Annotated in this window: 44 protein-coding genes; 27 read left to right on the forward strand and 17 right to left on the reverse strand. The window is 72.5% G+C overall.

All coding sequences use genetic code 11. The features are described from left to right. The 11 genes from OGL89_RS10220 to OGL89_RS10270 form a co-directional block, all read left to right on the forward strand. A partial coding sequence (locus tag OGL89_RS10220) for an ABC transporter ATP-binding protein (RefSeq protein WP_276582288.1) occupies window positions 1-1542 on the forward strand: 1542 nt, incomplete at its 5' end. After that, a complete protein-coding gene (locus tag OGL89_RS10225) occupies window positions 1539-2336 on the forward strand; it encodes an energy-coupling factor transporter transmembrane component T (RefSeq protein WP_263119959.1) in 798 nt (265 codons plus the stop codon). The genes OGL89_RS10220 and OGL89_RS10225, both read left to right, overlap by 4 nt. A 54-nt stretch (window positions 2337-2390) precedes the next feature. Further along, a complete protein-coding gene (locus tag OGL89_RS10230; RefSeq protein ID WP_263119961.1) occupies window positions 2391-2834 on the forward strand; it encodes a PPOX class F420-dependent oxidoreductase in 444 nt (147 codons plus the stop codon). Further along, complete coding sequence (locus OGL89_RS10235) at window positions 2831-3298, forward strand: ATP-binding protein (protein ID WP_263119963.1); 468 nt, start codon at window positions 2831-2833, stop codon at window positions 3296-3298. The genes OGL89_RS10230 and OGL89_RS10235 overlap by 4 nt, the downstream gene beginning before the upstream one ends. A gap of 150 nt (window positions 3299-3448) precedes the next feature. Beyond that, on the forward strand, window positions 3449-5458 hold the full coding sequence (locus OGL89_RS10240) for a beta-galactosidase (protein ID WP_263119965.1): 2010 nt from the start codon (window positions 3449-3451) through the stop codon (window positions 5456-5458). 101 nt (window positions 5459-5559) lie between these two features. After that, on the forward strand, window positions 5560-6813 hold the full coding sequence (locus OGL89_RS10245; RefSeq protein ID WP_263119967.1) for a maltose ABC transporter substrate-binding protein: 1254 nt from the start codon (window positions 5560-5562) through the stop codon (window positions 6811-6813). A gap of 74 nt (window positions 6814-6887) precedes the next feature. Further along, window positions 6888-8471: an ABC transporter permease subunit gene (locus OGL89_RS10250; protein WP_263119969.1), complete on the forward strand. Its 1584-nt coding sequence runs from the start codon at window positions 6888-6890 to the stop codon at window positions 8469-8471. After that, window positions 8471-9319, forward strand: a complete 849-nt coding sequence (locus tag OGL89_RS10255; RefSeq protein ID WP_263119971.1) for an ABC transporter permease subunit — start codon at window positions 8471-8473, stop codon at window positions 9317-9319. The genes OGL89_RS10250 and OGL89_RS10255 overlap by 1 nt, the downstream gene beginning before the upstream one ends. Beyond that, the gene (locus OGL89_RS10260) at window positions 9319-11913 is read left to right on the forward strand and encodes a glycosyl hydrolase 53 family protein (protein ID WP_263119973.1); all 2595 of its coding nucleotides are present in this window, start codon (window positions 9319-9321) and stop codon (window positions 11911-11913) included. Before OGL89_RS10255 ends, OGL89_RS10260 begins: the two co-directional genes overlap by 1 nt. A 108-nt stretch (window positions 11914-12021) precedes the next feature. Then, window positions 12022-13035, forward strand: coding sequence for a LacI family DNA-binding transcriptional regulator (locus OGL89_RS10265; RefSeq protein ID WP_263119975.1), 1014 nt, complete (start codon window positions 12022-12024; stop codon window positions 13033-13035). A 52-nt stretch (window positions 13036-13087) separates the two neighbouring features. Continuing rightward, complete coding sequence (locus OGL89_RS10270; RefSeq protein ID WP_263119977.1) at window positions 13088-14119, forward strand: LacI family DNA-binding transcriptional regulator; 1032 nt, start codon at window positions 13088-13090, stop codon at window positions 14117-14119. 21 nt (window positions 14120-14140) lie between these two features. Here OGL89_RS10270 and OGL89_RS10275 read toward each other — a convergent pair whose 3' ends face one another. From OGL89_RS10275 to OGL89_RS10290, 4 genes are all read right to left on the reverse strand, one after another. After that, entirely contained in the window at window positions 14141-15424 is a 1284-nt protein-coding gene (locus OGL89_RS10275; RefSeq protein WP_263119979.1) for a hypothetical protein, read from the reverse strand. 3 nt (window positions 15425-15427) lie between these two features. Next, window positions 15428-15997 carry a hypothetical protein gene (locus OGL89_RS10280; protein WP_263119981.1) on the reverse strand — a complete coding sequence of 190 codons (570 nt, stop codon included), beginning with the start codon at window positions 15995-15997 and terminating at the stop codon, window positions 15428-15430. Continuing rightward, window positions 15994-18159: a hydantoinase/oxoprolinase family protein gene (locus OGL89_RS10285; protein WP_263119983.1), complete on the reverse strand. Its 2166-nt coding sequence runs from the start codon at window positions 18157-18159 to the stop codon at window positions 15994-15996. The genes OGL89_RS10280 and OGL89_RS10285 overlap by 4 nt, the downstream gene beginning before the upstream one ends. A 69-nt stretch (window positions 18160-18228) precedes the next feature. Next, a complete protein-coding gene (locus OGL89_RS10290) occupies window positions 18229-19836 on the reverse strand; it encodes an FAD-dependent oxidoreductase (RefSeq protein WP_263119984.1) in 1608 nt (535 codons plus the stop codon). Window positions 19837-20036: 200 nt separating this feature from the next. On the opposite strand from OGL89_RS10290, the gene OGL89_RS10295 reads away from it, so the two are divergent. Next, entirely contained in the window at window positions 20037-21656 is a 1620-nt protein-coding gene (locus tag OGL89_RS10295; RefSeq protein ID WP_263119986.1) for a methyl-accepting chemotaxis protein, read from the forward strand. A gap of 170 nt (window positions 21657-21826) precedes the next feature. On the opposite strand, the gene OGL89_RS10300 is transcribed toward OGL89_RS10295, so the two are convergent. Then, entirely contained in the window at window positions 21827-22129 is a 303-nt protein-coding gene (locus tag OGL89_RS10300) for a hypothetical protein (RefSeq protein ID WP_263119988.1), read from the reverse strand. 24 nt (window positions 22130-22153) lie between these two features. After that, window positions 22154-22879, reverse strand: a complete 726-nt coding sequence (locus tag OGL89_RS10305) for a YoaK family protein (RefSeq protein ID WP_263119990.1) — start codon at window positions 22877-22879, stop codon at window positions 22154-22156. A gap of 153 nt (window positions 22880-23032) precedes the next feature. Between OGL89_RS10305 and fdxA the strand changes: the two genes are divergently transcribed. From fdxA to OGL89_RS10330, 5 genes are all read left to right on the forward strand, one after another. Further along, the gene (gene fdxA / locus OGL89_RS10310; protein ID WP_263119992.1) at window positions 23033-23359 is read left to right on the forward strand and encodes a ferredoxin; all 327 of its coding nucleotides are present in this window, start codon (window positions 23033-23035) and stop codon (window positions 23357-23359) included. A gap of 14 nt (window positions 23360-23373) precedes the next feature. Next, complete coding sequence (locus tag OGL89_RS10315) at window positions 23374-23970, forward strand: superoxide dismutase (protein ID WP_263119993.1); 597 nt, start codon at window positions 23374-23376, stop codon at window positions 23968-23970. A 1-nt stretch (window position 23971) separates the two neighbouring features. Then, complete coding sequence (locus OGL89_RS10320) at window positions 23972-25300, forward strand: FAD-dependent oxidoreductase (protein WP_263119994.1); 1329 nt, start codon at window positions 23972-23974, stop codon at window positions 25298-25300. Further along, window positions 25297-25773 carry a redox-sensitive transcriptional activator SoxR gene (soxR, locus tag OGL89_RS10325; RefSeq protein WP_263119995.1) on the forward strand — a complete coding sequence of 159 codons (477 nt, stop codon included), beginning with the start codon at window positions 25297-25299 and terminating at the stop codon, window positions 25771-25773. Before OGL89_RS10320 ends, soxR begins: the two co-directional genes overlap by 4 nt. Before the next feature lie 200 nt (window positions 25774-25973). Continuing rightward, window positions 25974-26993 (forward strand): squalene cyclase, encoded by a 1020-nt coding sequence (locus tag OGL89_RS10330; RefSeq protein ID WP_263119996.1) that lies wholly within the window; start codon window positions 25974-25976, stop codon window positions 26991-26993. On the opposite strand, the gene OGL89_RS10335 is transcribed toward OGL89_RS10330, so the two are convergent. Beyond that, complete coding sequence (locus OGL89_RS10335; RefSeq protein ID WP_263119997.1) at window positions 26976-27434, reverse strand: DUF2000 domain-containing protein; 459 nt, start codon at window positions 27432-27434, stop codon at window positions 26976-26978. The genes OGL89_RS10330 and OGL89_RS10335 overlap by 18 nt on opposite strands. A 112-nt stretch (window positions 27435-27546) precedes the next feature. On the opposite strand from OGL89_RS10335, the gene OGL89_RS10340 reads away from it, so the two are divergent. Then, complete coding sequence (locus OGL89_RS10340) at window positions 27547-28020, forward strand: Lrp/AsnC family transcriptional regulator (protein ID WP_263119998.1); 474 nt, start codon at window positions 27547-27549, stop codon at window positions 28018-28020. Window positions 28021-28043: 23 nt separating this feature from the next. Here OGL89_RS10340 and rpmF read toward each other — a convergent pair whose 3' ends face one another. Genes rpmF through rpmB form a run of 6 tightly spaced genes read right to left on the reverse strand, consistent with a single transcriptional unit; the run spans window position 28044 to window position 29297 of the window. After that, window positions 28044-28205, reverse strand: a complete 162-nt coding sequence (rpmF, locus tag OGL89_RS10345) for a 50S ribosomal protein L32 (RefSeq protein WP_263119999.1) — start codon at window positions 28203-28205, stop codon at window positions 28044-28046. Next, complete coding sequence (ykgO, locus tag OGL89_RS10350) at window positions 28205-28327, reverse strand: type B 50S ribosomal protein L36 (RefSeq protein WP_013882594.1); 123 nt, start codon at window positions 28325-28327, stop codon at window positions 28205-28207. The genes rpmF and ykgO overlap by 1 nt, the downstream gene beginning before the upstream one ends. Further along, entirely contained in the window at window positions 28324-28578 is a 255-nt protein-coding gene (locus OGL89_RS10355; protein ID WP_263120000.1) for a type B 50S ribosomal protein L31, read from the reverse strand. Before OGL89_RS10355 ends, ykgO begins: the two co-directional genes overlap by 4 nt. A 10-nt stretch (window positions 28579-28588) precedes the next feature. Next, entirely contained in the window at window positions 28589-28894 is a 306-nt protein-coding gene (gene rpsN, locus OGL89_RS10360) for a 30S ribosomal protein S14 (RefSeq protein WP_263120001.1), read from the reverse strand. Then, entirely contained in the window at window positions 28894-29061 is a 168-nt protein-coding gene (rpmG, locus tag OGL89_RS10365; protein ID WP_263120002.1) for a 50S ribosomal protein L33, read from the reverse strand. The genes rpsN and rpmG overlap by 1 nt, the downstream gene beginning before the upstream one ends. Beyond that, entirely contained in the window at window positions 29061-29297 is a 237-nt protein-coding gene (rpmB, locus tag OGL89_RS10370; protein ID WP_263120003.1) for a 50S ribosomal protein L28, read from the reverse strand. Before rpmB ends, rpmG begins: the two co-directional genes overlap by 1 nt. A gap of 84 nt (window positions 29298-29381) precedes the next feature. Between rpmB and OGL89_RS10375 the strand changes: the two genes are divergently transcribed. Beyond that, window positions 29382-30464, forward strand: coding sequence for a GTP-binding protein (locus OGL89_RS10375; RefSeq protein WP_263120004.1), 1083 nt, complete (start codon window positions 29382-29384; stop codon window positions 30462-30464). 4 nt (window positions 30465-30468) lie between these two features. Here the strand turns inward: OGL89_RS10375 and OGL89_RS10380 are convergent, their stop codons facing one another. Both OGL89_RS10380 and OGL89_RS10385 read right to left on the reverse strand, forming a co-directional pair. Next, entirely contained in the window at window positions 30469-32238 is a 1770-nt protein-coding gene (locus OGL89_RS10380; RefSeq protein WP_263120005.1) for a DNA/RNA helicase domain-containing protein, read from the reverse strand. Then, window positions 32225-32545 (reverse strand): nucleotide pyrophosphohydrolase, encoded by a 321-nt coding sequence (locus OGL89_RS10385; protein ID WP_263120007.1) that lies wholly within the window; start codon window positions 32543-32545, stop codon window positions 32225-32227. Before OGL89_RS10385 ends, OGL89_RS10380 begins: the two co-directional genes overlap by 14 nt. A gap of 263 nt (window positions 32546-32808) precedes the next feature. Here OGL89_RS10385 and OGL89_RS10390 point away from each other — a divergent pair, with 263 nt between their 5' ends. Genes OGL89_RS10390 through OGL89_RS10405 form a run of 4 tightly spaced genes read left to right on the forward strand, consistent with a single transcriptional unit; the run spans window position 32809 to window position 39939 of the window. Continuing rightward, the gene (locus OGL89_RS10390) at window positions 32809-34542 is read left to right on the forward strand and encodes an ABC transporter ATP-binding protein (protein WP_263120021.1); all 1734 of its coding nucleotides are present in this window, start codon (window positions 32809-32811) and stop codon (window positions 34540-34542) included. Next, on the forward strand, window positions 34539-36572 hold the full coding sequence (locus OGL89_RS10395; RefSeq protein WP_263120008.1) for an ABC transporter ATP-binding protein: 2034 nt from the start codon (window positions 34539-34541) through the stop codon (window positions 36570-36572). Before OGL89_RS10390 ends, OGL89_RS10395 begins: the two co-directional genes overlap by 4 nt. Window positions 36573-36594: 22 nt before the next feature. After that, a complete protein-coding gene (locus OGL89_RS10400; protein WP_263120010.1) occupies window positions 36595-38709 on the forward strand; it encodes a cation:proton antiporter in 2115 nt (704 codons plus the stop codon). A gap of 39 nt (window positions 38710-38748) precedes the next feature. Next, a complete protein-coding gene (locus OGL89_RS10405) occupies window positions 38749-39939 on the forward strand; it encodes an amidohydrolase family protein (RefSeq protein ID WP_263120013.1) in 1191 nt (396 codons plus the stop codon). Here OGL89_RS10405 and OGL89_RS10410 read toward each other — a convergent pair. Then, a complete protein-coding gene (locus OGL89_RS10410; protein ID WP_263120014.1) occupies window positions 39936-40784 on the reverse strand; it encodes a dihydrodipicolinate synthase family protein in 849 nt (282 codons plus the stop codon). The two genes, OGL89_RS10405 and OGL89_RS10410, sit on opposite strands and share 4 nt — an antisense overlap. Window positions 40785-40836: 52 nt before the next feature. Here OGL89_RS10410 and OGL89_RS10415 point away from each other — a divergent pair, with 52 nt between their 5' ends. The 3 genes from OGL89_RS10415 (at window position 40837) to OGL89_RS10425 (ending at window position 42991) form a co-directional block, all read left to right on the forward strand. Next, window positions 40837-41388 carry a hypothetical protein gene (locus OGL89_RS10415; protein ID WP_263120015.1) on the forward strand — a complete coding sequence of 184 codons (552 nt, stop codon included), beginning with the start codon at window positions 40837-40839 and terminating at the stop codon, window positions 41386-41388. An 80-nt stretch (window positions 41389-41468) separates the two neighbouring features. Further along, window positions 41469-42212 (forward strand): M15 family metallopeptidase, encoded by a 744-nt coding sequence (locus OGL89_RS10420; RefSeq protein ID WP_263120016.1) that lies wholly within the window; start codon window positions 41469-41471, stop codon window positions 42210-42212. Continuing rightward, window positions 42209-42991: an NAD(P)-dependent oxidoreductase gene (locus OGL89_RS10425; protein ID WP_263120017.1), complete on the forward strand. Its 783-nt coding sequence runs from the start codon at window positions 42209-42211 to the stop codon at window positions 42989-42991. The genes OGL89_RS10420 and OGL89_RS10425 overlap by 4 nt, the downstream gene beginning before the upstream one ends. A gap of 101 nt (window positions 42992-43092) precedes the next feature. Here OGL89_RS10425 and OGL89_RS10430 read toward each other — a convergent pair whose 3' ends face one another. Beyond that, window positions 43093-43611 (reverse strand): DUF559 domain-containing protein, encoded by a 519-nt coding sequence (locus OGL89_RS10430; protein WP_263120018.1) that lies wholly within the window; start codon window positions 43609-43611, stop codon window positions 43093-43095. A gap of 54 nt (window positions 43612-43665) precedes the next feature. Between OGL89_RS10430 and OGL89_RS10435 the strand changes: the two genes are divergently transcribed. Then, a partial coding sequence (locus tag OGL89_RS10435) for a hypothetical protein (RefSeq protein ID WP_263120019.1) occupies window positions 43666-44090 on the forward strand: 425 nt, incomplete at its 3' end.

Below are 44090 nucleotides of genomic sequence, written 5' to 3' on the forward strand. Positions count from 1 at the left end.
TTCTCCCGCGCGCTCGACCTGACCGGCCGGGTCGAGGTCGCGGGCCGGGACGTCACGGCGTGCGGGGTGGCCGACCGGTCCCGGTGGCTGGGTGTGGTGCCGCAGGACCCGGCGGCCGCGGTCTGCCTGACGCGGGTCGAGGACGAGGTGGCCCTCCCGCTGGAGAACCACGGCGTCGACCCCGCGGCGATCGGGCGGCGGGTCACGCAGGCCCTGACCGAGGCAGGGGTGAGCGCGCTGGCCGATCGTGCCACGGCGACCCTGTCCGGCGGAGAGCTGCAACGGGTCGCCCTCGCGGCCGCCCTGGCACCCGACCCCGAGGTGCTCCTGCTGGACGAACCCACCTCCATGCTGGACGCGGCCGGGGTGCGGACGGTCCGGGAGGCCCTCGCCGGGGTGGCAGCCGCCGGGGACCGCGCGGTGGTGGTGGTCGAGCACCGGTTGGACGAGCTCGCGGGGGAGAAGGGGGTCGACGGGTTGCCGGAGCGGGCGGTGGTGCTGGGCCCGGGCGGTGTCGTCACGGCGGCTGGAGCGACGGCCACGGTGCTGCGCGAGCACGCGGCGGAGCTGCACGCCGCTGGCTGCTGGCTGCCGCTCGAGGCGGAACTGCTGGCGGTGACCGGACATCCGGGCGGGCTGGGGTCGGCGGCGGTGCGCGGCTGGCTCCGGAATGCCGCGGTCGCGCCCGATGGTGCCGCGGAGCCGTCCACATCGGCACGGGGTCCAGCGGTGCTGACGGCGAGCGCCCTGTCGGTGGGGTACTCCGATCCCGCGCGGCGCCGACACCGGGGCGCACCCGACCCGGGGCGGCGCCGACGCCGGGGCGCACCCGACCCCGTGCCGGTACTCGCCGGGGTGGACCTGACGCTGCGGGCCGGGGAGGTGGTGGCGGTGCTCGGCGCGAACGGTGCGGGGAAGAGCACGCTGCTGCTCACTCTGGCCGGGCTGGTCCCGCCGCTGAGAGGTGCGATGCGGGGGCCTCGGCCGGGAATGGTCTTCCAGGACCCGGAGCACCAGTTCCTGACGCACCGGGTCCGGGACGAGCTGGCGGTCGGGGTGCCGGGCGGTCCGGAGGAGGTGGCGGCCCGGGTGCGGGAGCGGCTGCACACGCACCGGCTGGACCGGGTCGCGGACCGCGACCCGCACCGGCTGTCCGGCGGTGAGCAGCGCCGGTTGAGCCTGGCCGCGATGCTGATCCAGACCGACCGGCCGGTCCTGCTGGCCGACGAGCCGACGTTCGGGTTGGACCGCCGCGACACGATGACCACGGCCGCGACCGTCCGGGCCGAGGCGGACCGGGGACGCGCCGTCCTGTTCTCCAGCCACGACCTGCGGTTCGTCGCGACGGTCGCGGACCGGGTGCTGGTCCTGGCGGACGGTGCGCTGGCGGCCGACTTCCCCGTGGGGTGGCTCTGCCGTGATCCCGGGCTCCTGGGGCGCGCCGGGCTGGTACTCCCGCCGCTGGTGGACCGGGTGCTGACGGAGCACGGCCCCCGGGGCGGCGTACGGGTGCTCCGGCACCTGGCGGGGTGGGGCGGATGAGCGTCGTCGCAACGTCCTGGCTCGACTCGCCGCTGGGGCGCCGGGACCCCGCCGTGAAGCTCGCCGTACTGTTCCTGGTCTCGATCGGGCTGCTGTTCGTGCTGGACCCGGTGACCCCGGCGCTGGTCTACCTGCTGGGGCTGATCGGTGTCCGGGTGGCCGGGCGGATCCCGCCCGGCGTGCTGGTCCGCGCGCAGGTGCCGTTCCTGGGCTTCGCGCTCGGCGTGCTTGCGGTGAACGCGGTCAGCCGGCCCGGTGCGGTGCTGGCGGAGCTCGGACCGCTGCGGATCACCCAGGAGGGGGTCATGGTGGGCGTGGCGTTGGCGGCGCGCACGGCGGCCCTCGGCATCCTGGCCGTCGGGTTCGTGCTGAGCACCGACGCGGTCGCGCTGATCACCAGCCTGCACCGGCACGCCCGGCTCGGTGCCCGGCCGAGCTACGCGCTGCTGGCCGGGTACCGCCTGCTGGAGCAGCTGCCGCGGGAGTGGACCACGATCCGCCAGGCGCAGGCGGTCCGCGCACCGCTGCGGTCGAACGGCACCGTCCGGGGCGGACCCCGGGCCTGGGCATCGGCGGCCTTCACCCTGTTGGTGGTCGCGATCCGCCGCGGTGAGCGGATGGCCTGCTCGCTGGAGTCGCGGGGCCTCGGCTCCGGGCCGCGCACCGTGTGGCGCCCCGCCCGGATCGGCCGGGCGGACCTGGTGTGCGCGGCGACGGTGCTGGCGGTGTTCGGGGCGGTGGTCGGTGCCGCGGGCGCGCTCGGCCTGCTGCGCGGACCGGGGGCGCTGTTCTGACCCCGGGTGCATGCTCTCCTGGACAGCAGTCGTCCCGACCTCGGAGGTCAGCCCGTGCCCGCTCAGGATCCCGCCCCCTCCAGCCGCTCCGATGACTGGACCGTGATCGGCGCCGCCCGGTTCGTCTCGCTGACCACCTACCGCCGCAGCGGCGACCCGGTCGCGACGCCGGTGTGGATCGCGCCGGAGGGAGAAGCGCTGGTGGTGACCTCGGAGGCCGCGACCGGCAAGGTCCGGCGGCTGCGCCACGACTCCCGGGTCCGGCTGCGTCCCAGCGACCGGTTCGGGAAGGTCGACCCGGCGGCGGTCACGGTGGACGCGCACGCTGTCGTCGTCGGCCCGGACCGGGACCACCCGGGGGCGACCGCCGCCCTGCGCGCGAAGTACGGGGTGCAGGTGCCGCTGGTCCTGGGGCTCGAGCGGCTGGTACGGCGGGTCCAGCGCCGCTCGCCGGACCGGGTCATCCTCCAGATCACGCCGGGCGGGCCGACCGGGTGACCGCGGAGGTGGTCCTGGTCTGCGGACCGGCCGGTGCGGGGAAGTCCACCTGGGCCGCGCGGCTGGCCGCCGAGGGCTACCGATGGCTGTCCTTCGACCGGATCGCGTGGGAGCTGGGACACCGGGAACACCCGGTCCCGGACGAGGTCGCCGCCCGGGTGCACGAACTCATCCAGCAGCGCGTGCTCGCCGAGGTCGCAGCGGGCCACCCGGTGGTGGTGGACACCAGCTTCTGGTCGCGGGCCGGCCGGGACCGGTACCGGGAACTGCTCGCACCGGTGGGGGTCGTGCCCGTGGTGCACCACCTGCGCGCGCCAGAGGCGACGATGCGGGCGCGGGTGGCCGCACGGTCGGGGGAAGGCCCGGACGACGTGCGGGTGCCGGCCGAGCGGATGACGGCGTACCTGGACGGGTTCGAGGTGCCCACGCCGGACGAGGGCCCGGTCCGGGTGATCGAGACCTGATCCCACCTCGGACGACCCCGGGGCGGCCGCGCTGATACCTGTCCCGTGCACGGTCACAGTCGCATAACGAACAGAACCCGCCACTTCCCATCAGACTCGCATCCCCGCGTACTGTGACCGTGCACAGCATCGCAAGGGAGCGACCCACGTATGAGCACGTTCACCTGGCCGACCGCAGGCATCTCCTACGGCGGCGACTACAACCCCGAGCAGTGGCCGCGTCCGGTCTGGGACGAGGACGTCGCGCTGATGCGCGAGGCAGGAGTGACGCTGGTCAGCGTCGGGATCTTCTCCTGGGCGCTGCTGGAGCCCCGAGAGGACGAGTACGACTTCGGCTGGCTGGACGACGTGCTGGACCTGCTGCACCGGAACGGGATCGCGGTGGACCTGGGCACGCCGACCGCGTCGCCGCCGGCCTGGTTCTACGACGCGTACCCGGACTCCCGGGTGGTCACCCGGGACGGCACCGCGCTGGGATTCGGATCGCGGGGCATGGTGTCGCCGAGCTCGGTGGAGTACCGGGCCGCGGCGACCAGGATCGCATCGGCACTGGCCGAGCGGTACGCGACGCACCCGGCCGTGGTGCTGTGGCACGTGCACAACGAGTACGGCGCGCCGGTCGGGGAGGACTTCTCCGCCCAGTCGGTCGCCGCGTTCCGGGAGTGGCTGCGCGGGCGGTACGGATCGCTGGACGCGCTGAACGCGGCCTGGGGCACGGCGTTCTGGGGCCAGCACTACCGGGAGTGGGCGCACGTCGGGGCCCCGGCGGCCACCGCGTCGACGCCGAACCCGGCGCAGCAGCTGGACTTCGCACGGTTCACCGACCACCAGCTGCGGGCCTGCTTCATCGCCGAGCGGGACGCGATCCGGGCGCACGCGACGCAGCCGATCACCACCAACTTCATGGCGCACCAGTCCTGGAACACCGACCTGTGGCAGTGGGCCCGGGAGGTGGACCTGGTCTCGGACGACCACTACCTGTGGTCGCCGGACCCGGAGGCGCACGTGGCGCTGGCGCTGTCCGCGGACCTGACCCGGTCGGTGGCGCGCGGCAAACCGTGGGTGCTGATGGAGCACTCGACCTCGGCGGTGAACTGGCAGGGCCACAACATCGCCAAACGGCCGGGGGAGATGCACCGCAACGCGCTCACCCACCTGGGCCGGGGCGCGGACGGCATCCTGTTCTTCCAGTGGCGGGCGTCGCGGTCGGGGGCGGAGAAGTTCCACTCGGCGATGCTGCCGCACGCCGGCACCGGCTCCCGGGTGTTCCGGGAGGTCGTCGAGCTCGGGCACAGGATCGGTGCGCTGGCCGAGGTCGCCGGGTCCCGGGTGCGGGCGGACGTCGCGGTGCTCTACGACTGGGAGTCGCTGTGGGCCCAGGAGCTGGAGTGGCGGCCGTCGGACGCCCTCGGTTTCCGGGAGCGGATGCGGACCTACTACGAGCGGCTGTGGCGGGACGGCGTGACCGTCGACTTCGCGCACCCCGAGGACGACCTGTCCGGCTACCGCCTGGTCGTCGCACCGGCGTCGTACCTGGTGACCGCCGCGGCGGGCAAGAACCTGACCGACTACGTGGCCCAGGGCGGGACGCTGCTGGTGTCCTGCTTCGCCGGGGTGGTGGACGAGCACGACGCGGTGCACGCGGGCGGCTTCGGGGCGCCGCTGCGGGACGTGCTGGGCACGGCGGTGGAGGAGTTCCTCCCGGTCCGGGCGGCGGACGTCACGACGGTCGACCTGGACGGCACGGCGATCCCGACCGGCGTCTGGGCGGAGCAACTCGTGCTCGACGGTGCGCAGGTCCGGGGCGTCTACCGCGGCGGCCCCGCGGACGGCGCCGCGGCGATCACCCGGAACGGGCACGGCACGGGGACCGGCTGGTACGTCAGCACCGCGCTGGGCGTCGAGGCGCTGGCCCCGGTGCTCGCGCAGGTGTACGCGGACGCCGGGATCACCCCGTCGGGCCGGCCGGAGGGGCTGGAGGTCGTCACCCGGCACGGCGCGGAGCACGACTACCTGGTGGCGGTGAACCACCGGGACGAGGACGTGGATCTGGAGGTCACCGGCACTGAGCTGTTCTCCGGCGAGGAGGCCGGCGGCTCGTACCGGATCGGCGGGGGCGGGGTCGCGGTGTTCCGCACCCCGGTGGGAGGTGATCACTGACCCACCCCCGCAGCAGTGCCGCGGGACGAGGACGTCCCGCATCACCCACGGGTCGCAAGGACGCGATCAGGCGCCACGACCCTGTCGAAAGGACAGAGCACATGCGTAGGAATCTGGCAGTGGGCGTCGCCGCGGTGGCGACGATGGCGCTCCTGGCCGCGTGCGGCGGAGGCGGCGGGGACACCCCGGCGGCGGAGTCGACCGGCAGCGGCGGAGCGGACGGCTCCGGCGCGGAGCTGGTGATCTGGTCGGACGCGGAGCGGGCCGAGGCGATCAAGAACGCGGCCGCCGACTTCGAGGCGGACACCGGCGCGACGGTGACGATCGTGCAGAAGAACTTCGAGGACCTGCGGGCGGACTTCCTGTCCCAGGTGCCCACCGGCGAGGGCCCGGACATCACGGTCGGCGCGCACGACTGGCTGGGCGAGTTCGTGGAGTCCGGCGTGGTGGACACCCTGGACCTGGGCAGCCGGGCGGCCGACTTCGAGCCGGTGACCCTGGACGCGTTCACCTACGACGGCCAGCTGTACGCGCTGCCCTACGCGCAGGAGTCGGTGGCGCTGATCCAGAACGTCGACCTGGTGGGGGACACCGCCCCGACCACCTGGGACGAGATGATCCAGATGGCGACCGACGCGGGCTTCGGCGACCGGCCGTTCATCCTCTACACCAACGGCGCCGAGGGTGACATGTACACCTCCTACGCGTTCCAGACGTCCTTCGGGGCGCCGGTGTTCGTGCAGGACGACGACGGCTCGTACACCAGCGAGGTCGGGATGGCCGGCGACGCCGGTCTGGCCTACGCGCAGTGGATCCACGACAACGGCGCCGCGGGCACCGGGTACTTCACCGACACGGTCGACTACGACATCGGCAACGAGCTGTTCTCGACCGGGCAGTCGCCGTTCATCGTGCAGGGTCCGTGGACCATCCCGACCTACCAGGACGCCGGGATCGACGTCGCGGTGAACCCGATCCCGTCCGCCGGTGGCGAGACCGCCGCGCCGTTCGTCGGCGTGCAGGGCTTCTACCTGTCGGCGCAGTCGCAGAACGCGCTGCTGGCCAACGAGTTCCTGGCGAACTACGTGGCCACCGACGACGCGCAGCAGGCGCTCTACGACGCGGACCCGCGCATCCCGGCGCTGACCGCGGTGGCGGAGCAGGAGGCGGACGACCCGATCATCGCGGGCTTCATCGCCTCGGCGCAGAACGGCGTCCCGATGCCGAACATCCCGGAGATGGGCTCGGTCTGGGAGTTCTGGAACGCGGCGCAGATCGCGCTGATCAAGGGCGACGACCCGCAGACGACCTGGACCGGAGCGGTGTCCAGCATCGAGTCCGCGATCGGCGGCTGATCCACCCGGGCGGGGCGCGTCACCCGCGCCCCGCCCGGCCCCGTCGTCGTCCCCGAACCGAGGAGTCCCCTGTGATGTCCGAAGCCCCACCCCGCGAGTCGCACGCCAGGTCCTGGCGCGGGCTCGGTGGCGGGTTCGTGGCCAAGCTGCTGCTGATGATGCTGGTCAACGCGGCCGGGATCGCTGCGATCCTGTCGGCCCACGCCGCGCAGGCCTGGGTGATCCTGGGTGTGCTGGTGGCCGGCCTCGTGGTCGCCGACTGGATCTACTTCAGCAAGCGCGCGGTCCCGTTGAAGTACCTGTTCCCCGGTCTGGTGTTCCTGGCCGTGTTCCAGATGTTCACGCTGCTCTACACCGGCTACGTGGCCTTCACGAACTACGGCACCGGGCACCTGGGATCGATGCAGCAGGCGGTGGACGCCGCGCTGATCCAGGACGAGCGGCCGGTCGAGGACTCGCCGCAGTACCCGCTGTCGGTGGTCCGGGACGGCGATCTGCTGGGCTTCGCGATCACCGACGACGCGGACACCGTGCAGGTCGGCACCGCCGAGGACCCGCTCGCCGAGGTCGACGGGGCGACGATCGGTGACAACGGGTCGCCCTCCGCGGTCCCCGGCTGGGAGGTGGTGCCGCGGGCCGAGCTGTTCACGGACACCGACCTGCAGCAGCGCGTGGTCGAACTGCGGGTGCCGATCTCCGACGACGCCGAGGACGGGTCGCTGCGCACCCGGGAGGGGTCGACCGGCGGGGTGTACACCTCCCGGCTGGTCTGGGACCCGGCGGAGCAGACCATCACCAACACCGAGACCGGCGTGGTCTACAGCCCCAGCGACCGGGGCAGCTTCGTCAGCCCGGACGGCGACCGGCTGGCGGCCGGGTGGTACGTCTCCGTCGGCTTCGACAACTTCGTCCGGGCGTTCACCGACGCGACCTACGCCGGGCCGCTGCTGAAGGTGACCGGCTGGACGTTCGCCTTCGCGATCCTGACCGTGCTGACCAGCTTCGGCCTGGGACTGCTGTTCGCGCTGATCTACAACGACCAGCGGGTCCGGGGCCGCAAGGTGCTGCGGACGCTGTTCATCCTGCCGTACGCCTTCCCGGCGTTCATGTCCGCGCTGCTGTGGCGGGGCATGCTCAACTCCGAGTTCGGCGTGATCAACGAGTGGTTCTTCCTCGGCTCCGACATCGGCTGGCTCAGCGATCCGTGGCTGGCCAAGATCGCGATCCTCTGGGTCAACCTCTGGCTCAGCTACCCGTACTGGTTCCTGGTGACCACCGGCGCGCTGCAGGCGCTGCCCGCCGACGTGATGGAGGCCGCCCGGGTCGACGGCGCGGGGCGCTGGCGGCAGTTCCGGTCGATCACGCTGCCGATGCTGCTGGTGTCGACCGCGCCGCTGGCGATTGCCTCGTTCGCGTTCAACTTCAACAACTTCACGATCATCTACATGCTCACCGGCGGCGGCCCGGCGTTCAGCGGGTCGAGTACGCCGATGGGGTCGACGGACATCCTGATCTCCGCGATCTACCAGATCTCCGGGGTCTCGGGCGGACGGGCCGACTACGGCCTCGCGAGCGCCCTGTCCATCGTGGTCTTCATCGTGATCGGCGTGATCTCCGCGCTGGCCTTCCGCCGCACCCGCAAGCTCGAGGAGATGTGATGGGCACCCGTCGTTGGTGGGCCGAGGTCGGCTGGAAGTACCCGGTCGGCGCGGTCATCGTGTTCTACGCGATCTTCCCGCTGGTCTACGCGCTGTCCGCGGCGCTGGACCCGCGCGGCTCCCTGGCCGGATCGAGCCGTCTGTTCAGCTCGATCGGGCTGGACAACTTCAGCGCGCTGAGCGACACCATGTTCTGGACCTGGGTCACCAACACACTGGTGATCGGCGGTGCGGCCGCGGTGGGCGCCGTGATGATGGGCGCGGCGGCGGCCTACGCGTTCAGCCGGTTCCGGTTCAGGGGTCGGCGGGTGTCGCTGACCACCCTGCTGATCATCCAGATGTTCCCGCAGACCGTCGCGTTCGTGGCGGTGTTCCTCCTGCTGATCGCGCTGGGCAACGTGGTGCCCGCCCTGGGTGTGAACTCCCGGCTGGCGTTGATCTGCGTGTACCTCGGCGGGGCGCTCGGGGCGAACACCTTCCTGATGTACGGCTTCTTCAACTCGGTGCCGCGGGAGATCGACGAGGCCGCGACCATCGACGGCGCCAGCCACGCCCAGATCTACTGGCGGCTGATCATGCCGCTGGTCACGCCGATCCTGGCGGTGGTCGCGCTGCTCGCGTTCATCGCGGCCTTCGGCGACTTCATCCTGGCCAGGATCGTGCTGACCTCCGAGGAGAACTGGACCCTCGCGGTCGGGATGTACCAGTGGGTCTCCAACCAGCTGACCTCGCGCTGGGGGCTGTTCGCCGCCGGCGCGGTGATCGGGTCGATCCCGGTCCTGGCCCTGTTCCTGTCGTTGCAGCGCTACATCGTCGGCGGTCTGTCGGCGGGATCGGTGAAGGGCTGATGCGCACTCTCGTGGTGGGAATCCTGGCAGGCGCTCTGGCGCTGGGCGCGGTCCCGGCGGCGGCCGAGGACGGGCCGGTGGACGCGGGGATCACCGTGGCCAAGGTCGAGGGGATGGGCGAGGACTGGATCAACGGGGTGGACGTGTCCACCGTGCTGTCCCTGGAGGCGTCCGGGGTGGTGTTCCGGGATGAGCAGGGACAGCCCGCGGACCTGTTCGAGGTGCTCGCCGACCACGGGGTGAACTGGGCCCGGATCCGGGTCTGGAACGACCCCTTCACCGCGGACGGCCAGGGCTACGGCGGCGGCAACGTGGACGCCGCGCGGGCGGTGCAGATCGGCCAGCGGGCGACCGCCGCCGGGATGCAGGTGCTGGTCGACTTCCACTACTCCGACTTCTGGGCGCACCCGGGGCAGCAGAAGGCCCCGCGTGCCTGGCAGGGCATGGACCTGCCCACCAAGGTCGGCGCCCTGCACGACTACACCGCCGACACCCTGGCCGCGATGGCGGCCGCCGGGGTGGACGTCGGCATGGTGCAGATCGGCAACGAGACCACCAGCGGCGACCTCGCCGGGTCGACCGGCTGGGACACCACCGCACAGCTGTTCCAGGCCGGGTCCGCCGCGGTCCGGGAGACGCTGGGGACCGCGGTCAAGGTGGCCGTGCACTTCACCAACCCGGAGCGGGCCGGGCAGTACCTGGCGGCGGCGCAGGCACTGGCGGACCGCGGGGTCGACTACGACGTCTTCCTGTCCAGCTACTACCCGTTCTGGCACGGCACCCCGGAGAACCTGACCGCGGTGCTGGACCAGGTCGCGACCACCTTCGGCAAGGACGTCGCGGTGGCCGAGACGTCCTGGGCGTACACACTCGCCGACGGCGACGGCTACCCCAACGTGATCCGCACCGAGCCGGCCGCCTACCCGGCGACGGTCCAGGGCCAGGCGACCGCGATCCGGGACGTGATGCAGGCGGTGGCGAACGTCTCCGGCGGGCACGGCCTGGGCACCTTCTACTGGGAGCCGGCCTGGCTGCCGGTCGGGCCCGCGGACCAGGCGGAGGCGAACCGGGTGCTCTGGGAACGGGACGGTTCCGGCTGGGCCAGTCCGGCGTCCCAGGAGTTCTACGACCCGACCGGTGCGCTCGGCGGCGAGTGGGCGGACGACTTCGGCGGGTCGGGCTGGGACAACCAGGCGCTGTTCGACGCCCAGGGGAACCCGCTGGAGTCCCTGCGGGTCTACCAGTACGCGGTGACCGGCTCCGTCGCGCCCCGGCAGGTCGACGCGGTGACGAACCCGCAGCTCACGGTGGTCGACGGTGAGCCGATCGCCCTGCCGGAGACGGTCCGGGTCAGCTACAACGACGGCTCCGCCGAGGACCAGCCGGTGACCTGGCACGGGAACACCGCGTGGATCCTGGGCGCCGGGACCTACCGGGTGTCCGGGACGACGTCGGGCGGGCACGCCACCGTCGCCACGGTGACCGTGCTGTCGTCGGCGGACCAGGGCGCGAACCTGGTGCTGAACCCGGGCTTCGAGGACGGGGTCGCGCCCTGGACCGGGATCGGCACCGGGTACACGATCGGCGCCACCGACGACCCGTACCAGGGCAGCCGCTCGACGCACTTCTGGGCGGGCAGCGCGTACTCCTTCACCGTGGAGCAGACCGTGACCGGGGTGCCCGCCGGGCAGTACCGGCTGTCGGCCCGGGTGCAGGGTGACGGCTCCGGGGCGGACGACGTCACCCGGATCACGGCCAGCTCGGGGATCTCCAGCGTGTCCGCCGACTTCCGGCTGAGCGGGTATGCCAACTGGCAGCAGCCGCAGACCGCGCCCCTGAGCGTGGCCGCGGACGGCGTGGTCGTGGTGTCGGCGTCCTTCGAGCTGAGCGCCGGTGCGTGGGGGACGCTGGACCAGATCGAGCTGGTCGCGGTGCCGACGACGGTCGCGGGGGACACGACCGAGCTGGCGTCGCTGGTCGCCGAGGCGGCAGCGATCGACCGCACGGCGTACACCGCGTCGTCGCTGGCGGTGCTGGACGCGGCCGTGCAGCGCGCGCAGTTCGTGCTCGACGCGCCCGCGCCGGGGCAGGCGGCGGTGGACGGGGCGGTCGCGGAGCTGCGGGCGGGACTGGACGGTCTGGTGACGGGCGGGACGACCCCTGGCTCCGGCACCCCTGCACCGGGGACCCCGGTCACCGAGGCACCCGTCGCCGCGCCGAGCCTCACGCTCTCCGCCTCGACCGTCCGCCCGGGCGGGACCGTCACCGCGACCCTGGCCGACGTCCCCGGCGACCGGGCCGAGGTCGGCATCGCGTCGGTGTACCGGCGGCTGGCGGGCGTGACCCTGGTCGACGGTGCGGCGACGGTCGTGGTGACCGTGCCTGCCGCGACCACCCCGGGGGTGCATCACCTCCAGGTCCGGGACGCCACCGGCGCGCTGCTCGCGGAGGCGCCGCTCAGGGTGCTGGACCCCGGCTCCCTGGCCACGACCGGTGCGGCTCCGGGACCCCTGCTGATCCTGGCGGGTGCCCTGGTCGGTGCCGGGGTCCTGATCCTCGGCACCCGGGCGCTGCGGGCCCGGCGGCGGCCCTGAGTCGTGCCGGGCGCGATGCCGCTGACACCCCTCGACCCGGTGGACCGGGACGGATCCGCACCCGCGGATCGGCCCGCGGAGCGGTCCCCGGGCCGTAGGGTCAGGCCCGTGGACACCTCGACCGGTCGCCGCCGACCCACCATCCGTGACGTCGCGGCGGTGGCCGGAGTGTCCCGGGGCACCGTGTCCCGGGTGCTGAACGGCGGGCATTGGGTGTCGCCGGAGGCCGAGCAGGCGGTGCGGGACGCGATCCGGTCCACCGGGTACTCCGCGAACCAGCACGCGCGCAGCCTGGTCACCGGGCGGTCGAACTCGGTGGCGTTCCTGCTCACCGAGCCGCAGCACCTGCTGTTCGAGGACCCGACGTTCTCGATCCTGCTCCGGTCGGCCGCGGAGGCGCTGTCGGCCCGGGAGATGCCGCTGCTGCTGATGGTGGCCGGTGCCCCGCAGGAGCGCCGGCGGATCACCGACTACGTCGCGGCGGGGCACGTGGACGGCGTGCTGCTGATCTCCTCGCACCACGGCAACCCGGTGGTGGGCGACCTGCTGCGGCAGGGTGTGCCGACCATCGCCTGTGGAGAACCCCTGGGCTACGAGGACCGGATCGGCTGGGTGTCGGCGGACGACTCCGGCGGTGCCCGGACCATGACCGAGCACCTGCTGTCCCGCGGGCGGTCCCGGGTGGCCACCATCACCGGCCCCCAGGACACCCCGGGCGGCCTCCGGCGACTGGCCGGGTACCGGGAGGCGCTGGGCGATCGCTTCGACCCGGAGCTGGTGGAGCACGGCGACTACACCCGGGCGGGCGGCCAGGTCGCGATGCAGGCGCTGCTGGCCCGGCGGCCGGAGCTGGACGCGGTGTTCGTCGCCTCGGACCTGATGGCGGCCGGCGCGCTGGTCGCCCTGCGGGAGGCCGGCCGGTCGGTGCCGGGGGACGTGGCGGTGGGCGGATTCGACGACTCCGGACTGGCGGCGACGCTGGAGCCGCCGTTGACCACGATGCGCCAGCCGTTCGAGCGGATCGCCGCGGAGATGGTCCGCCTGCTGCTGGAGGTCGTCGAGGGATCGGATCCGGCCCGGATCACGCTGCCGACGGCGCTGGTGGAGCGCGGCACGACCTGACAGGCTGTCCTCGCCGCGGTCATGCGTATGAGCGCGGGGGAGGAGAGCCGCGATGCCGCGCACCAGTTCCGGCCGGGTCACCCAGCGCCGGATCGCCGAGCTGGCCGGGGTCAGCCAGGCCACGGTGTCCCTGGTGCTCAACGAGCGCACCGGTCCGGGCCGGATCCCGCCGGAGACCCGGGACCGGGTGCTGCGGGTGATCCAGGAGACCCAGTACGTGGCCGACCCCTCGGCGCGGCGGCTGGCCGGGATGGACAACCGGATCATCGGGGTCTTCACCTACGAGCCCGCGTTCCCGACCGGCAGCCAGGACTTCTACGCGCCGCTGCTCACCGGGATCGAGGCCGAGGCCGAACGCGCCGGCTGCGACCTGATGCTGTTCACCAGCGCGCCGGTGCGGGACGGCCGGCGGCGGATCTTCGACGGCCCGACCCGGCTGCGGCTGGCCGACGGGGTGCTGCTGCTCGGGCTCACCATGGACGCGGCCGAACTGGGCCGGCTGGTGGACGGGGGATTCCGGGTGGTCGCGGTCGGACGCCGGGACGCCCCGGAGATCCCGTACGTGGGGATCGACTACGTCTCCGCGACCCGCGACCTGGTCGGCGGGGCGGTTGAGCAGGGCCACCGCCGGGTGCTGTTCCTGCACCTGCCGCCCGGTGGCGAGTCGGTGCGCGACCGGCTGACCGGGGTGCGCACCGGAGCGGCCGGTGCGCATCTGGTGGAGGTCGAGGCCGGACCGGGGCAGGTCGAGGCGGCGTGGTCCGCGGTCGAGGAGCACGCGCCGACCCTGGTCGTCGTCGAGGACGCCGGGCTGGCCGCCGCGGTGCTGGACCGGGCCCGGGCGGCCGGGTTGCGGGTGCCCGGGCGGCTCAGCGTGGTCGCGCTCGGCGCCCCGGGGCGGGCGGAGCCGGGTCCGGACGAGCTGACCCGGCTGGACCCGCCCCGGACGGAGCTGGGCCGGCGGTCGCTGGCCCTGCTCGCCCGGCTGCTGTCCGCCGACGACCGTCCGGCGGCCGACGAGCTGCGCACCCTGCTGGACTGCCCGGTGATCGCGGGGGCGACCCTGGCGCCGCCCGCCCGGTGAGGGGCGGGCGGCGCCAGGGGCTCACAGGTAGAGCAGCGCCGAGGTGGTGATGCCGCCGATGGCCACCACCCAGACGTACGGCAGGGTCCGCACCAGCACCTGCTGCGGCTTCACCCCGGAGTACTGCGCCGCCCACACCGTCTGGGTGCTGGTCGGGTCGGAGACGCCGAACACCTGGTTGTAGGAGGTCATCAGGCCGAGCACCGCCATCGCCGGGTAGACCCCGATCGCGGTCATCGCCCCGGCGATCCCGGCGCCGAGCCCGAACAGGTTCAACGGCCCGCGGTACAGGCACAGCGGCACCAGTGCGGAGAAGACCACCACGTAGAGCACCGGGTTGGTCGGGGTGACCCCCTCCACGATCGGGGTGAGCGCACCCACCGCGCCGGGCAGGTTCACCGCGGCGAGCAGCATGCCGATCGCGATGAACAGCGTGATCGGCGGGGCCGCGACCGTGAAGCCGTCGTAGAGCGAGCGCAGCAGGCGGGTCGCCATCTGGCTCGGGCGGGTGGTGGTGACCACGGCGTAGACCACACCGGCCAGCAGCGACGGGATGATCGGGACCAGGAACACCAGGGCCAGCACGATCGGCACCAGCGGGGTGAGCAGGGAGAACCAGGGCGCGTCGCCCAGGCGTCGGCGACGCGACGGGGCCCGGGTGGACAGCGCGGCCATCGACCACTCGTGCACCGGCCCGCGCCGCCGCGACTCGACCAGCACGTAGGCGATCGCCGCCACGGCCGCGAACGGGAACAGGTAGAGCATGAACGACCGCACGTGCGGCACCGGGATGTTCAGCGCGGTGGAGAAGAACTGCCAGACCGGCAGCTCGAAGGGCACGCCCGCGCCGATCCCCATCAGGATGGTCCCGGCCGCGGTGACCTTGGGGATGCCGACCGCGATCATGGCCGGGATGCCGATCACCCCGGCCAACAGTGCGGCGGGCGCCGACCCGGTGACCGATCCGCACAGCGCCGAGACCAGCAGGATGCCCAGCGCGACGACCACCGGGCGGTCCCCGGCGAACTCGACGGTCTTGCGGACCAGGGTGCTGGCGATGGCGGTCTCCCGGAGCAGGGAGCCGAGCCAGGAGCCGAGCAGCACCGCGATCATGGTGGACGCGAGTTTCACCGCGCCCTCCTGGTACACCGTGGTGAGCAGGCTGTTCTCCGCGCCGGACAGCGAGGCGCCGGCGACCAGGGCGATCGCGGTGGCCAGCAGGGCGAGGGCGAAGGCGGTCGGCAGTTTGCCGGTGAAGATCAGGACGACCCCCACCACCATGATGCCGATGATGACGAATCCCACGGGTCAGTCCTCCTCGATGGCGGCCATCGCCGCCGCGGTGATCAGCAGGGGGGAACGGGGCAGTCCGAGCACCGCTCCGGCGTAGGCGTGTGCGGCGAGCTCGTCGGCCCCGGCGATGAACGCCCACCGGGTCCAGTGGCCCAGACGCAGGGCGGGCACCCCGACCGCGGTCCGCAGCTCGGCGGCGTGCCGGTGGGTGATCCGCTCGTGGGCGCGCTCGTGCAGGACCGCCGCGGCGCGGACCGTGCCGGGCGGGAACCAGTCCGACCAGCCGAGCCGGTCCACCACCGTCTCGCAGTGCTCGACCGCGGCGCTGAACAGCTCGATCCGGCCCCGGCGCGGCAGGTAGCGCGCGACCAGGGACAGGTCGCCGCCCGCCCGCTCGACCACGGTGGCGCCGTCGACCGGGTCGCTGTGATCGGCGGCCAGCTCCGCACCGAACCGCTGGGCGGCGGCGCTGATCCGCCGGAGCTGGTCGTCGTCGCGGCCCTCGTTGGTCGGCGTCCCGCGCAACAGCCGGACGCCGAGCTCGATGTCGTCGACCGCGGACAGCCGGCGCAGGGTGCGGGTCATGCCCGGCGCTCCAGCACCGCGACCAGGTCCTCGCGCCGGTCCCGGCCCTCCAGCTCGGAACGGGCCAGCGCGATCAGCGAGGACTCGTCCAGCACGCCGGACAGGTCGGAGATCCGGGGGCCGACCAGCAGGTGCAGGGCGGGTGCCCGACTCCCGCCGTCGCCGTAGCTGGTCAGGTCCGCGACCGCCCGGGGCAGCATCGTGCCGCCGTCGCCGACCGTGCCCTGCTCGACCCGGGCGTCCGGCGAGGCGAAGCGCACCACCCCGTCCCGGTCGAGCACCCGGACCGGCTGCTCGGGACCGCCGCCGAGCCGCCACCAGGGCCGTCGTCGTCGCGCTCCGTAGACCAGATGCGCGTCGGTGCTGGCCAGGACGTGGGCCTCCTCGGGCGGCACCCGCAGACTGCGGGCGGCCACCCGGTGCAGCTCCTCGTCGGAGATCCGGCTCGACCGGTCCTGGGTGCGCAGCTCGGTGGCGCCGGAGGCGACCGCGCGGACCGTGTTCGACTGCGGGTCGACCGTGACGTCCACCGTGACCTCGTGCGGGTCGGCGCCCTGGGCGATCACCGCCTGCTCGGCCTCCCGGCGCACGCCGAGGATCTGCTCGTCGGTCGCCCCGGGGATCACCCGCTCGACCTGCTCGCGGATCAGCGCCAGCGCGACGCCGATCGGACTGATCACCTCGGCGTGCTCGGCGATCCGCCACTCCAGCTCTCCGGCGCGGCCCGCGAACGGCGTCACCGCCGCGGCGCCGCCACCGCCGCCGACCAGCACCACCTGGTCCCGAGGGAGCCGGTAGTCCTTGATCAGGGTCCGGACCATGTCGAGCACCGGTGCGGTGCCGGCGGTCAGCACCCGGGTGGCGGCTTCCTGCACACCGATCCCGAGGGCCTCTGCCAGGGGCGTGAGCGCCAGGACGGCCACCTCCCGGTCGGCGTGCGCGTAGTCCTGCTCGCCGACCAGTCCGAGTGCGTTCGCCGCGCAGGTCATCGTCAGCGCGAACCGGCCACCCGGCCCATCCAGCACCAGGTAGTCCGAGGGGTCGCCGGACACCGGGGTGATCGTGTCCAGCCGGGCACCCGCCAGATCGGCCGTGGTGGCGAAGCAGGCGTACGGCAGCCCCGCGATGTGCGCGCTGCGCGGCCCGACGCCCACGACGGTGCGCGCGCCCAGGTCGGCGCGGATCATCGACCCGCCGCCGACCCCGACCGTGCGCACGTCCAGCGCGGACAGGAAGGTCGAGCTGCCGCCGAACGCGGTGTACTGCACGGCGACCCGGCCGTTGCGGATCACCGAGATGTCGGTGGAGGTGCCACCGGTCTCCAGGAAGATCCCGTCGGTGACCTTCTCCTGCATCAGCGCCCCCGCGACCCCCGCGGCGGGACCGGAGAGCACGGTGAGCAGCGGGCGGCGGCGCATCTCGTCCAGGCTCATCACCCCGCCGTCGCAGCGCATCACCATCAGCGGCGCGGTGATCCCGGCCCGGGCGATGGAGTCCGCGACCAGATCGGCGGTCGCGAACATCCGGGGCAGGATCACCGCATTCAGCACCGCGGTCCGGGTGCGCTTGCTCAGGCCGTACAGCGAGGAGATCTCGTGCCCGGCGGTGACCAGGAACCCGCGGTCCCGGCCGGCGCCGGCGACCAGGTCCTCGCCCTCGGTGACGTCCACCGAGAACGGCTCGCTGACCACCACCGACCGGATGCCCGCGGCCTCGAACCCGTCCAGCACGGCGCCGACGGCGGCCGGGTCGTGCGGATCGCGGACGTGCGCGTACTCCACCGGCAGGTGCTTGCCGGGGGCGATCTCGATCTTCCGGAGACCCGCCAGCCGCTTGGTGAAGGCCGCCGACGCTCCGGTGCCGATCCCGATCAGCCCCACCGGCGCGACGTCGCCCTCCAGCAGGGCGTTGGTCGCCTGGGTGGTGCCGTGCGCCAGGAACACCACGTCCTGCGCGCTGCGGCCGACCTGCTCCAGCAGCCGGTGCAGGGCGGTGACGATGCCGTGCGCCACCCCGTCCGGATGGTCGTGGCTGGTCGGGGTCTTCGCCTGCCCGACCAGTTGCAGGGTGGCCGCGTCGATCGCGACCGCGTCGGTGAAGGTGCCGCCGACGTCGATGCCGACCCGGAGCCTGCCCGGTCCGCTCACGTCCTGGTGTGCCACCACGTTCGTCTCTCCTCCTCGGCGGGGTTGCCGCCGGTCGTGTGCCGGATCGCCGTCGACCCGGGTCGTTCAGTAGCCCTGCACCTCGGGCCAGTGCCGCTCGACGCCCTGCGCGTCCAGCACGGCGGCGAAGTCGGCGAACCGGTCCGGGTCGGCCTGCACCTCGCGCGGGGTGAGGCCGCGTCCCAGGCAGTGCGCCGCCAGTGCGCCGGCCACCTCGCCGACGTTCCACTCCACCGGGTGCAGCCGGTAGCAGCCGTTGGTGATGTGGGTGGTGCCGATGTTCTTCCCGGCGGGCAGCAGGTTGGTCACCCGGACCGGCACCAGGGCGCCGAGCGGGATCTCGAACGGGACGCTGGCCACGTCGATGTAGTGGTCCCCGGCGGTGGACGGGTGCAGGTCGATCCGGTAGCTGCCCACCCCGACCGAGTCCGGGTAGCGGGTCCGGCCGGTGCCGCCCACGATCGCGGCCGAGACGTGCTGTTCGATCACGGTGGTCACCGCGCGGATCCGCCGGGACTCCCGGACGTAGGCGGCCTTGGCCAGGCCGTCGGCGCTGCCGGTGACGTCCGGGCGCAGTCGCAGCCCCGGGAAGCCGGTTCCGCCGTCCGGCCGCGGGGCCTCGGTCTGCAGCCAGTACAGGACGGACAGCGACAGCTGGCGGGCCTCGGCGAGGGCGTGGTCGCGGGTGGCGTCGTCCACCCCGACCAGCGGGGTGAGCCAGTAGTCGTTCAGCGGCCAGTTGACCAGGCAGATGTCCGAGGCGAACGCGCCGTCGGCGAACAGCTTGCGGGCCAGGATCCGGCGGAAGCCCCACAGCTCCTTGTCCCCGGCGTCGGCGCTCTGGTCGGCGCTGACCGCCAGCGGATCCTGGTCGGGATTCGGCTCGAAGCTGCGAGTGCCCGCCTCCAGGGTGCGCGGGTCGGGGGCGGTGAGGCTGAGCAGCGGTCCGGTCCAGAACTCCGGGGCGTAGGAGCGCCAGAAGTCGTAGCGCTCGGGGCGGGGGATGGTGTGGTCCTCGCCCGCGTGGTGCGACACCGCGAAGCAGAACGTGATGCCCTGCTGGTTCAGCGGGTCGGCCTGCTCCGGCGCGTGCGGCTCGCCGTGCTCGGCCCGGGACTCGGCGCCGGTGACGTGCTCGACGCCGCCCAGGGCCAGCAGCTCGCCGGTCTCGGTCGCGTCCAGCACGTAGCCGCCGGTCAGGGTGTGGGTCACGCCGTCGCGGTCGGCCACGGTGACCGCGGCGCAGGTGTCGCCGTCCATCGTCACGGCGACCGGGCGGTGCTCGGTCAGCACGGTCAGCAGTCCGGCGCTGCGGTAGGGGGCCAGCAGCTGGTCGATCACCGCCACCGCGACCCGGGGCTCGTGGCAGAGCTTGCTGACCCGTCCGGCGCCGGGATTGAGCCGCGGGTCGGCGGCGGCCTCGGGGCGCAGCGGGTAGTGCCGGCGGTAGTAGTCGCGGATGCCGTCCCGCAGCGACCGGTAGGCGGCGGTCACCCCGAACTGCTCCACCCACGGGTGCTCGTCCGGCGGCACCGCCTGGGACGTGAGCTGCCCGCCGAGCCAGTCGGTCTCCTCGGTGAGGACCACGCGCCGTCCGGCCCGGCAGACCGCCAGGGCCGCGGCGACCCCGCCGAGCCCACCCCCGATGATGACGACGTCCGTGCTGGCTGCCATGGATGACTCCTCGATCGCTGACGCTGGCGACGGCAGTGCACGCACACCCCGTCGTGTGGGCGGGCGGCCGCTGGGGCCGCCCGTTGCCCTGGACCGTAGGGAGTTATGCGTATTAGCACAACACTTCGCCCTCGATTTTCCTTTCAGGCCGGGGCACTCGGCCGATTGCCTGGGATGCAGGGGACTGACTGGAGGACGTCATGGTCGAGGCACGCGCGGGTCGCCGTCGTTGGGCTGGGGTGCGGGTCAAGGTGCTCGGTGTGGCCGCGGTGGGTGCCGCGACCGCCGTGCTGGTCGGTCTGGGCTCCCAGGTCGTGCTCGGCCACGTGGTCTCGGCGAACGACCAGCTGGCTCGGCTGCAGGAGCTCTCCACCGAGGTGGGCGAGATCCGCACGATGAACTCCGACGTCTCGGGCTGGCAGACCGCCTACGCGTGGGACACCCGCAAGATCGGCGGGCCCGAGGCGGTCAGCGACGACAACCCGAACCGTGCCGGGTTCCTGACCTCCCAGCAGCAGTTGGAGACCGCTCTGGCCGCGGTCGACCCCGAGCAGCTGACCACGGACGAGGCCGCCACCTTCGCCGAGATCGAGTCGCTGTGGCAGGACTTCTTCGCGATGGACGATCAGGTGGTCGCGACGTACCGGAGCGGTGACCTGGACGCGGGTGACGCCCTGGTGGTCGGGGACGCCTACGACATCTACTACGCGCTGGGCGACGACACGACCACGCTGCTCGACTCGCTGCGCGACCGGACCGTGCAGGCCACCGAGGACGCGGTCTCTGCGGCGGCCACCGGCCGGATCGTGGTCCTGGGGCTGCTGGTGGTCGGCGCGGCGATCGCGCTGGCGCTGGGCCTGCGGGTCGCCGGGTCGATGGCGAAGGCCGCCGGCCGGGTGCGGTCGACCGCCGAGGCGATGGCGACCGGTGACCTGACCCAGGTGCCCGACGTGCACAGCCGCGACGAGCTGGGCGAGATGGCGACCGCGCTCGCCAGCGCGCAGCAGAGCTTGCGCGGCACCATGGCCGGGGTGGTGCAGACCGCGCAGGCGGTGGCGGCCGCCGCGGAGGAGCTGTCCGCCGCGAGCGGGCAGGTCGCAGCCGGCTCGGACCAGACCTCGGCGCAGGCCGGGGTGGTCGCCGCCGCCGCCGAGCAGGTCTCCCGCAACGTGCAGACCGTCGCCGCGGGCGCCGAGCAGATGGGCGCCTCCATCCGGGAGATCGCGCAGAACGCCTCCCAGGCCGCGAAGGTGGCCGGTCAGGCCACCGATGCCGCCGCCGCCACCAACGACCAGGTCGCCAAGCTCGGCGAGTCGTCGGTCGAGATCGGCAACGTGGTGAAGGTGATCACCAGTATCGCGGAGCAGACCAACCTGCTGGCGCTGAACGCGACCATCGAGGCGGCGCGTGCGGGGGAGGCCGGGAAGGGCTTCGCCGTGGTGGCCGGTGAGGTCAAGGAGCTCGCGCAGGAGACCGCCAAGGCCACCGAGGACATCGCCCGCCGGGTGGAGACCATCCAGGGGGACACCTCCGGCGCGGTCACCGCCATCGGCGAGATCGCGACGATCATCGCCTCGATCAACGACTACCAGCTGACCATCGCCTCCGCGGTGGAGGAGCAGACCGCCACCACCACGGAGATGTCCCGGTCGGTGGCCGAAGCCGCGACCGGATCGGGCGAGATCGCGGTGAACATCACCGGAGTGGCCTCGGCCTCCGCGCAGTCCAGCGAGACTCTCGGCCAGATGGGTGACGCGGTGCGTGAACTGGCCCGGATGAGCGAGAACCTCCGGGGTCAGGTCTCGGCCTTCCGCTACTGACCGGCCGGACTCGCGACCCGGGACGACTGCGGGCGATCACCGCGAGGTCGGCGACTCGGCCGGGCCCGCGCGAGTTCGGTACATCGGCCGCGAGTTCGGTCACCCGGGTACCGAACTCGGCACGGATGTACCGAACTCGGGGTGGGCCGAGGCAGGGCGTGCCCGACCGGTCAGGCCAGGACGTCGAGCGTGCTTTCGGGTTCGCGGGTCGTCGGGGTCCGGGTCGGCTCGGCGGCCTTCTTCTCCTGGGCCAGGCGTGCCGCGGCCTGCTGCACGGCGAGCTGGGCCAGTTCCACCGCCTGCTGATCGGCCTTGAGCTGGTCCTCGCCGGCACCGCCCAGACCGTCCTGGGTGAGCTTCTGCTGCGCCTGGGCCAGGGCCTTCACGGCACGGTCGTAGGCGATCTGGGCGGGGGAGCCGCTGGTCACGGCGGCGCTGCCACCGGTGCTGCGGCTGATCGAGAGACCTGACATGTCAGGACCATCGGCAGCGAGCGGTCAGACTCGCACCGTTTCACCCGACCGGGCGACCCGGACACTCACCCGGTCGGCGGCGGTCCGGTAGCTGTGGGTCTCGATCGCGACCAGCACACCGACCAGCACCAGAGCGGCCAGCACGGTCGCGTGGGTGCCGAGCGCGCCGGGGGAGCTGACCAGGGCGCCGATCGCCGCACCGCCCGCGAAGGCCAGCACGATCAGCGTCAGCCGGGCCGCCACCACGCGCTGCGCGGGGTTGTAGCCGCTCAGCCACTCGTAGGCGGCGGTCACCAGGGTGCGCAGGTTCCCGGTGGTCATGGTGGTGCTGTAGCTCGTCTCCCGGACCAGCCGGAACGTCGTCACCTGCAGGGCCGCGGCGAACGCCACCGCGACGGTGGTCCAGGCCGACGGCGCGGTCCCGGGCAGCGCGGCGACCACGAGCATGATCGCGATCTCCAGGCCGAGCACGATCCGGGTCGGGTCCTGGAACCCGCGCAGCCCACGGTGCGCCGCCAGCCACTCGGCGGCCACCAGGCCGAGCACGAACGCCCCGATGATCGGCAGGTAGCGACCCGCCTCCGCCCACCGGCCGTGCGCCACGTCGATCGCCACGAACACCACGTTGCCGGTCTGCGCGTTGGCGAACACGCCGTGGTGCGCGACATAGGTGTAGGCGTCCAGGAAACCGCCGACCACCGCGAGGGCGGCGCCGGTGGCGGGGTGTTCGGGGCGGGTGCGGACCTTCACCGTGGACCTTCCGTGGGGGCGGGTGCAGCAGTCATTCTCGCGCAGTCATCCCATGACCGGGCCACCGAAGGTCCTGACTGATTGCTCACAGCCCGATCGCGCACCGCACGGGCGCTTGACCTCAACTGAGGTTGAGGTCCTAGGTTCGTCACCATGACCTACGTGATCGCGCAGCCGTGCGTCGACATCAAGGACAAGGCCTGCATCGAGGAGTGCCCGGTCGACTGCATCTACGAGGGCAGGCGCTCGCTCTATATCCACCCCGACGAATGCGTGGACTGCGGCGCCTGCGAACCGGTGTGCCCGGTCGAGGCCATCTACTACGAGGACGACGTCCCTTCCCAGTGGAGCGACTACTACCGCGCGAACGTCGAGTTCTTCGACCTGCTCGGGTCACCCGGTGGCGCCGCCCGCCAGGGACCGGTCGACCACGACCACCCGCTGGTCACCGCACTGCCCGCCGACGTCAACGCCGAATGAACCAGGAGCACCGCATGTACACCCTGCCCGACCTGCCCTACGACTACGCCGCCCTGGAGCCGCACATCTCCGGCCGGATCATGGAGCTGCACCACGACAAGCACCACGCGGTGTACGTCGCCGGGGCCAACACCGCCCTGGAGAAGCTCGCCGCCGCCCGCGACTCCGGCGACTTCGCCACCGTGCCCCAGCTGGAGAAGGACCTGGCCTTCCACCTCGGCGGGCACACCAACCACTCGATCTTCTGGCAGAACCTGTCCCCGGACGGCGGCGGCGACCCCGAGGGTGAGCTGCACGCCGCGATCGTGGAGCAGTTCGGCTCCGTGGACGCGTTCCGCACGCATTTCAGCGCGGTCGCGACCTCGATCCAGGGCTCCGGTTGGTCCGTCCTCGCCTGGGACCCGGTCGGTGAGCGGCTGCTGGTGTTCCAGCTCTTCGACCAGCAGGGCAACGTCCCGGCCGGCATCGTGCCGCTGTTCATGCTGGACATGTGGGAGCACGCGTTCTACTTGGACTACCTCAATGTGAAGGCCGACTACGTCGCCGCGATCTGGCACCTGGTGAACTGGGCCGACGTCGCCGCCCGCCTGGCCGCCGCGCGGGGCCGTTGAGGTGGCCGACGATCTGCCCACCGTCTGCGTCGTCGGCGCCGGGCCGGCCGGGATCTATGCCGCGCACCTGCTGACCCAGTCCATGCCCGCCGTCACGGTGGACCTGCTGGAGAAGCTGCCGGTGCCCTACGGCCTGGTCCGGTACGGCGTCGCGCCGGACCACCCGCGGATCAAGAAGATCGTCGACTCCCTGCACCAGCTGCTGGAGAACCCGTCGATCCGCTTGCTCTGCGACATCGAGGTCGGCCGCGACGTCACCGTCGAGCAACTGCTGTCCGGCTATGACGCGGTCGTGCTGGCCACCGGGGCGGACCGGGACGCCACGCTGGACATCCCCGGTCACGACCTGGCCGGATCGCACGGTGCCGCGGCCTTCGTCTCCTGGTACGACGCCCACCCGGACGCCGACCCGGATTGGCCGCTGGACGCCACCGAGGCGGCGGTGATCGGCGCCGGGAACGTCGCGCTGGACATCACCCGGATGCTGGCCAAGCCCGCCGACGCCCTGCTGCACACCGACGTCCCGGAGCACGTGCACGCCGGCTTCGCCGGGAGTGCGCTGCGGGACATCCACCTGTTCGCCCGGCGCGGTCCGGCGGACACCCGGTTCTCCCCGCTGGAGCTGCGCGAGCTCGGCGAACAGCGGGACGTCGACGTGATCGTCGACCCGGCGGAGATCGAGCTGGACGAGCACGGCCGCCGGATGGTCGCGCAGTTCACCCCGAAGCGGCAGATCGTCGACACGCTGCAGGGCTGGGCCGCCCGGGAACCGACCGGTGCGCCGCGGCGCGTGCACCTGCACTTCTACCGGGCCCCGGTCCGGATCGAGGGCACCGACCACGTCGAGGCGCTGACGGTGGAACGCACCGCTCCCGACGACCTCGGTCGCACCACCGGCACCGGCGAGTACGAGACACACCCCGTCCAGGCGGTCTACCGCGCGGTCGGCTACACCGGTTCGCCGGTTCCCGGCGCACCCTTCGACCCGGCGCGCGGTGCGATCCCGCACGCCGCGGGCCGGGTGCTCGACGACGACGGGGCCACGATCCCCGGTCTGTACGCCACCGGCTGGATCAAGCGCGGTCCGGTCGGCCTGATCGGCTCCACCAAGTCCGACGCGAAGGAGACCGTGGAGAGCCTGGTCGCCGACCTGGCGCCGCGCGGCGGATCCACCCGGGTGGACGGGCTGCTCGCCCGGCGACCCGTGACCTGGGAGGGTTGGCTCCGGGTCGACGCCGCGGAACTCGCCGCAGGCGTCGCCCGTGGCCGGGACCGGGTCAAGCTCGTCACCCGGGAGGAGCTGGTCGCGGCGGCGCGGGAGGACGGATGACATTGCAGCCCGAGGACACGCTGTCGGTCGGCGAGGTGAGCCACCGCACCGGCGTCAGCGTGTCCGCGCTGCACTTTTACGAGCGGACCGGCTTGATCGCCTCGACCCGGTCCGCCGGCAACCAGCGTCGCTACGCCCGGCATATGCTCCGACGGGTGTCGTTGATCGTGATCGCGAAACGGCTCGGCATCCCGCTGGAGGAGGTCGCCGAGGTGCTCTCCGGCGTCCCGCTGGACCGCCCGCCGACCAAGGGCGAGTGGCAGCGGATGTCCCGCGCCTGGAAGATCCAGCTCGAGGAGCGCCGCCGCACCATCGAACGCCTGGAGCGCGACCTGGTCGGCTGCATCGGCTGCGGGTGCCTCTCGCTGCGTGCCTGCGCGCTGCTCAACCCCGAGGACGTGCTCGCCGAGCAGGGGCAGGGTCCGGTCCGCGTCACCGATCCCGCTCACCGGGCCGCGACACCGCGCGCCTGACGCGTTCGGCTCCCGGGCCGCGACACCCGCGCCTGACGCGCCCGGCTCCGGGCTGCGACACTGGTCGCATGTGCTTCCCGGTTCCGTGTTCCGTGTGCGGCAAGACGACCTGGTCCGGCTGCGGTCTGCACGTCGACGAGGTCCGGGCCGCGGTCCCCGCCGACGAGTGGTGCGGCCACGACGGCGCGTAGCGTGACCGGATGACGCTCAGCCCGGAGGTCGCCGCCTGGTTGCTGGACACCGATCCGGCGCTGCGGTGGCGGGTGCAGCGCGATCTGCTGCACGAATCCGAGGTGACCTGGCGCCGGACCCGGGAACGGGTGGCGGAGGAGGGCTTCGGCGCCCGGTTGCTGGCGCTGCAGGACCCGGACGGTCAGTGGGCCGGGGGTGCGTTCTTCCCGCGCGGGTTCGACGGCTCGGGTGAGGGGCAGCCGTGGACCGCGACCACCTGGGTGCTGAACGACCTCCGCGAGTGGGGCGTGGACGCGGCGGCGCTGGGCGACACGGCCGAGCGGCTGACCGCGGTGCGCTGGGAGTACGAGGACCTGCCGTACTGGGGCGGTGAGGTCGACGTCTGCATCAACTCGTGGACGCTGTCCAACGGACTCTGGCTCGGTGCGGACGTCGACGCCCTGGTCGACTGGTTCGGCGCGCACCAGCTCGCGGACGGCGGGTGGAACTGCGAGTGGGTCGAGGGATCGACCCGGTCGTCCTTCCACTCCACCCTGAACGCGCTGCGCGGCCTGCTGGACTACGAGCGGCGCACCGGCGACCGGGGGCGCACCGCGGCGGTGCGGCACGCGGGGGAGGAGTACCTGCTCGCCCGTCGCCTGCTCCGGCGGGCGACCACCGGTGAGCCGGTCGGCCCGTGGGCCACCCGGCTGCGCTATCCGTCCCGGTGGGCGTACAGCGTGTTGACCGCGCTCGACCACTTCCGGGCCGCGGCGCTGCACGACGGCGTGGCACCCGATCCGCGGCTGGCCGAGGCGGTCGAGCTGGTGGCCCGCGCCCGCCGGGTGGACGGCACGTGGGCGCAGGGTCCGCGGCTGGCGGGCGAGGTCTGGTTCGAGGTGGACGTGCCGGAGGGCGAACCGTCGCCCTGGGTGACCTTCCGGGCGCTGCGCGTGCTGGACTGGTGGGAATCGGCACACCAGCCCGGCCGCCCGCCCGGCCCGGGAGCGGACACCGGGCCGGCGCCGGGCTCAGCCCAGCAGCGGTAGCCGTCCGACGATCCGGTCCACCCGGTTGCGCGGGCCGACCAGACCGACCGCGGTGTACCGGGGTGCGGCGTCCCCGGCGACCGCGGCGAGGTACTCGTCGTAGACGCGGGTCTGCTGGGCGTGATCGGGCATGTCGACGACCAGCACGTCCTCGGAGCCCGCGGCCTTGGCCCGCACCGCGGCGAGCTGGTCGGCGTCCGCGGCCAGCACCGTGCACCCCGCCCACGGCAGGCCGGGGTGGACGGCACCGGCGGCGTCCACCGCGTCGGGTCCGAGCAGACCGGTCACCCGTGACCCGGTGGCGGCCGCGAGGCAGACCGCGGCGTTGACGGCCCGGCCCGGCGGCAGATCGGCGTCGACGACCACCACCCACTTCAGGCGGGCGCTGCGGGTGGGGGCAGCGGTGTCGATCTCCTCGGGGGCGAAACCGAACGGGGTCATGGGTGCTCCTGTGGTGTCGGTCATGCGGTGGGACAGCGACACAGTAGGCACTGATCGGGCATGCTGACCGATGAGCCGTACGACGTACGGAATTGGTCGCGAGGAGAGGTCGATGGACGAACTTGATGCGGCGATCGTGGCCGCGCTCCAGTCGGATGCACGGAAGACGAATCGGGAGGTCGCGGCCGAGGTCGGGGTGTCGCCGACCACCGCGCTGGACCGCACCCGGGCGCTGCGTCGACGCGGGGTGATCCGCGGCGCGACGCTGGATGTCGACCTGCGCCGGCTCGGTCGCGGGGTGCAGGCGCTGATCGCGGTGCGGATCCGGCCGCCGTCCCGTCGGCACATCGAGGCGTTCCGGGACTGGGTGAGCCGGTTGCCGGACGTGCTGGGGGTGTTCGTGGTCAGCGGCGACGACGACTTCGTGATCCACGTGGCGGTGCCGGACAACGACAGCCTGTACGCCTTCGTGATCGACCGGCTCACCCAGCGGGCCGAAGTGGCGAACGTCCGGACCACGGTGGTCTACGAGCACCTGCGCAACCCGGCGATCGGCATCACCCCGGACGCGATCACGGGCCGGTGACCCCCACCGGCCCGTGATCGCGGTCAGAGCAGCCCGCGCTGGACCGCCCGGACCAGCCGGCGCGGCACCTGGACCGGCTCGCCGTCCGGTCGCCGGGCCTCGACCAGCGTGGTCGCGGTGGCCTTCCACTGCGAGCGGCGGGCGCGGGTGTTGCTGCGGGAGAGCTTGCGCTTGGGGACCGCCATCAGCCCTGCCTCGCCTTCCAGCGCGGATTGCGCTTGTTGATCACGTAGGTCTTGCCGTGCCGACGGACCACGATCGATCCGTCCTTCTTCTTCAGGGACGCCAGGGACGCGCGGACCTTCATCGGGTGCCTCCGGTGCCGTAGCGACGGTGGAACTTCTCCACCCGCCCGGCGGTGTCGAGGACGCGGCCCTTGCCGGTCCAGAACGGGTGACTGGCCGAGGACACGTCGACGTCGACCACGGGGTACGTGTGGCCGTCCTCCCACTCGACGGTGCGGTCGCTGGTCACCGTGGACCGGGTCAGGAAGGCGTAGCCGACCGACGGGTCCCGGAAGACGACCGGGTGGTCATCGGGGTGGATACCGGGCTTCATGGCGTGCTCCTCACCAGCTCGACTTCGTGACACCGGGCAGCTCGCCGCGGTGGGCCATCTGACGCATCCGGACCCGCGACACCCCGAACTTCCGCAGGTGCCCGCGCGGTCGGCCGTCGGCGACGTCCCGGTTGCGCAGGCGGGTCGGGCTGGCGTCACGCGGCAGGGCGTGCAGCGCAGCCATCGCCTCGGCACGCGCCTGCGGGGTCGCCGTGACGTCGACGCTGGCGCGCTTGAGCTCCAGCCGACGCTCGGCGTACCGAGCCACCACGGCCCGGCGCTGCTCGTTCTTGGCGATCTTCGACGTCTTGGCCATCAGCGCTCCTCGCGGAAGTCGACGTGCCGGCGCACGACGGGGTCGAACTTGCGGAGCACCAGGCGCTCCGGGTCGTTGCGGCGGTTCTTGCGGGTGACGTACGTGAAACCGGTCCCGGCGGTGCTGCGCAGCTTGATCACCGGGCGCAGATCGACGCGGCCGGCCATCAGACCTTCTCCCCGCGCGCCAGGATCCGGGCCACGACGACGTCGATGCCGACCTTGTCGATGGTCTTGATCCCGCGCGCGCTGACCTGGAGCGTGACGTGCCGGCCGAGCGTGGGCACGTAGTAGCGCTTGCGCTGGATGTTCGGGTCGAACCGGCGCTTGGTCCGACGGTGTGAGTGGGAGATCGAATGGCCGAACCCGGGAACGGTCCCGAGCACCTGGCAGTAAGCGGACATGGCAGGAGAATAGCGCTAATGAGAACCACTCGCATCAATCGGGTACGGTGAGCGGGTCCACCCCGCCCGCAGAAGGAGCCCGTCGTGCGCCCCAAGCCGCTGTCCGTGCTGTCCACCCTCGACCCGGTGCTCCGCGACACCGCGATCTTCGGCCTGGTCGTCGATCGTCCCGGCACCGTGGTGCTGCGGCACGACATCGTGGAGGGCGGCATCCGTCGCGTGGTGGTCGACACCGGGGGAGTCATCGAGGACCTGCTGGTCCCGCTCGCCCACGCCTGCCTGAGCTGCTCGGTGCGCGAGGACGCCGTGCCCACCCTGGCGCGGCTCGCCGCCGACCCGCGCTGGGACGCGGTGCTGATGGCCCTGCCGGTCTCCGCCGAGTCGTTGCCGGTGGTGCGCGCCCTGAGCTGGGAGTCCGGCCCGGGAGGTGCTCTCGGCTCGTTGACCCTGGCCCGGGTCGTCACCGTGGTCGACGGCACCGGTGTCGAGGCCGACCTCCTCGGCGACGACCTCCTGGTCGAACGCGACATCGCCCTGACCGGGGACGACGGTCGTGCGGTCGGCGAGGCGGCGGCCGCCCAGCTCGGCCACGCGGACCTGGTGGTCGTCGAGGGTCCCGCCGACGCCGTGGACTCCGACCTGGTCGACCACCTGCGCGCCGCCGACTCGATCCGGATCGCCGGACTGTCCGCGCTGTCCGCCGACGCCGTCTTCACCGGTCGGCACGACGTCACCGCGGGCGAGCGCCGGCTCGACCCCGCGCACGCCGCACCGCGCGCCGACGCCCCCACCGGCCACGGCGTCTGGACCCTCGACCTGCGCTCCGACCGGCCGCTGCACCCCGAGCGTCTGGTCCGCGAGGTCGAGCGCCTGGGCAACGGACCCTTCCGCAGCCGCGGGCACTTCTGGGTGCCGAGCCGCCCCGACAGCGTCTGCGTGTGGGACGGCGCGGGCTTCCAGCTCTCGATCGGGGCGATGGGGCACTGGGACGGCCGCGAGCCGGGGACGCGGCTGGTGTTCACCGGGGTCGGACCCGGCCGGGACGAACTGGTGGCGGCGTTCGAGGAGGTGCTGCTGACGGCGGAGGAGTACGCGGACGGGATGCACGCCTGGTTGGGGCGGGCGGATGTGCTGGAGCCGTGGCTGGGGGAGCGGTCGGGGGTGTGAGCGGTCAGGGGAAGAAGTGGCGGAGGTGCTCCCGGAGCGCTGGGTCGCAGACATACACGTAGGTACCGCGCATGCCGCGGGTCATCAGGACGGCGTAGATGTTGGTAACGAACTCCAGCAGCTCGTCGTCGTCGAACCGGAGGCCGAGCAGCGGATTGTTCTCCATGCCCTTGCGGTCCGAGTACGCGGCGCGGTCGAACGTCAGACGTCCGCGCACCGGGTCGAAGCTCAGGTCCGGGCCGATGATCACACCGGTGTAGTTGAGGTCGTACCCCTGCACGGTGTGCACAGACCCGACCTCGTCGCGGGCGCAGCGCCTGGTCACCCAGTCGTCGGTGGTGCTGTTCCACCGCATCCGGAAGTCGCCGATCTCGATGTCGTACCCGGCGGCCTGCGAATCGGCCGGAGCCCCCTTCGTCCGCCACGGCCACGCGTAGCCGGCGACCATCCGGGCCAGACCGACCTCGTCATCCCTCGCCCGTATCGCGGAACGCATGACCTCGACATCGTCGAAGAAGCGCAGGTCGTAGGAGGGGAACCGACGTGGCCGGGGAACATCGGCACCGGTCGGGTCGAGCAGCCCGCGGATGTACCCGACGTAGTCGTGATCGACCGACATCCGCATCTGTGAGGTGAGGCGGTACCACCGGCGATCGTGGCGGGCCTGATCGGCAAGTGCCCGCAGCCGGGGCGCCGGAAGGTCAGCAGGTCGGATCCGTTGGGCGACGTCCACGAGGAAGATCTGGTGGGTGCTCCGAGCGAGCAGCCAGTCCAGCTGGGTGCGGTCCGGATCATCTGAACCCCACAGGGTGGTGTTGATGGCCGGGAACTTCGCGTTGAGAGCGGCCGACGCCTGATTGGCGCGACGGCTCAGTCGATGGGTCTCGTCCACGATCAGCAGGTCGAAGGGCTCGGTTGCTTCCCCCACCTCCCACGGAGACAACACCATGCCCTTGTCCAGCCCCGGGGTCTTGGCGAAGACCCGTTCCACCGAACTGCGCAGCGACTTCTGCGGCACGACGAACCCGATCCGGCGCAGCTGGCCGAAGACCTCACGGAATCCGTCGGCGAAGAAGTCCGCGAAGGGCGAGTCCGGTTCGCGGACGCCTGCTGCGGGCGGTGCGCCCAGATCCCGCAGGAGCTTGATGAGGAACACCGCCAGGACGGTCTTCCCAGTGCCGGGCTCGCCCTCGACCACACTGGTGCTCGGACGACCGGCGCGGAGGTCGAGGTCCAGCCCTTCGAGGATGTTCTCCACCGCGATGGCCTGATCCCGGTTCAGTGCCTTGTACGGGGAGAGCTTGTACAGGGCGGTGTTCTCCAGCGCGCCGACGAGGTCCGTCGCGTCGCCGGGATATGCCCTGCGGAGCTCGGGGTCGATGCTGCTGAGTAGTTGCTCGAAGATGGCCGGAAACGAGGCTCGGTAGCTGTCGCGGTCGAAGTAGTCGGCGTCGACTATGCCGTTGTTCTCGTTGAGAACGGTGAAGCCCTGCTGCGCGGCGAACCACTGGATCAAGTGGGATTCGAGATCGAGACACGCGGACTTGTTGAAGCGGTCGCGTACCACTACTCGTCCGCGGGTCAGGCGCAGATCCTCCTTTGTGCGCAGGTGCTGCCGCATCCGCGTGACCAGGTGCAGGGTTTCGCCGATGTAGATCCGCTTGCCGCCGGTCAGGGCGTAGACGACCGGCCAGTTGAGATGGGTCGTCTGATCCCCGAGCCCGGCGAGTGCCTTCGATCGGAACGGGAACTCGGTGATGTCAGAGCTGGTCATACTTCGTACTGCGCCCCTTCGCCTTCTCCACCGGGTACTTGGCGCGCGTGCGTTCCAGCTTCTCGAGCACGATCGTGTCCACGTCCAGTCCCGCGCGGTCGGCCAGCAGCAGACAGTAGGTCAGCACGTCAGCCAACTCTTCCGCCAGTCGATCCGGGTCGGCGTCCGGATCCCACTGGAACACCTCGAGAAGTTCTCCCGCCTCGATGGCGATGCTCTTCGCGAGGTTCTCGGGGCTATGGAACTGGGCCCAGTCGCGCTCGGCCACGAAGGCGCGGAGGGCATCCATGACCTGCTGGTTCGTCACGGGGAACCACGGTAGTCGAGATGATCGGGGTCGGGGGGTCGGATCGTCGTCGACCTGCCGGAACCCGGCCCCCGCCCCGCGCGTCGGCGCCGTGGGCCGGGTTCGCCATGAAAACGCTGTGCGTGTCAGACCCCGGTGCCTATGGTGTGTCTCTCGCCCGGCTCTGTCCGGCCACACCGTCGCAACCCGGCTCGCTGGGGCGGACGTGCTCGTTGACCCGTTGGTTCGCCCCTCGCGGCGGGCACTCACCCCCGGAGACCTGCGTGCTCGGACGACTACTCCTTCGCTACCTGGCGCCCTACCGATGGTTCCTGCTCGGCGTGCTGGTGTTCCAGTTCGCGTCCGCGCTGGCCATGTTGTACCTGCCCAGCCTGAACGCGGACATCGTGGACCGGGGCGTCTCGCAGGGGGACACCGGGTACATCTGGCGGACCGGCGGCTTCATGCTCGCCGTGTCGCTGGGGCAGATCCTGGCGGCGATCGTCGCCACCTTCTTCGCGGCGCGGGCCGCCATGCAGGTCGGTCGTGACCTGCGGGACGACATCTACGGCCGGGTGTCCGGGTTCTCCGAGCGCGAGGTGTCGCAGTTCGGCGCCGGGTCGCTGATCACCCGGAACACCAACGACGTCCAGCAGGTGCAGATGGTCACCATGATGGGCGCGACCATGCTGGTCACCGCTCCGCTGCTGGCGATCGGCGGCATCGTGATGGCGCTGCGGCAGGATGTGAGCCTGTCCTGGCTGATCGCGGTGTCGGTGCCGACGCTGCTGCTGATCGCGGGTGTCGTGATCAGCCGGATGGTGCCGCTGTTCCGGAGCTACCAGGTCAGGCTCGACACGGTGAACCGGATCATGCGCGAGCAGCTGACCGGTGTCCGGGTGGTCCGGGCCTTCGTCCGGGAGCCGATCGAGGCCGAGCGGTTCCGGGAGGCGAACACCGACATCCTGGTGGTCGGCCGCAAGATCGGGTCGCTGTTCGTGATCCTGTTCCCGCTGGCCATGCTGGTGCTGAACGTGACCACGATCGGCGTGATCTGGTTCGGTGCGATCCAGGTGGACGAGGGCTCCGTGCAGATCGGCACGCTGCTGGCCTTCATGCAGTACATCGGTCAGATCCTGATGGGCGTGCTGATGGCCAGCTTCATGACCGTGATGATCCCGCGGGCGGCGGTCTCGGCGGAGCGGATCACGGAGGTGCTGAACTCGGAGTCGACGCTCAGCGCACCCGAGCAGCCGGTGCGGGACTTCCCCGAGCCCGGGGCGGTCGCCTTCGACGACGTGACCTTCACCTACCCGGGCGCCGAGCACCCCGTGCTGTCCCGGGTGAGCTTCGACGTGCGACCGGGGCAGACGCTGGCGGTGATCGGGTCGACCGGTGCCGGCAAGACCACCCTGATCTCGCTGCTGCCGCGGCTGTTCGACACCACGTCGGGTGCCGTCCGGGTCGGCGGCGTCGACGTCCGGGACGCCGAGCTGGAGACGCTCTGGTCCCGGATCGGACTGGTGCCGCAACGGCCGTTCCTGTTCGCGGGGACCGTCGCGTCGAACCTCCGGCTCGGCAACGAGGACGCCTCGGACGGCGACCTGTGGCGGGCGCTGGAGATCGCGCAGGGCAGCGACTTCGTGCAGCAGATGGACGGCGGGCTGGAGGCCCGGATCGCGCAGGGCGGCACCAACGTCTCCGGCGGCCAGCGGCAGCGGCTCGCGATCGCGCGGGCGCTGATCAGGCGACCGGACATCCTGGTGTTCGACGACTCGTTCAGTGCGCTGGACCTGGCCACCGATGCCCGGCTGCGGCAGGCCCTGTGGACCGAGCTGCCGGAGGTGACCAAGGTCGTCGTCGCCCAGCGGGTGTCCACGGTGACCGGTGCGGACCAGATCATCGTGCTGGAGGACGGCCAGATCGCCGGGATCGGCACGCACGCCGATCTGCTCGCGAGCAATCAGACCTACCGCGAGATCGCGGAGTCCCAGCTGTCCGTGGAGGCCGGAGCATGAGCGACCAGAAGACCACCCCGGAGCTGACCGAGGACGAGAAGTACGAGCTGGAACTGGGCGAGCAGGCCCGGATCGCCTCGGACTCGTGGGACTCCGTGGCACCCGGCAAGGCTGACAACTTCAAGGCGAGCTTCGGCCGGATGCTCGGCCTGCTCCGTCCGTACCTGACCGCGCTGATCGCGGTCAGCCTGATGGGCGCCGGCGGTGTGGTGCTGACCGTGCTCGCGCCGCGGGTCCTCGGGAACGCCACCAACGAGGTCTTCGAGGGCTACGTCTCGAACCAGCTGCCCGCGGGGACCACCCAGGAGCAGGCGGCCGAGGGGCTGCGGGCCGCCGGGCAGGACCAGCTCGCGGCGATGGTCGAGGCGATGGACCGGCTGGTCCCGGGCCAGGGCATCGACTTCGGCCGACTGGGCTCGATCCTGCTCACGGTGCTCGTGCTGTACGCGGCGGGCGCGTTCCTGACCTGGGCGCAGGGCTTCATCATCAACATCGTCATGGTCAGGGCGATGTGGCGGCTGCGCGAGGACGTCGAGGCGAAGATCAACCGCCTGCCGCTGCGGTACTTCGACCGGGTGCAGCGCGGTGAGCTGATCAGCCGGGTCACGAACGACATCGACAACATCACCCAGACCATGCAGCAGTCGCTGTCCACGGCCCTGACCAGCATCCTCACCGTGATCGGCGTGCTGGTGATGATGTTCTCGATCTCCTGGCAGCTGGCACTGATCGCGCTGGTGTCCCTGCCGCTGATGGGCGTGATCTTCGGGGTGATCGGGCCGAAGTCGCAGAAGGCCTTCGGGATCCAGTGGCGCAAGGTGGGCCGGCTGAACGCCCGGGTGGAGGAGTCGTTCTCCGGCCACGCCCTGGTGAAGGTCTTCGGCCGTCGTCGTGACTTCCAGGACAGGTTCACCGCGGAGAACGAGGAGCTGTACCAGGCGTCGTTCAAGGCCCAGTTCCTGTCCGGGATCATCTGGCCGGGCATGAGCTTCGTCGGGAACCTGACCTACGTCGGGATCGCGGTCATGGGTGGCCTGATGGTCGCCAACGGCACGATGCGGCTGGGGTCGGTGCAGGCGTTCATCCAGTACGCGCAGATGTTCACCCAGCCGCTGTCCGAGCTCGGCGGCATGGCAGCGGTGGTGCAGTCCGGCACCGCCTCCGCTGAGCGGGTGTTCCAGCTGTTGGACGAGGATGAGCAGTCCGCGGACGACCCGCGGGCACCGGCCCCGGCCGAGGGCGACGGGACGATCGAGTTCGAGCACGTGCGGTTCTCCTACCGGGAGGACCAGCCGCTGATCGAGGACCTGTCCTTCACGGTGCGGCCGGGCCAGACCGTGGCCATCGTCGGGCCGACCGGTGCGGGCAAGACCACGCTGGTCAACCTCCTGATGCGGTTCTACGAGCTGGACGGCGGCCGGATCCTCGTCAACGGGCAGGACATCGCGTCGCTCAGCCGGCACGACGCCCGCGCCCGGACCGGGATGGTGCTCCAGGACCCGTGGCTGTTCTCGGGGAGCATCCGGGAGAACATCCGGTACGGGCGGCAGTCGGCCACCGACGAGGAGGTGCTCGCGGCGGCGAAGGCCACCTATGTGGACCGGTTCGTGCACTCCCTGCCGGACGGCTACGACACGGTGCTGGAGGAGGACGCGGCGAACATCTCGGCGGGGGAGAAGCAGCTGATCACCATCGCCCGGGCCTTCGTGGCCCGGCCGTCGGTGCTGATCCTGGACGAGGCGACCAGCTCGGTGGACACCCGGACCGAGCGGCTGCTGCAGCAGGCCATGGCGTCGCTGCGCCAGGGCCGGACGTCCTTCGTGATCGCGCACCGGTTGTCCACGATCCGCGACGCCGACCTGATCCTGGTGATGGAGCACGGGGCGATCGTCGAGAAGGGCAGCCACGATGAGCTGATCACCCGGAACGGCGCCTACCACCGGCTGTACCAGTCGCAGTTCGCCGCCGCGGTGGTCGACGACGCGGATCAGGCGGTCACGACCGGGGACGAGGTGCCCGCGCAGGGCTGAGCCACGGGTTAGGGTCGCGGACGTGCTGGCCATCGTCGTCATCGTCCTGACCCTGCTGGTGACCGCCGCTGCCGCGGTGTACGCGCCACGCTTCGGGCTGCCCGCACCGCTGATCCTGGTCCTGGTCGGGATCCTGGTCAGCTTCCTGCCGGTGGTGCCCGCGGTGGACATCGAGGCGGAGTGGATCCTGGCCGGGGTGCTGCCCCCGCTGCTGTACTCCGCCGCCGTGTCCATGCCCACCATGAGCCTGCGCCGCGACTTCGGAGCGGTCAGCGGGTTGTCGGTGGTGCTGGTGGTCGGCACCTCCCTGGTGCTCGGACTGTTCTTCGCCTGGGTGATCCCCGGGATCGACCTCGCCTGGGGCGTGGCGCTCGGCGCGATCATCAGCCCGACCGACGCCGTGGCCACCCGGATCGTCAAGAACGCGGGCGCCTCACCCCGGGTGGTCGCGCTGCTGGAGGGCGAGGGACTGCTGAACGACGCCAGCGCCCTGGTGGTGCTGCGCACCGCGATCGCGGCCACCGCGGTGGCGTTCTCGTTCTGGCACGCCCTCGGCACCTTCCTCTACTCGGTCGGCATCGCGGTGGTGATCGGCTGGATCGTCGGGCGGTTGAACGTCCGGCTCCGGGCCAAGGTCACCGATGCGACGGTCAACACCCTGCTCAGCTTCACGGTGCCGTTCATCGCCTCCATCCCCGCCGAGGAGCTGCACGGCTCCGGCCTGGTCGCCGCGGTGGTCGCCGGACTGATCACGGGCTGGCGCGGACCGCGGCTGCTCTCCCCGCAGCACCGGCTCTCGGATGGGCAGAACTGGGCGACGGTCGAGCTCATGCTGGAGGGCGTCATCTTCCTGACCATGGGCCTGCAGCTCTATGGGTTGGTGGAGGAGGTGCACGCCGAACACCAGGGGCTGGGCACCGCGATCGGGCTGGCCGCCGCCGCGTTGCTGATCACCGTGCTGCTGCGCGCCGGGTTCGTGATCCCGATGCTGGCCCGCCTGCGGCGCAAGGCGGCCCGGGGGGCGGCGGTGGCACCACGCCTGACCGCGATCGAGAAGACGCTCGCCGACCCGGAATGGGCGCAGAAGTTCCTGGTCCGCCAGCGCGAGGCCTGGGCCCGTGGCGAGATCGCTGCGGGGCCGAGGCCGGGCACCAACCGCGCACAGCTGCCCCGGCTCGGCGGCCCGGCGGTGCGGCGGGAGGTGGCGGCGGAGGACGCAGCCGCGGACGAGCTGCCGCGCGGCGACGGGCCGTTGTCACGACGGGAGGCGGAGCGGTTCGCGCGGCGCCGCGGCCCGGCCGGGGTGGAGGACGCCCGGTCGTTCCGGGACGCGGTCACCGAGTCGACCGCCCCGGAATCGGCGGAGGCACCTGCCGACGACCGGCCCACCGGTGACCGACAGGTCGAGGACCGGCCCACCGGTGACGAGCAGGTCATCTACGACCCCGGCACACCGATCCCGGCGCTCGGCGAGGGGGAACGTGCCGCGGTGGACCGACCGGGGCGCGGGCCGGAGCCGTTCGGCCGCCTCGGCCGCAAGCCCCGCAAGTCGTTGCGCCTCCGGCTCAAGCTGATCGCCCGGCGCAACGGTCGCCGTGGCCCGGAGACCCGGCAGGCCGACCTGAGCCGGTTCAGCACCCGGGTCCGCCGGATGCTCGCCGACATCGACTACTTCAGCCGGTCCCCGCTCGGCAAGCGCGAGGGCGTGATCGTGGTCTGGGCCGGGATGCGCGGTGCGATCACCGTGGCCGCCGCCCAGACCTTGCCCGCCGAGACCCCTGCCCGCGCATTGCTCGTGGTGATCGCGTTCATCGTGGCGGCGTTCTCGCTGTTGCTCCAGGGCGGCACCATCGGCTGGCTCGCGGGTCGGCTCGCGCCGGACGCTGAGGCCGCAGCCCGGCAGGAGGCGGAGAACGCGGAGGAGCACGGCCGGCTGGTCGCGCTGCTGGAGGAGGCCGCCGCGGCCGCGGAAGGCGTCGACGACGGCGAGGTCAGCGAGGCCGACCGGTTGCGGGCGCAGCGCACCGCCCTGCTGGACGCGCGCGACGACGGCACCTTCGATGCCGAGGCGCTCAGCGGCGCGCTGGAGGCGATCGACGCCGAGCAGATCAGTCTGGAGCTGCGCGGCGACGGCTGAGTTTCGCGCCGGGGGCTCCCCGGGTGAGGATGCGAGGTCATGAGCACCGATGCCCTGCGCCCCGTCCGTCTGGTCCGCGACATCCGTCCGTGGGGCGGTGAGCGCACCGACCTGCTGATCGGCACCGACGGCCGGATCGAACGGATCGGTGCGGTCGACCCGACCGAGCTGGACCCCGCGCAGGTCGTCGACGGTCGCGGGCTGCTGGCGCTGCCCGGCCTCGTGAACGCCCACGCCCATGTCGACAAGTCGTGGTGGGGGCAGTCCTACGGCGGCGAGGGCGGCACCGAGGGACGGATCCGGCACGAACGAGCACGGCGGGACGAGCTCGGCATCCCCGGCGTCCGGCCCACCGCCGCGGTGCTGGCCGAGATGGTCGCGCACGGCACCACGGCCATCCGCAGCCACGTCGACGTCGACCTCGGGGTCGGCCTGCGCGGCCTCGAGGCGGTGCGCGAGGCGGCCGCGGCCTACGACGGGGCGCTGGACGTGCAGATCGTGGCGTTCCCGCAGGACGGGGTGCTGCGGCGTCCCGGTGTCCTGGACCTGCTCCGCGACGCGGCGCGCGCGGGTGCCGAGCACATCGGTGGCCTGGATCCGGCTGGGATCGACCGTGACCCGGTCGGCCAGATCGACGCGATCCTGGGGCTGGCGGCCGAGGAGGGGGTGGGCGTCGACATCCACCTGCACGACCCGGCGGAGCTCGGGGCGTTCCAGGTCGAGCTGATCGTCGAGCGCACCGCCGACCTCGGGCTGGGCGGCCGGGTGACCATCGCGCACGGCTTCGCTATCGCGCAGCTGCCGGAGGGTCCGCGTCGCGAGCTGCTGGCCCGGATGGGGGAGGCGGGAGTGTCGATGACCACGGTCGCGCCGCTCCGTCTGCCGCAGCTCCCGCTGGGCGAACTGGACGCCGCCGGGGTGCCGGTCGGCTTCGGCACGGACGGCATCCGCGACCTGTGGAGCCCGTACGGCACCGGCGACACGATGGGGATCGGCTGGCAGTTCGCCCGCGCGTCGTCGCTCGCCCGGGACGAGGACCTGACCCGGGTGGTGCGCGGCCTGACCAGCGCGGGCGCGTGGGCGGTCGGTCGCACCGAGGCCGAGCACGACCTGGTGGTCGGCGGGCGGGCGGACCTGGTCCTGCTGGACGCGGAGAACCCGATGGACGCGCTGGTGCGGGCACCCGCCCGGGAGGTCGTGATCGGTGCCGGACGCGTCCTGGTCGGCTAGACCAGGCCGAGCTCGCGCAGGGTCGCCGCCACCCGCGGGTCGTCCGGCTCCCGGACCGGCGCCGGCAGGCACGGACCCTCGACGAGTCCGAGCAGTCGTGCGGCGACCGCGGACACCCGCAGCCCACCGTGCTCGGCGATCAGGGCCCACAGCGGGGACAGCGGCTCGGGATCCGCTCCCCGGGCGATCGCGAGCACCGGCTCCGGCAGGATGCCCGCGATCGAGCTGAACCAGAGGTCGCAGCCCACCGCCAGCCCGGCCGCGCCGTAGCCGTCGCCGGCCACCCCGATCGCGGTGCCGTCGGGCAGCAGCCTCCGCAGGCCGGGCAGGTCCGCGGGGACCCCGGGCACCTTCACCGCGGCGATGCCGCCCATGGCCGCGATCCTGGCGTAGAGCTCCGGGGTGAAGGTGAAGCGGGTGGTCCGCGGGTTGTCGTAGAGGACCACCGGCACGTCCACGGCGGCGAGTACGGTGCGGAACAGCTCGACCACCTCGTCGGCGGTGAGCGGCTGATAGGACACGGGGGCGAGCAGCAGGGCCCGGGCACCCGCGGCCTGGGCGTCGTCGGCATGGGCCAGGACGTCCCGGGTCCGCAGCGCGCCGATCCCCGCGATCACCGGGGTGCCGTCCGCGTGCTCGACCACGGTCCGCAGCACGGTGGCCCGTTCCTCGCGGGAGAGCAGAGGAGCGGCGCCGGTGGAACCCAAGGCACCGATCGAGTCGACCCCGGCCGCGGTCAGCCGGTCGACGATCCGTCCGAGGGCGGTGGTGTCCACCTGTTCGTCACCTATCGGGCTCAGGGGAAACGCGGACACACCCTCAAACACAGCGGCTCCTCCACTCATGCGCGGTTCGATCTCTGTACCAGGGTGCCTGAGCGGCGCGAACCTGGCAGATGTGACGGCGACTGCACACGACATCCTCACCGGGCTCGACGGCTCCGACTCGGTCCACGCGCACGGCCGGGCCGACGACCTGCACCGGGTGCTCGGACTGCTCGGCGACCGGGCGGCTCGGCGGCGGGCACAGGCGTTCCTCGGCTCCGCGATCATGCACCGTGGCACGCCGTCGCCGGTGACCGCCCGGGTCGCGGACGCCCTGGCCGCCTGCCTGCCCTGCCCGGACGCTCTCGGCGCCCGCGAGGCGATCCTGGACTTCCTGACCGACGTGGCATGGTCGGTGACCCTGCACGGCGTGACCGATCGCTCCGGGGCCGATCCGGCCGAGGCGCAGCGGATGGTCGCGGCCGTGATCGCGAGCGGGTCCGACCACCCGCTCGACGTCCTGTACGGCGACCCTCGCTACCCGGTGCTGGGAAGGGCCTTCGATCAGGTGCTCGACAGCCGCATGACCTGGGCGCGGGCGGCGGTGCCGCTGGTCGGCGACCCGGACCTCGCCGTGGCGTACGCGGCCGCGCGGCTGATCCCGCTGGCCGACCCCCGTCGATGAGATCCGGGTGCACGGGCTGGCCAGAGCCGGTCCGGCGGGTCAGACTGGTGGGGTCGTCCCCTCCCGACCGATCGAGTGCCATGCCTGTCAGCCGCCCCTCCACGCGCCGTCGTGTGCTCAGCACGCTCGCGCTCGGCCTCGTGCTGGGCGCCGCCGGGGCCGCACCGGCGGTGGCGGGGCCGTGGCCCGACCCACGGCCGCAGGGCGACCGGCTCGCGGAGGTCCTCCGGGTCGAACCGCTCACCCCGCCCGAGGATCCGTCCTCGCTGGCCGTGATCGTGAACAAGCAGCGCCCGCTGCCCGCCGACTACGTCCCGGCCGAGCTGGTGCCGGTCGACGGCGGTGTGCTCGAACTGCGCCGGGAAGCCGCCGACGCCCTGACCGCGCTGCGCGGGGCAGCCGCCGCGGCCGGGGTCTCGCCGACGCTGGTCTCCGGCTACCGCTCCGCCGAACGGCAGGGCGAGGTCTACTCCGCCTGGGCCGCGCAGATGGGTGTCCCGGGTGCCGACGAGGTCTCGGCGCGTCCCGGGTACTCCGAGCACCAGACCGGCCTGGCGGTCGACCTGGGCAGCAGCACCCGCCCGGAATGCGATCTGGAGCAGTGCTTCGCCGACACCGCCGAGGGCCGGTGGCTCGCGGCGCACGCCGAGGAGTTCGGGTTCGTGGTCCGCTACACCGCGGAGAACCAGGACCGCACCGGCTACCGGCCGGAGGGCTGGCACCTGCGGTACGTCGGCGCGGACCTGATCCACCAGCTGCACCTGCGGGACGCCTCCTCGTTGGAGGAGCTGTTCGGTCTGCCCGGCGGTCCGGCCTACTCGTGACCGAGGTCGCTCTCACCGGCGGCGCCGGCCGGATCGCGGGCTACCTGCGCGACGTGGACGGCGGTCTGCCGGCGCTCGGCTGGACGCTGCGCCTGATCGACCGCGACGCGGACGCCGACGGGGCCGCGATCGCCGGGGTCGACCTCACCGCGGACGACGCGATCGAGCGGCTGACCGCCCTGTTCACCGGCTGCGACGCCGTGGTCCACCTGGGCGGCATCCCGACCGAGAGCGACTGGCCCGCGATCCTCGCCACCAACGTCGACGGCACGTTCCGGGTCCTGGAGGCCGCCCGTCGTGCCGGGGTGCGCCGGGTGGTGCTGGCGTCCTCGAACCACGCGGTCGGGTACCACCCGGTGGTGGACGGCCCGGTGCCCGGGGACGTCGCCGGTCGCCCGGACTCGTTCTACGGGGTGTCCAAGGTCGCCCTCGAGGCGCTCGGAAGCCTGTACGCGGACAAGTACGGCCTGGAGGTCGTCTCGCTCCGGATCGGGCAGTGCGCGCCCCGCCCGCTGACGACCTTCGACCTGGCGATCTGGCTCAGCCCCGCGGACGCCGTGCGACTGGTCGACGCCGCACTGCGTGGGCCGGTGACCGGTCCGGCCACCGTCTGGGGGATCTCCGCGAACACCCGGGGCTGGTGGGATCTGACCGGTGCCCGCGCGCTCGGCTACCGCCCGCAGGACGACGCGGAGCGCTGGGCCGACCACGTCACCCCGTACACCGGGCCGCCCGACGTCCTCGGCCACGACATGGTCGCGACCGACCCCTTGTCCTGACCCCCGGTCCCTCACACCCGCAGCACACCCGCAGCCCCCTGGGCGCCGAGTGCGGAGAAGTCGTCGCGGTTCGGGCGGTTTGGGCGACGAGTTCTTCGCATTCACCGTCGCCGGTGGCTGCGGAGGGTCGTGTAGATCGCGGTGAGGGCGTTGGTGGGGTGGCTGATGTCGTGCGCGGTGCAGGAGATCACGGCCCAGCCGGCGGCGTCGAGCATGCGGCGGCGACGGACATCCCGCTGCCAGGTCGAACGGTCGGTGCGGTGCAGATCCCCGTCGTACTCGATCGCGACGCGATCGTCCGGGAAACTGAGGTCCGGGAGCGCGATGAAGGTGCCGTTCGAGGCGAAGACGGGCTCGTTCACCCGCGGCGTCGGCAGACCTCCGGCGATCAGGACGAGACGGAGACGGGTCTCCTGGCAGGAGTCGGTCCCGGCGCGCAGCAGCGGGAGCGCCTCGCGGGCGCGGGCCACTCCTCGCGTCCCCGGAGCCATGCGCGCGACGGCGTCGGTCAGCTGTCGGACGCTGGTCCACGGACCCCGTCGGCGGAGCATGGCGTCGCCGAGCACCACGAGCTCCTGCGGGCTGAGCTCTGCGGCCAGCTGCACCCAGGTCTGTTCCACCCCCACCACCGGCAGTCCCGATCGCGCTCGACGACGCCCCGCCAGTGATCCGCAATGCGCGACGACACCCTTCCGCTGCGGTCGTGCTGCGGCGTGGGGGACGAGGATGTGCAGGTCATCGGGTCGGCGCAGCCCGCGTGGCCGGTCGATCCCCCACAGGTCCACGGCGGTCGCATGACTGAAGGCGACGGCTCGAGGCAGCGCGGGAAGGAACTCTCGGCACCGGCCGACGACGTCATCCCGCTCGGGCGGCGCGTCCACCGTGCGCACGCCACGCGTCGGCTGCCGGAGGCCCGAGCGGTAGAGGACCCCATCGCTGACCCCGGCGCGTCTTGCCTGCTCGACCGTGAAGGCCCGGCTCGTCGCTCCCATCCGCGCATCCTCGCGATCCCGAACCTGGCCGATCCACCCCCGAGCCGCCATCTGTGGACAGCCCTCGGTCGAGTGCGAAGAAGTTGGCGCTGTTCGGGCGTTTTGGG

The organism is Cellulomonas sp. RIT-PI-Y (assembly GCF_025642745.1).
GTDB lineage: Bacteria > Actinomycetota > Actinomycetes > Actinomycetales > Cellulomonadaceae > Cellulomonas.

Bases quoted from the DNA above. Each gene is read 5' to 3' on its own strand.
- soxR (WP_263119995.1), top strand. From the start codon at position 25,297: ATGACATTGCAGCCCGAGGACACGCTGTCGGTCGGCGAGGTGAGCCAC.
- OGL89_RS10255 (WP_263119971.1), top strand. From the start codon at position 8,471: ATGGGCACCCGTCGTTGGTGGGCCGAGGTCGGCTGGAAGTACCCGGTC.
- OGL89_RS10260 (WP_263119973.1), top strand. From the start codon at position 9,319: ATGCGCACTCTCGTGGTGGGAATCCTGGCAGGCGCTCTGGCGCTGGGC.
- fdxA (WP_263119992.1), top strand. From the start codon at position 23,033: ATGACCTACGTGATCGCGCAGCCGTGCGTCGACATCAAGGACAAGGCC.
- OGL89_RS10330 (WP_263119996.1), top strand. From the start codon at position 25,974: ATGACGCTCAGCCCGGAGGTCGCCGCCTGGTTGCTGGACACCGATCCG.
- OGL89_RS10280 (WP_263119981.1), bottom strand. From the start codon at position 15,997: ATGACCCGCACCCTGCGCCGGCTGTCCGCGGTCGACGACATCGAGCTC.
- OGL89_RS10335 (WP_263119997.1), bottom strand. From the start codon at position 27,434: ATGACCCCGTTCGGTTTCGCCCCCGAGGAGATCGACACCGCTGCCCCC.
- OGL89_RS10295 (WP_263119986.1), top strand. From the start codon at position 20,037: ATGGTCGAGGCACGCGCGGGTCGCCGTCGTTGGGCTGGGGTGCGGGTC.
- OGL89_RS10380 (WP_263120005.1), bottom strand. From the start codon at position 32,238: ATGACCAGCTCTGACATCACCGAGTTCCCGTTCCGATCGAAGGCACTC.
- OGL89_RS10315 (WP_263119993.1), top strand. From the start codon at position 23,374: ATGTACACCCTGCCCGACCTGCCCTACGACTACGCCGCCCTGGAGCCG.
- OGL89_RS10420 (WP_263120016.1), top strand. From the start codon at position 41,469: ATGCCTGTCAGCCGCCCCTCCACGCGCCGTCGTGTGCTCAGCACGCTC.
- rpmF (WP_263119999.1), bottom strand. From the start codon at position 28,205: ATGGCGGTCCCCAAGCGCAAGCTCTCCCGCAGCAACACCCGCGCCCGC.
- OGL89_RS10245 (WP_263119967.1), top strand. From the start codon at position 5,560: ATGCGTAGGAATCTGGCAGTGGGCGTCGCCGCGGTGGCGACGATGGCG.
- rpmB (WP_263120003.1), bottom strand. From the start codon at position 29,297: ATGTCCGCTTACTGCCAGGTGCTCGGGACCGTTCCCGGGTTCGGCCAT.
- OGL89_RS10395 (WP_263120008.1), top strand. From the start codon at position 34,539: ATGAGCGACCAGAAGACCACCCCGGAGCTGACCGAGGACGAGAAGTAC.
- OGL89_RS10410 (WP_263120014.1), bottom strand. From the start codon at position 40,784: ATGAGTGGAGGAGCCGCTGTGTTTGAGGGTGTGTCCGCGTTTCCCCTG.
- OGL89_RS10290 (WP_263119984.1), bottom strand. From the start codon at position 19,836: ATGGCAGCCAGCACGGACGTCGTCATCATCGGGGGTGGGCTCGGCGGG.
- OGL89_RS10405 (WP_263120013.1), top strand. From the start codon at position 38,749: ATGAGCACCGATGCCCTGCGCCCCGTCCGTCTGGTCCGCGACATCCGT.
- OGL89_RS10355 (WP_263120000.1), bottom strand. From the start codon at position 28,578: ATGAAGCCCGGTATCCACCCCGATGACCACCCGGTCGTCTTCCGGGAC.
- OGL89_RS10300 (WP_263119988.1), bottom strand. From the start codon at position 22,129: ATGTCAGGTCTCTCGATCAGCCGCAGCACCGGTGGCAGCGCCGCCGTG.
- OGL89_RS10270 (WP_263119977.1), top strand. From the start codon at position 13,088: ATGCCGCGCACCAGTTCCGGCCGGGTCACCCAGCGCCGGATCGCCGAG.
- ykgO (WP_013882594.1), bottom strand. From the start codon at position 28,327: ATGAAGGTCCGCGCGTCCCTGGCGTCCCTGAAGAAGAAGGACGGATCG.
- OGL89_RS10250 (WP_263119969.1), top strand. From the start codon at position 6,888: ATGTCCGAAGCCCCACCCCGCGAGTCGCACGCCAGGTCCTGGCGCGGG.
- OGL89_RS10240 (WP_263119965.1), top strand. From the start codon at position 3,449: ATGAGCACGTTCACCTGGCCGACCGCAGGCATCTCCTACGGCGGCGAC.
- rpsN (WP_263120001.1), bottom strand. From the start codon at position 28,894: ATGGCCAAGACGTCGAAGATCGCCAAGAACGAGCAGCGCCGGGCCGTG.
- OGL89_RS10225 (WP_263119959.1), top strand. From the start codon at position 1,539: ATGAGCGTCGTCGCAACGTCCTGGCTCGACTCGCCGCTGGGGCGCCGG.
- OGL89_RS10340 (WP_263119998.1), top strand. From the start codon at position 27,547: ATGGACGAACTTGATGCGGCGATCGTGGCCGCGCTCCAGTCGGATGCA.
- rpmG (WP_263120002.1), bottom strand. From the start codon at position 29,061: ATGGCCGGCCGCGTCGATCTGCGCCCGGTGATCAAGCTGCGCAGCACC.